We start from the raw sequence: 40,438 nt of genomic DNA on the forward strand, positions 1-40,438 counted from the left end.
ACCTGGTTTAAAGGTGAAGGCGACGTTATAGAAGAAGACGAAATGCTTTTGGAAGTGGCTACAGATAAAGTTGATTCTGAAGTGCCCTCCAATGTAACAGGAGTTATTAAAGAGCTTTTATATAAGCCTAATGATGTTGTCAAAATAGGGGAGACTATTGCAATTATTCAATCAGATGGTGATAATGTTAAAACTGAAATATCCACCAAGAAGCAAAAGTCAAAACATATTGAGGAAAAGACACCCAAAGATACGACTGAACCTAATAAGAAAAGAAGATTAGAGGTTTCTCCAAAATCAGTTGGCAATGAGTCATTCACATTGCCGAACACAAACACCTTTTTTTCGCCACTTGTTATTTCAATTGCAAAGGAACATCATATCAGCTACGAAGAATTAGCGCGTATACCGGCAACGGGGAAAGAGGGTAGATTAAGAAAAAGTGATGTGTTTAATTATATTGAGGATGGTAGACCTTATAGGTATGCACAACCAGCTGTTCAACAAGACCCAACGGCATACCGTATTCCTCAACTTAATTTTGATAAGGGTGATGGTAAGTTAATTGAAATGGACCGTATGCGCCGCATGATAGCAGACCATATGGTGTATTCCAAGCACACTTCACCTCACGTTACCGCCTACGTGGAAGCCGACCTAACAAATATGGTCCACTGGAGAAACAAACATAAGGCGGCCTTTCAAGAGACGTATGGAGAAAAGTTAACCTTTACTCCTTTATTTATAGAGGCTGTTGCAAAGGCTATAAAGGACTTTCCAAATATTAATGCCTCTGTAGATGGCAATACGATTATCGTCAAAGAAAATATAAATATTGGTATGGCAACCGCCTTACCTAGTGGTAATTTAATTGTGCCGGTAGTTAAAAATGCAGATACCAAAGATTTAAAATCACTAGCCGAAAACGTGAATGATTTGGTTGGAAAAGCCAGGGAGAATAAATTAAATGGTGACGATATTAAAGGCAGTACGTTTACGATTTCAAACGTTGGTACTTTTGGTAGTGTTATGGGAACACCTATCATCAATCAGCCAGAAGTCGCCATTTTAGCACTAGGCATAATTAAGAAACGACCTGAAGTTATTGAAACTGAAAAGGGTGATGAAATCGCTATACGAAGTATGATGTATTTATCATTGTCTTTTGACCATCGCGTTGTAGATGGTTATTTAGGAGGGAGTTTTCTGCGCCGTGTGGCGGATTACTTAGAACAATTTGATACCAACAGAAAAATATAATGATTTATTATCCTGAGAAATATTCAGGATCTCATAAACCTAATAATCATGAGTTATAACATTCAAATTACTAAAGTAGAGCAATCTAGAGTAGATACCTTAGATTTCGACAATATTCCATTAGGAACTTCCTTTACGGATCATATGTTCATTTGTGACTATGATAACGGTGAATGGGGTAACCCAAGAATCGAACCTTTAAAACCAATACCAACCCATCCAGCAGCTATGGCTTTGCATTATGGTCAGGCTATTTTTGAAGGAATGAAAGCATACAAAGACAGCGATAATATTCCAATGCTCTTTAGGCCTTATCAAAATGCTAAGCGATTAAATTTAAGTGCTAATCGTATGGGAATGCCAAACGTTCCTGAAGAACTTTTTGTTGAAGGACTAACGGAATTAGTCGCTTTGGAGCATCATTGGATTCCTCCACAATTGGGCAGTGCATTATATCTAAGACCTTTTATGTATGCTGACGAGGCCTTTATTGGTATGCGTGCTGCCACACGTTACAAGTTCATTATTATGGCCTCACCTGCAGGACCGTTTTTTAGTAAACGAATTAAGCTTTGGGCAGAAAAGCAATTTATAAGAGCTGCACAAGGTGGAACCGGAGAAGCTAAAGCTGCAGGAAATTATGCAGCAGCAATTAGACCTACTGAATTAGCAAAGGCAAAAGGTTATGATCAAGTGTTGTGGTTAGATGCCGCAGAACATAAGTATATTCAAGAGGTGGGAACCATGAATATTTTCTTTAAGATAAATGGTGAATTTATAACACCAAAACTTGATGGTTCTGTTTTGGATGGCATTACTAGAAAAAGTGTCATAGACCTGCTACAGGACAAAGGTTACAAAGTGACTGAACGCCTAATAGCAATAGATGAAATAAAAGAGGCATCAAAGAACGGAACTTTGGAAGAAGCTTTCGGTACAGGTACGGCCGTAGGGATTGCTTACATTCAAAGCATAGGGACAGACGAAGGGGAGATTTATATTTCAGATGAAAGTCCAGTAGGCATTGATGTGAATGATACTTTAAATGCCATAAAAACAGGAAAAATTGAAGATAAGTTTGGTTGGATGACCAAGATTGAACAAGAATTAGCTTAGAATGAACAAAGAGACATTAAAGAAAGGCTTTAAAAATTTATATACGGCCAAAGCGATGGCTGAACTTTATGAGGACAATTTTAAAGTTGTATCGAAATACGTTCATGCAACTTCTAGGGGACATGAAGCCATTCAAACGGCCTTAGGTATGCAACTGTTGCCGCAAGATTATGCTTTTCCTTATTATAGGGATGACGCCATGTTATTGGCTTTTGGAATGACTCCATATAATTTGATGCTACAAGTCTTGGCGAAAAAAGAGGATCCGTTTTCAGGAGGACGAACTTACTATTCGCACCCTAGTTTAAAAGATACTGATAAACCTAAAATTCCGCATCAATCTTCAGCAACTGGCATGCAAGCCATTCCTGCGACAGGTGTGGCAATGGGAATGCAGTATCTTGAAAAGCAAGGGCTTCAGAATCCTAATTTTATTCAAAATAACAATGAAGAATCCAAGCTTAAACCAATCACGGTTTGTAGTTTAGGTGATGCGTCCGTTACCGAGGGTGAAATCGCAGAAGCCTTCCAAATGGCAGCATTAAAGCAAATGCCTATTTTGTATTTAGTGCAAGATAATGGTTGGGATATTTCTGCTAATGAAGCTGAAACCAGAGCCCAAAATGCTGCAGAATATGCAAAAGGCTTTCACGGATTGGAAGCCATTTCCATTGATGGTGCTAATTTTATCGAAAGTTATGAGGCACTCAAAAAAGTTATAAAAACGATCCGAGATGAACGTCGTCCGTTTTTAGTGCATGCTAAAGTACCTTTGTTAAACCATCATACGTCAGGTGTACGTATGGAATGGTATCGAGATGACTTGGAAGAAGCAAAGTCTAGAGATCCATATCCAGTCTTAAAACAGCAATTATTAGATAACGGGTTTACGGAAAAAGAAATTCAAACCATTGAAAATGAGGTTAAAACTTTAGTACAAGATGATTTTCAAAGAGCTTTAAAAGCTCAAGACCCGACTCCTGAAGATTTATTCACCCACGATTTTGCGCCAACTCCAATTACAGAAGAAAAAGGCAATCGTTCACCAGAAGGTGCTGAAAAAGTAGTAATGGTAGATTGTGCATTATTTGCTGTAGAAGAATTAATGCGAGAATATAAAGAATGTTTATTGTATGGACAAGATGTTGGCGGTAGGCTAGGAGGTGTATTTAGAGAGGCAGCTACATTGGCTCAGAAGTTTGGCGACGATCGCGTGTTTAACACACCTATTCAAGAAGCCTTTATTGTAGGTTCAACAGTTGGGATGAGTGCCGTAGGCTTAAAACCTATTGTTGAGGTTCAATTTGCCGATTACATTTGGCCAGGACTAAACCAGTTGTTTACAGAGGTAAGTCGAAGCTGTTATTTAAGTAATGGTAAATGGCCTGTAAGCATGATTTTACGTGTGCCGATTGGTGCTTATGGTAGTGGAGGACCATACCACTCATCTTCTGTTGAAAGTGTGGTAACAAACATTAGAGGAATTAAGATTGCATATCCAAGTAATGGTGCTGATCTTAAAGGTTTAATGAAAGCAGCCTACCACGATCCAAATCCTGTGGTGATTTTTGAACATAAAGGTCTGTATTGGTCAAAAGTACCAGGAACGCAAGGCGCAACGTCTATTGAACCTGCTGAAGATTATGTCCTGCCATTTGGCAAGGCCTGGGTGTTACAAGAAATTTGGAAACAGGATGATGTAGAAACATGTACCATTGTTACCTACGGAATGGGTGTACATTGGGCATATAATGCATCGGGCGAATTAGACATGCGCAACCAAATTGAAATCATAGATTTACGAACACTGTTTCCATTGGATGAAGAAACTATTATGAAATCCGTGAGAAAAACAGGTAAATGTCTCGTGGTAACTGAAGAGCCATCTAATAATAGCTTTGCAAGAGCATTAGCAGGAAAAATTCAAGAAGAGTGCTTTAAATATTTAGATGCACCAGTAATGACGATTGGTAGTGAAAATATGCCTGCGATTCCACTAAATTCAACATTAGAACAAACGATGATTCCTTCTACTGAAAAGGTGAAAGTAAAAATTGAGGAATTATTGGATTATTAATTAAAAAGCGACTCAATCGAGTCGCTTTTTTTATAAGTCATATTCCGAGAGTGGTTTAGTAAATTCTTCAGGATTCGCTGCTAAATAATAACGAGGATCATTAATGTCCTCTAATATAACTTCTTTGAATTTTGGGCTTGCCTTGTACATCAAGGCTTTGCAATCTTCACTGAGGTGTTTAAGCTTTAAGGTTTTTCCGGCCGCTTCATACTTATTGACCAAGTTGAAAATAGCTTCCATGGCAGAGTGATCACTAACACGTGATTCTACAAAATCAATTTCAACATTTTCCGGGTCATTTTCCACATCGAATTTTGAGTTAAAGCTTTGAATAGACCCAAAGAACAAGGGTCCCCAAATCTCATAGGTTTTTGTGCCATCAGATTGCATGCGTTTTCGAGCTCTAATCATCGTCGCATTTTTCCATGCAAATACTAAGGCAGAGATAATTACACCAGCAATAACTGCTACAGCTAAATCTTTCCAAACGGTTATTGCTGATACTGCAATTAGTACAATAGCATCAGAAATAGGGATTTTACGGATAATTCTAAAACTAGACCAAGCAAAGGTTCCAATAACCACCATAAACATCACACCAACAAGTGCGGCAATTGGAATTTGTTCAATTAATGGTGCGGCGAACAAAATAAAAGCAAGTAGGGCTAGAGCAGCAAATGCTCCTGATAGACGACCCCGACCACCAGAATCTACATTGATGATGGATTGACCAATCATAGCGCAACCTCCCATACCACCGAATAAACCATTTAACATATTGGCGCTACCTTGTGCAATACATTCGCGATTGCCATTCCCTCTAGTACCTGTAATTTCATCTACGAGGTTTAAAGTCATTAAAGATTCAATTAAACCAACTGCCGCTAGAATAAAAGCGGTTGATATTATAGTGTCCCAATGGCCGGCAAGAGTATGAATCAATCCAAAAATCTGTTCTTGAAATGTTGGCAACCCACCTTTCAAGCCTTTACCACCACCTTCAGCGATAAAAGAACCCACAGTGCTTACTTCTATACCACCAAAAATGGTTATACAAGCAACAATTACTATAGCTACTAGGGCAGCTGGGATTTTCTTGGTGAGTTTTGGAAGGCCGTACATAATTCCCATCGTTAACCCTATAAAGCCCATCATTTTCCAAAAAGCTGCATTAGAGAATAAGGCCGTAAACCACTCTGAAGTATTATTAAGAAATGAGATGTCCTGAGGTACAGCATTAGGAAATAATTTTAATTGCGATAAGAATATAACTATTGCCAAACCATTTACAAAGCCCATCATGACTGGATGGGGGATGAGTCTCACAAATTTCCCAAGTTTAAAAATACCTGCCAGAATTTGGATACCACCTACAAATAGTAAGGTTATGAATAACCATTGTAGACCAAGGTTATCAATAGGCGTTTCTAGATTAATGCCAACTTCATTTCCCTTTTGAATTAAATGAACCATCACAACAGCCATTGCTCCGGTAGCTCCAGATATCATGCCTGGACGTCCTCCAAACAATGCCGTGATAATTCCCATCATAAACGCCCCATATAATCCTACCAAAGGATCAACACCTGCAACAAAAGCAAAGGCCACAGCCTCTGGCACTAAGGCAAGTGCAACCGTAAGACCTGATAGGATATCGTCTTTTGGGTTTTGCGTAAAATTCTTTCTTGTAGTTTGACCTAAAATCATAACGTTATCGTTTTCAAGTCGGCAAAGATAGAATATTTAAAACAATAGGCTTTTTAGATTATAAACAAAAAAAAAGCACTGAGTAGTCAGTGCTTTACATAGGCAGTTTAATGTTTTTAATTTGAAGGTGGAAACTGTTCCAAGGTTTTAGCCACAAATTGTTTTATACGGGCTTCTTTTTTTTCTACATTTCTGGTAACTAAATATCCAGTCCCGGAACCTTGCCAGAACAGCTCCTTTTTGTCCGTATCTATAAAATCAATGAATAGCATCCCTTCTGTTGTTGTTGAAACATTATTTCCGCCCCAACCAAAACCTGGTCCCCAGCCCCAACCCCAACGGTTGAAACCTCCCCAGCCCCAGGCTCCGGCTCCCCAGGCATTATTATAAACATCTACACGTTGAGTCGATTTTGTAAAAATACTAACTAACATATCTGGATTTTCGGACTTAGTCATACCCTTGGCCATAAGCTCAGCTTCAATAGCTCTAAGAATTCGTCTTTTATCAATGTCGCTAATTTCTGCTTTATCAATTCCCGGCTTAAAAAATGCAAAGGTTTTGTATTGGTCAAAATTAGTCTCCCTGTCATAATCGGCTGCAACTCGCACAGAACTACAAGACGATAGAAGGATGGTAAAAACCAAAATCGGAGTAAATTTAAGTAGTGTATTACTCACGAGACTTTTATTTGAAAAGTATTCGTAAAAATTTTGCAAATTTTTCATATCGCTTTTTTTTAAAGGTTTTCTAATAGATTTTCATCAACTTGATTTGGAAGCGTCACTTTTAAATTAGGTTCGGCTTCCATAGCTCTTTTAATGGCGAAAATTGCACCGTCGTTTCTTGCCCAACTTCTTCTTGAAATGCCGTTGTTAACGTCCCAAAACAACATTTGTTTAAGTCGTGTTGATGCTTCTTTAGTACCATCAAGAACCATACCAAAACCACCATTAATCACTTCGCCCCAACCGACTCCACCACCATTATGTATACTTACCCAAGTAGCGCCTCTGAAGCTATCTCCAATAACGTTATGAATTGCCATATCTGCAGTAAATCTAGAACCATCGTAAATATTGCTGGTTTCTCTGTAAGGTGAATCTGTTCCTGAAACATCATGGTGATCACGACCTAAAATAACATATCCAATTTCTCCATTTGCTATGGAGTTGTTAAAGGCTTCAGCAATTTTCATTCTACCTTCTGCGTCAGCATATAATATTCTGGCTTGAGAACCTACAACCAATTTGTTTTCTTGCGCTCCTTTAATCCATTGAATATTATCAGCCATTTGCTGTTGTATTTCAGTAGGTGAATTTTTCATGATTTCCTCTAAAACTTCACAGGCAATGGCATCTGTTTTTAATAAATCTTCTGGTTTACCTGAAGCGCAAACCCAGCGGAAAGGCCCAAAACCATAATCAAAACACATGGGTCCCATGATGTCCTGGACGTAGCTAGGATATTTAAATTCGCGGCCAATAGAAGGGTTTTTAGCCATCACATCCGCACCTGCTCGAGAGGCCTCTAATAAGAAGGCATTGCCATAATCAAAGAAATATGTACCCTTTTCAGTATGCCTATTGATGGCGGCGGCATGTCGCCGTAAACTTTCCTGAACTTTGGTTTTAAAAAGTTCAGGGTTGTTTGCCATCATATCGTTTGAGACTTCAAATGATTGTCCAACCGGATAGTAACCTCCAGCCCAAGGATTGTGCAGTGAGGTTTGGTCACTTCCTAAATCGATATGAATATTAGCTTCATCAAACTTTTCCCAAACGTCAACAATATTACCTAGATAGGCTATTGAGATCGTTTCTTTGTTGGATTGAGCATTTTTAACACGCTTTACAAGGTGGTCTAAATCAGTGATTTTTTCATCGATCCAGCCTTGGTCTAGTCTTATTTGGGTGATTTTTGGATTAACTTCAGCGCAAATAGTTATACAACCTGCAATATTTCCTGCCTTAGGTTGTGCCCCTGACATGCCACCTAATCCAGAAGTGACGAAAATGTGTCCTTTAGGAGGTTTATTAATTTTTCTAAAACCATTTAAAACCGTAATCGTTGTACCGTGAACAATACCTTGTGGACCGATATACATATAGCTTCCAGCCGTCATTTGTCCGTATTGCGTAACACCAAGCGCATTGAATTTTTCCCAATCATCTGGCTTAGAATAATTTGGAATCATCATACCGTTGGTAACCACAACTCTTGGTGCTTCTTTATGTGAAGGGAATAGACCCATAGGATGACCAGAGTACATTACAAGGGTTTGCTCGTCGTTCATTTCGGCGAGATATTTCATGGTAAGTCTGTATTGAGCCCAGTTTGAGAATACAGCACCATTACCACCATAAGTAATTAACTCATGTGGGTGTTGCGCTACAGCATAATCTAAATTGTTTTGAATCATCAACATAATAGCAGCAGCTTGTTTTGATTTTGCTGGATATTCATCAATTGGGCGTGCGTACATTTTATAATCAGGTCGTAAACGATACATGTAAATACGACCGTATTTTTCAAGTTCTTCCTTGAACTCTGGTAATAAGATAGAGTGATGTTTTTTATCAAAATAACGCAATGCATTTTTTAAAGCTAATTTTTCTTCTTCAGGAGACAAAATAGCCTTTCGTTTTGGTGCATGATTTATTTTTGAATCATAAGGTTTTGGTTGAGGTAAATTATCCGGTATGCCTTCTAATATGTGATCCTTAAATGATAACTCTGTTATATGCATTATTTCTTTTTTAATTTTTCTTTGTTAAAACCATATGGACAATGTCTGCAACCGCTTTCGCAACAATAGCCACGTTTTAGGTGGTATTGCTCAGTAAAACAGCGATAACCTTCTGGAGTTAGGTAGTAATCACCTTCTTCTATTGGGACATATTTTTTCATGTCTTACAAAGATAATGTAAATTGGATTGATTTTTGATTCGGAAAAATTGTGATATTGATTTCAAAATATTTAGTACCTAATGGATATATGGGTATGACTGTTTTTCCTTTCTTGCTTTTAAAAAGTAAAACATTGAAAGAAAATAGGGTATTGATTAATCATGAAAAGATTCATTTAAAACAACAATTAGAATTATTGATTATTCCATTCTTTGTAATTTATGTACTCGAATTTTACATTCGATTGTTACAATATAAGAATAGGAAAATGGCCTATCGTAATATTTCTTTTGAACGAGAGGCTTTTGAAAACGAAAAAGATCTCAATTATTTAAAAAAGAGGCCTTTTTGGAATTTTATTGGTTATTATAGTTTTTAATATGATACAGAATAAAAAGGTTATAAATGAGACTGTAGGATTGAAAAACTCCTTTATTAAACTGGTAATTAAAAGAGAAGATCTTATTCATCCCTTTATTTCTGGAAATAAATACAGAAAGCTTAAATACAATATTTTAAAAGCAAAAGAACTTAAAAAAGCTACCCTCTTGACTTTTGGAGGAGCCTATTCCAATCATATCGCAGCAACAGCTTATGCAGGTAGATCAAGTGGGTTTAAAACAATTGGTGTTATACGAGGTGATGAGCTAAATAGGAAGATAGAGTCTAACCCAACCTTAAAATTTGCAAAATCTTGTGGTATGGAATTCAAGTTTGTTTCTCGAGAAGAATACAGACTTAAGTCAAAAAATAATTTTATAGAGAATCTCACAATTGAGTTTGGTGAATTTTATTTAATTCCTGAAGGCGGTACCAATGATTTGGCAGTAAAAGGTTGCGAAGAGATTTTAAACGATGAGGATAGCGATTTTGATTTTATTTGTTGTTGTGTTGGCACGGGTGGCACGATTTCTGGATTAATAAATGCATCAAAGCCACATCAGAAAATATTGGGTTTTCCAGCCTTAAAAGGTGATTTTATCCAAGAGGATATTCGTAAATTTGCAAGAAAGAATAACTGGGATATAATAACGGATTATCATTTTGGGGGTTATGGAAAAATAAAGCCAGAATTAATCACGTTTATTAATGACTTTAACAGAAGATATCATATTCCACTAGATCCTGTCTATACAGGCAAAATGATGTACGGTATTTTTGATTTGATAGAAAAGCAGTTTTTTCCTGACGGTTCAAAAATACTAGCAATTCATACTGGCGGATTACAGGGTATAGAAGGAATGAATATAAGACTGAAACAAAAAGGATGGCCTCAAATAGAATAAAAATTAGTGTCAAACATATGGCCTTGATCATAGTTATGTTTGCTTTTTCGTGTGGACCAAAAAAAGGGATTGTAACAAAAAAGAAGCAGCATAAGGAGACGACAAAGACTGAGGAAGTCGTGAAAATTGATAAAAACGATAAGGTTGAATCTACCGAAAACGAGGTAGAGGTTAAGCCACCAACCTCTACGGCTGTTTACATAGCAACATATGCAGAAATCGCTAAAGAAGAAATGCGCAAATACAAGATACCAGCAAGCATTACTTTAGCACAGGGAATTCTTGAGTCGGCATCAGGTAAAGGGAGACTAGCTGTTAAGGCTAACAACCATTTCGGAATTAAATGCCATGGTTGGACAGGTGCAAAAATTTACCATGATGATGACCGCTCCCAGGAATGTTTCAGAAAATACAAGGAAGCCGTATCTTCTTATGAAGACCATTCTAGGTTCTTAACAGAACGAAGACGATACCAAGATCTTTTCAAACTAAAACCCGATGATTATAAGGGATGGGCTAAGGGCCTAAAAAAAGCTGGCTATGCTACAGACCGTAAATATCCTGATAAATTGATTAGTTTAATAGAACGTTACCAACTTTATGAGTATGATCAAGAGGTTTTAAGTTCAAGTGACAAATCAATCGATATTGTAAGAGTGAATAGTGGGACCACTATACACATCGTGGCTAAGGGTGATACACTGTATTCTCTGTCTAAGCGCTATAATACGACCGTAGACGCTATTATAAGTATGAATAACTTAAGTTCTAATACGCTTGCTATTGGTCAAGAATTAAAGATTCCAAATTAAATATGTTATATCAAAGGAGCAGTGCATTGTTTAAGGATGCACAAAAAGTAATACCAGGTGGAGTTAATTCACCAGTAAGAGCATTTAAAGCTGTTGGTGGTACGCCAATTTTTGCTAAATCGGCAAAGGGTGCTTATATCTATGACGAAGATGGTAACCGATTTATAGATTATATAAATTCTTGGGGACCAATGTTGTTGGGTCATGCCTTTCCTCCAGTCGTAGATGCTGTAGTAGAGAAAACTAAGGAAGGAACTTCGTTTGGAATGCCCACCGTTCTAGAAACTGAGATTGCAGAACTCGCTGTTTCTATGGTGCCAAACATAGATAAAATCCGTTTTGTCAATTCAGGTACTGAAGCGTGTATGAGCGCTATTCGCTTAGCACGAGGTTATACAAAAAGAGATAAAATCATAAAGTTTGCCGGCTGCTACCATGGACATAGCGATTCATTTTTAATTGCAGCAGGTAGTGGTGCCGTAACGTTTGGTACTCCTAATAGTCCTGGTGTAACGCAAGGGACGGCAAAGGACACTTTACTCGCTATCTATAATAATATTGAGAATGTTAAAACTTTAGTAGAGGCTAATAAGGGCGAAATTGCTGCTATTATTGTAGAGCCGGTGGCAGGTAATATGGGATGTATTCCTCCTGTTGAGGGCTTTTTAGAAGGTTTAAGGTATATATGTGATACCAGTGATATTCTTTTAATTTTTGATGAAGTTATGACTGGTTTTAGGTTGGCAAATGGTGGTGTTCAGGAACTGACAGGTATAAATGCAGATATTGTTTGTTTTGGTAAAGTTGTAGGAGGTGGTTTGCCAGTTGGAGCTTTTGCGGCGCGAAATGAAATAATGAATTATTTGGCACCTTTAGGTCCTGTTTACCAGGCAGGAACTTTAAGCGGTAATCCTTTAGCGATGGCTGCTGGATTAGCTATGCTCAAAGCCATAAAGGCAGATAGAGGTTTAATGAATCGGCTAGAAGAGAAGACTAAATATCTTCATAATGGTATGACCGAGGCTTTAAAAAAAAATAATGTGACCCATACCATTAACCGTATTGGCTCAATGATTTCGGTTCATTTTTCTGAAGAACCTGTGGTGGATTTTGATAGCGCAGCAAAGGGAAATAATACGACTTTTAAAAAATTCTTTCATGGTATGTTAGACCAAGGAATCTATATTGCACCAAGTGCTTTTGAAACGTGGTTTATAAGCGATGCATTAACCTATCAAGACTTAAATGAAACCATCGCAGCGGTTGAGGAAGTTGCAAAGGTTTTATAACAAAAAAAGCTCCGAATTTTTGGAGCTTTTATTTTTTATGTCAATTCTATAAAATTTATAAGTCTTTTAAGTTTTCCTCAAAATAAGCTTCATAACGTTGGTACTGGGTCTCATTTAAAATACCCTGCATTTTCGTATCCAATAGCATTTTTATTTTTTCAACAGCACCTTCTTTTACCACTGCAGCATTCTTTAAATCTAATGTAGCTTGTGTATATTCTTGAAGTGCTAAATATACTTGGTCTTTTTGGTCATTATCGCATTTAATAAGCTGTATGAGTTCCCCAGTTTTTTCAGAAGCTATTTTGTTTACCTCAATTTTGTTGGACTGAGCCGTTAGCGATCCCGTTCCTAAGAACATTGCGAAAACGAATAAACCTAATGTGATTATCTTTTTCATTATGGATTGTTTAGTTATAAATAAGTCACTAAAATAATAATTTTATTTAAACCAAATGGCATTAATTCTTTTTCGAACCGATTAATTCTTTGCTCTTAGCTTTTTTTGTTTGTTTTTTTGCTGAAGCTTATTTCTTTCTAAGTATTTTTCGTACTGTTCCGTAGTTAGTACCTCCTTGAGTTTGTTATTTAAAGCCTCGCTGCCTCCACGCTTTTGCTTTCCTAATTGTTGTTTGATTTTTTCTTTACTCCCTTTGTCTTTTGAATCCATCATTTTTTTGATCTTTTGTTTTCTATTAAACTCACCTTCAAAATGATTCAGGTAAACTTCATATACTTTTTCTTGTTGTTCGGAAGAAAGATCTAACTGTTTAGTTAGTTTTTTGGTCTCGCTTTTGGCTAGTGCTTTAGCCTCATTGCCTTGCGTAAACTTCTGTTGTTCACTCTTAGTGTTTTCTTTTTTAACTTCAATTTTTTCTTGTGCGTTAAGGTTAAACGCTATAAATGAGAGAAGGATTAGAATTAATTTTTTCATCTGATAATGGTGTATTGATTCAATTCTTTAAAAATAGTGATTTTTTATAATGTTATTTAAATAGAGATAGTTTTTGTATGATTAAAATGGCTATAACCATTAATTTGTATCTTGTAGAAAGTAATTTTCATTCTATGGCTTATTGGGTTTCAACAGCTTTATTAATCTTAGGTTTTTACATTGCTATTAGCGTTGCTTTGTATTATTTGCAAGATTACATGCTATTTAAGCCTGAAAAGTTGCCTAAAGATTTTCAGTTCGATTATGAAAATCAGGAAACCAAAGAATATAACTTAGAAACAAGAGACGGTGCTGTAATCAATGGGCTTCGGTTTTTTCCAAAAGGAGAAAGTAAAGGTGTGGTTTTATACCTTAAAGGAAATTCTAAAAGTATAAAGGGTTGGGGGAAATTTGCTGTAGACTTTACAACACATGGCTACAATGTTTTGATGGTAGATTACCGAGGTTTTGGTAAAAGTACTGGAAAACGATCTCAAAAGGCCATTAAACGTGATTTGCAATTAGTTTACAACAAAATAAAGGAACAAACCACAGAAGACCGAATCATACTTTACGGTCGCTCTTTAGGTTCTGGTTTTGCAACAAAATTGGCTTCATTGAATAGCCCTAAAATGCTCATTTTAGATGCGCCATATTATAGCCTTACAAAAGTTACAGCACGATATGCTCCATTTATGCCTTTGTCTTTATTACTCAAGTATCCTTTGCCAACGTATAAATGGTTAAAATACGTACAATGTCCTATACATATTATCCATGGTACACATGATAAGTTAATTCCTTATAAAACAAGCGTGAAGTTGGCACAAATACAACCTAAATTAACCAAGTTACATTCCGTTATAGGAGGCGGCCATAAAAATTTGAACAATTTTGAATCCTATCATAAGATGCTCGATGATATTCTGAATAGCGAACCCAAAACCATAGATCTCGAAACCACAAGTATTAATGTCATTCACTCTTCAAAAAAAACTAAGAAAAACGCTTAAAAAAGTACTCATAGTACTTATAGGTTTGTATGTTATGATCGCATCTGCACTTTATTTTTTACAGGAAAAAATGATGTTTCTGCCGACGACTTTAGAGCAGAATTACGAATACCGTTTTAATCAACCTTTTGAAGAAATATTTTTTAATACCGATAAAGGAGCGAACATAAATGCCCTTCATTTTAAAACAGAAAATCCTAAAGGAGTGATTCTTTATTTTCATGGTAATGCTGGCGATTTAAGCCGCTGGGGTATTATCACCGAATACTTCGTCGAGAAAAATTATGATGTTTTAATAATGGATTACAGAACCTATGGTAAAAGTAAGGGTAAGCTTAATGAAGGTGCCTTTTATAAGGATGGTCAATACTGTTATGATTATTTGTTAAAGCATTACAAGGAGAATGAAATCACGTTGTATGGAAGGTCTTTAGGTACTGGCATTGCGTCTTATTTGGCATCTGAGAATACACCAAAACAACTGATTTTAGAAACACCCTATTATAGTATTGAAGATGTTGCAAAGCAACGATTTCCAATGTTACCTGTAAATATGCTTTTAAAATATCGTTTTCCTACGTTTCGTTATCTAAAGAAAACAGATTGTCCAATCACCATTATTCATGGCACTGAGGATGATGTAGTACCCTATTCATCTGCAAAAAAGCTCTCTCAATTAGATATTGATCATTTAGACTTTATAACCATTAAAAATGGAAATCATAATAATCTCGTTGAATTTGCTGAGTATCACTCAGCAATAGCTGAAGTTTTAGAATAAAAAAGGCTTCAATGTCAATTGAAGCCTTTTAATTTCAAGTTTATTATCAATGAAACTTAATCTTCTTTAGCAATTACAACTTTAGGGTCTAATATATCATTGATACGTTCTATCGCATCTGCAATATGAATTCTACTCATAGCATCACCACCTCGCGCATTTCTTAATTGCGAACGTAAGGTCTTCAACTCGGCTCTTACTACAGCTCTAATATCAGATTGACTTGTGTTTACTGCAGTAGCTTTAATATATGGACTTGGAGATCTTCCACTTTGATTTTCAGCTGTCATTAAATAGGCCAATCTATCAATATGTGCTCGTTGAAGGTTACGACGATACGTGTCTATTTTCTTACCCGTGCGTAATTCGCTCCAAATGCCTTGGCGTAAGTCTTTCATCATTTCAGGTAAAGAATATGCTTTGTCGTCATAAGTATGTGCTTCTGTTAAACGTTGCATTTTTCCTAAGCTTAAAACCGTATTTAATGATCTTACCTGTAAACCTCTTATACGGTCTATAGAGCCAGAATATTCTATACGGTCAAAGATATCCTTGTCAATCATCCATTCTGGGGTTGAAAACAAATTTTCCTGTAAAAATGCCATCGCTCTTTTTTGGTGTTCTTTAGGTACAGGTGTGTAAACAACGCCATCTTGTCCAGCAGCTTTATAATGCTCATAAACACCACCAATATTATTGGCAACATGGCCCATGTATCTATTAAATTGAGATACTACATGACCATACATTTCCTCTAGATCATCATAATCTTCACCAGCTTCTGTTGTCCAGTCAATTAAGTTAGGCACAATACGTTTTAGGTTTTTGATACCATATTCACTTGCGAGCATAGCATCGTCACCCAAATCCTCAGTTTGTGAACTAGGATCGTGAATATCACCAACTTGTTGATGACCAAAACGATACATTGGGTCGCCATCATGCTCTAAAATCCACTCATTGAGGATTTCTTTTTCTTCCTCAGCTGTTTTGTCTAGGATAGGCTTGTAACCCCATGCAATAGCATATTTATCGTAAGGCCCAATATTTGGCATTAAGGCTACACCTTCATCACCAGGTTGCGCCACGTAATTAAAACGTGCATAATCCATTATGGATGGTGCCGTACCATATTTTTGGGTGAACTCAGCATCTCTTAATTTTTCTACAGGATAAGCAACACTACTTCCCATATTATGAGGAAGACCAAGGGTGTGTCCAACCTCATGAGCAGATACGAAACGGATTAAACGTCCCATAACTTCATCTTTAAATTCTGGACTTTGGGCCTCTGGATTAATGGCTGCAGTTTGTACAAAGAACCAACCGCGCAATAAGGACATTACGTTATGGTACCAATTAATGTCACTTTCCAAAATTTCACCAGTTCTTGGGTCACTAACGTGTGGGCCGTTGGCATTAGGTATAGGAGAAGCCAAATATCTTACGACGGAATAACGAACATCTTCTGGTGTCCATTCTGGATCTTCCTCAGGTGAAGGAGGATCTTTAGCTATAATGGCTTCTTTAAATCCTGCAGCTTCAAATGCCACTTGCCAATCTTCAATACCTTGTTTGATGTACTTTCTCCATTTTTCTGGTGTCGCCCTGTCTATGTAGTAAACAATTTGCTTCTTTGGTACTACAAGCTCACCACGTTTAAACTTCTCTAAATCCTCATCCTTAACTTCCAGTCTCCATCGGTCTAAATACGTCAATGTTTTACTTCTTTGATCTTCTAAACCATAATCCGTAGTACTACTTGTAAACCAGCCTACACGCTCATCAAAATAGCGGCGTTTCATTGGGTTTTCTGGTAATAAAATCATAGAGTTATTGATCTCAATAGAAATGCTACCTGTACTTGAGTTTGAAGGTGGACGACCTGCAGCATAAGTCTTTACATGTCTCGCTTCAATATTTCTTGGATAGCTTTTTATGCTTTCTATAAACGATTTGTCACTTTCTAAACGAGTGACTCTATACCCTGTTCTTCTGAATTGCGGTAAGCCAAGGGATTTTACATCTTTTTCAAATAATGGCGATGCATCAATAACAGTACTAGTAGAATCTTTGCTGTAAGCTGCTATAGGAAACGTAAATAAAACGGGCTCAAAGTTTGAATTCTTAACCGCTTCATTTACAGGTAGAGAGTCAGCAGCAGTAACATTGTAGGATACAACGCGTAATATTACTTTTTTGCCTTTCTTTTCCCAGCGTAATACCTGCTCATTTTGCTTACCACCACCAAAACCAAGGCCGCTAGCAGTTTTTGAGATACGAGTTACCATTAACATTTCTCTGTCAAAAAGAGAATCCGGTATTTCGTAATAAAACTTATCGTCTAAAGAATGAACCGTAAAGAGACCTTCATCACTTTTGGCATCTTTAGTAATTACTTTATCGTAAGGTTTTGGGTCGTTTTTTCCTGGTTTCTTTCCAGCTGGTTTTGCCATTGCTGTGGCATCAGTTTTTTTGGATTTGCTGGCTTTTTTAGCTGTAGAACATGAAAAAGCCAAAAAAGCAGAAGCTACAAAAAGTAGCTTAATGGATAGTCGTTTCACTTTAGTCGGTTTTAAAAAATTTGCATGAAAATAAGGATTCTACTAAGAACCCATCAGCTCTAAAACCTATTTTATAATTTTTTTAACGCGCAATTATAGTGTGTCAAGGTACGCTTGAAGTAAAGCGACACCTTCATCATGTACTATGGTTGTACCAATAAATGGCATACTAAAGCCTTCATTGTATTCTGAAATCCGTAGTGAAATACTAAATTTTCTTTGAACTATTTGAGAATTTTCCAGAGAAGATTCAAGTGCCAGTCGTAAGGTAGATTGTGTTTCACAATCACCGCCTTCAATGTGGCAATGTGCACAGTTAATATCAAAATACGACCTAGCCCTATCTTCTAGAGATTCTGAAGTATCTTGCCAGTTAACGATAGATGAAACTTCTGAATTGCTTGATAAACCACTTAAATGCTGTTGATCAATGAAGTCATTCAATTGATTTATACCACTAATTTCAAAATTCATATTTCTTAGTTTTGGGCCAATTGGTGTTGTATAATCATATGTATGATGACAGGTAAAGCAATCTGTGTTGGATGGAATTTTATAGCTTATGGAATTTGTTTCTCCATCAGAATCAATCCAAGTTACAGGGACGACACTACCATTTAAATCCAAAACTGCTTCTGTTTGGTCGGCGTTCCATTTGTAATCTCCAGTTTCCCATTCTCCATTGATTTTTATGAGGACGCGTGTTTCTATAATTGTCTTTCCTAAAGTTAGGTCACGCTCGTCATTGTTGTAGTAAAAGGTTTTCGCGATAACGGTATTGTCAGGGAAAATTGGTAAACCGTCTCCATTGTATTGCATGGATGTATTCTCTGGTAATGCAATTAATCTTTGCTTATGGGCATAATCTGTAAAGAGTTGTGAATTAAGCTCATATTTAAAAGCACGTGAAGATATGTTTAAATCACTTAGGTCTCCTGTAAACAGGTTTAATTCCGATAGATTTGGTCTAAATTCTGCAACTATTAATGGGTCTTGCACAGGTGTTATAACGTCATCATTTTCACAAGAAAAGGATGTTATCAGAACGATGAATAGAAGCGCGATTTTTTTCATTTTAAAGTAACCAACTGATTTATAGTAAATGTGAAAATAGTAAAAAAGGCGAAATCAGCAAGTTGTACTTTAAAATGTATATTGATTTTAAATAAAAAAGGAATTGCATATCGCAATTCCTTTTTTAGTTTACTTAATCTTAAACCATTTCTACAAACAACCCTTCATCGGTCTTTTCAACCTTCGTTAGGCCGTGTTTGCCAAGGCCCTTAATGCCTTTATCCCAACCTTTATTGCTGAGTCCGGATTGCGATTTAAGCTCATTTAAATCCATGCGTTGTTGCTTCTTAAGAATCTCAAAAATAATTTTTTCGTTATCGCTTAATTCTACTTTTTTCTTCTCAGGTCTCATTTGTGGGAAGAATAAAACCTCTTGAATACTTTGATTATTGGTTAAGAACATAACGAGGCGATCCATACCAATACCCATACCTGAGGTTGGAGGCATTCCGTATTCTAGAGCTCGTAAAAAGTCGTAATCTATAGTGCCTGTCGCTTCATCGTCCCCTTTTTTAGCCAATTCTAATTGATGCTCAAAACGCTCGCGCTGATCTATGGGATCATTAAGCTCAGAATAGGCATTGGCAATTTCCTTACCGCAAACCATGAGCTCAAAGCGTTCCGTTAATTCAGGATTTTCTCTATGCTCCTTACACAATGGACTCATCTCTTTTGGATAGTCCGTAATAAACGTTGGTTGTATGTAATTGCCCTCACACTTCTCACCAAATATTTCATCTATCAATTTGCCTTTACCCATGGTGTCGTCTACCTCAATACCCATATCTTTGGCTGCGGCTCTAATTTCAGTTTCAGTTTTACCATAAATATCGAAACCTGTAAATTCTAATATAGAATCGCGCATAGTAATACGCTTGTAAGGCGCTTTAAAGTTGATTTTATGTTCACCAAAAGTGGCTTCCGTTGTACCGTTAACTGCAATAGCACAATGCTCTAATAGTTTTTCGCAGAATTCCATCATCCAGTTGTAATCCTTGTACGCTACGTAGATTTCCATTGCCGTGAACTCGGGGTTATGAGTTCTGTCCATGCCTTCATTACGAAAGTTCTTAGAAAACTCGTATACACCCTCAAAACCACCTACAATTAGTCGTTTCAAATATAGCTCATTGGCAATTCGCATATACAATGGGATATCCAAGGTGTTGTGGTGCGTTACAAATGGTCTTGCAGCAGCACCTCCCGGAATGGGTTGTAGAATTGGTGTTTCAACTTCAAAATAACCAGCATCATTAAAAAACTTACGCATAGCGTTGAACAACTTTGTACGCTTTACAAATACATCCTTTACGTGTGGATTAACAGCTAAATCTGCATAACGTTGTCTGTAACGCTGTTCTGGATCTGTAAATGCATCGTAAGTTTTTCCATCTTTTTGCTTTGGGATTGGCAGTGGTTTTAAAGCTTTGCTTAATAATTTAAACTGCTTTACCATTACGGTTTTCTCACCAACCTTTGTGGTAAATAATTCACCTTCAATACCAACAAAATCTCCTAAGTCGATTAGTTTTTTAAAGACATCATTATACAATGTTTTGTCTTCACCAGGGCAGATTTCATCACGGTTAAAATACACCTGGATACGTCCTTCGCTATCCTGTAATTGAGCGAAAGAAGCTTTTCCTTGAACATTAATTGCCATAAGACGACCAGCAACCACCACTTTTTTACCTTCTTCATAGTCAGATTTTATCTGTTTGGAAGTGTGCGTCACAGGATATAAATCGGCTGGATAGGGATTAATCCCCAATGCGCGTAATTTTTCTAACTTTTGACGTCTTACTAATTCTTGTTCTGAAAGTTGCATTTTGTAAATCCTTTAGGACGGCAAAATTAAGGTATTTATTTAAAGTATAAAACAAAGAAAACTGCTAAAGAATAATAGTTTTTAGCAGTTTTGTTTGAGGTGAGCTTCCAATTATTTTGAAGCCACAATATTCCCTTTTATTTTTAGGATTTTGTTACCACCTTCAGCATTAGAAGTTACCGTAATGGTTTTTGTAAAGGCGCCAAGCCTTTTAGTGTCATACTTAATTTTTAATTCTCCAGATTTTCCAGGTAAAATGGGTTCTTTTGAATAGCTTGGTACAGTGCAACCGCAACTGGTCCTTACATTGGTGATTAACAAAGCTGCATCACCTTCGTTAGTAAAGGTAAATAATCGTGTGCCGTCAGAATACTGCTCAATGGTTCCGTAATCAATGACTTCACTTTCAAATGAAATGATCGCTACTTTACTTGCTTTACTTTCAATCTTGTTTGAAGTTGCATTGAATAATCCTACGGAAAGGATAAAAATTAGAATAGTGTTTACTGTTCGTTTCATAGTTTAAAAATTTTTGATTCATTTGAAAACAAACTTCAAACTTGGAAGTGAAAATATCTAAAATAAAGGGTTGGAAATCGGTACTAGTACTGAGGTTGAATTTTATAACTATTTGAAAAACAGAGATTTTACTTCGTCTCGGGATTGAACTTCTAATTTTCTGTAAATGTTATTGGTATGTGTTTTTATGGTGCTTACACTCAAAAATAAGGCCTCTGCGATATCTTTATTTGTTTTATCTTGGAGTAAATGCTCTAATACAACTTGTTCTTGTTTGGATAGTTTAGACTTTAAATTTTTAGGTCGAGATCTCTTGTTTTTCAAATTGTTGTAGAGAAGGAATAAATTAATCAAAACTGAAGTGGCAAGAATAAGGTAAAGGTATACATCAAAGGAGTTGCTGTTGTCTTCTTTGGATGAAGTGAGCATAAAGCGGTCAGCCGCTAATTCATTTTTGTACTGAACGGTGTAAGGCGCTTTAGGATAGGTGGCTTCAAGCCTTTCTTTGAGGTTGTCATAATACGAATTGTCTTTTAAATCTTGAACATAGTAACTGTGCAAATCACTGGTTCTATCCGATAGATAAGCATAAATGGCCAATTCTGCGATTGGTTCATTAAGGCTCTCTCCAAAACTCTGTAAGGTTTTAAACCATTTTTTGTTATTTAATTTTCGGTTAGCCTCTGTTCTAACTTCAGAATAGGCGAACCGCATTTCGTTTTTAAGTGAGTCTATCCTCAAAAACGCATTGGCTTTTGGATTGTTGGATTCTACTTGGCAGAACACCTGATTACCAAAGGAAAAAGGAAGTTTTAATGTGTCCGTATTTTTAGCTATAAAAAGCAATTTTTCACTATCGCTACAATGCCCATTAAAGTGATTAACATCGGCTCGGTTTTCGGGGCATTTGTCAACATGAATGCGATAGATTCTATTTTCAGCATCAAGCATATTACCTTTAAATTCAAAGAAACCAGTTTCGTCTGCTCTGGTTTTTGCAATAATCTGCTCGGAATAAACCCCAGACATTTTCCGATAATCCTCTACAATAGAAAGGTAAACTGTATTTTGCCATTCACTAGGTATAGTGTAGCCAGAGAACGAGTACTGCGCCTTTGCAACCCAGCTTATCATTAAGCATACTATAAAACATCTTAATTGCATAAAACGAATCTACGTAATTTTATAAAATTCTTACAGTTACAATGTAATAAGTGTAACAAATTTAACATGATAGCGTCCAATAAGAGCATCAAATCATCAAACGAAATTATGAGTATCTGGCGTGTTATTTTAGCTATTATTTTTCCACCCTTAGCAGTTGTAGATAAAGGTTGTGGGTCTTTTTTAATTACCTTCATATTGTGGATTTGCGGTTGGGTTCCTGGCGTTATTGCAGCTTTGGTTATTCTAAATAACCCTGAACGATAAATCCGTATCTTTGCACTTTAATACATTAAAAAAGTGCATATGAGAATTATATTTTCCTTATTACTATTTATTGTTTTTTTCTCGAGTTGTAATGTTACTGAATCGATTGTTTTTAATGATGAACAATCAGGTGAATACCTAATGACTTATGAAATGGGTGATGCAGTCAAAGCCTTTACAGATAAAATGGGTGGAGGTCAGACCGATCCAGATAAGAAAGAGAAAGGTGAAGTTATGGACACAACCATGGTTTTTGCTGATATAATGGAAACTTACAAAGATAGTATTGCGGCTTTACCTGAGGAAAAGCGTCAGGCAATGGAAGCTGTAAGGGATATGTTTATGACCATGAAAATGAATGAAGATGAGGGTGTAATGGATATTGGAATTGGATTAAATTTTGAGTCGTTAGAGGATTTAAGGGATATACAAGAAAAAATCAAAAAAGTGCAAAATCTTAATGGTCAAGGCGATCAGCTAGATGCCATGAAAAATGGATCGCCCATCGGGAAGTTTATGGGATCCGATGACGAAAGGGTAACTTATGAAATGACTGCTAATGGGTTTGAGAGACTAACAGCTGTAGACTTTACAGAAGAAGAACTGGAATCCATGTCTGATCTTTTTGATGACACCGATGAAAACGATAAGGAATTTATGCAGTATTTTGAAGAATCGTACTATAATATTAAGTTGACATTTCCTAAAGAGGTAAAGTCTGTATCATTTAAGGATGCCGAGATTTCTAGTGACCGAAAGACAGTAACTTACAAAGCAAATTGGATTGACTATTTAAAAAATCCTTTGTTATTAGATGTGAAAGTTGAGTTTGTTGATGAATAAAATTGTAAGATTTCAAGATTTAGGCTTAAAAGATTTTAAAGAAACCTGGGATTATCAGGAAACCCTTTTTAAAGCCATTTTAGATACTAAAATTAAGAATAGGAGAGAAGAGGCAGGCCTAGTCACGGATAACCATTTTCTATTTGTAGAGCATCCGCATGTGTATACTTTGGGTAAAAGCGGTGACTTGTCTAACTTGTTACTTTCAGAAGAACAATTAGCAGAAAAAGGCGCAACCTTCTATAAAATCAACAGAGGTGGTGATATCACCTATCATGGTCCAGGGCAAATTGTAGGTTACCCTATTCTAGATTTAGACAATTTTTTTACGGATATACACAAATACCTTAGGTTTTTAGAGGAAATCATTATTCTCACCTTGGCAGAGTATGGTTTAAAAACCGAACGAAGTCCGGGTGAAACTGGAGTTTGGTTGGATGTGGGAACTCCATTTGCGCGAAAGATTTGTGCTATGGGTGTACGTGCCAGTCGTTGGGTAACCATGCATGGTTTTGCGCTAAATGTTAACGCCGATTTAGGGTATTTTGATAATATTATTCCTTGTGGTATTCGTGGCAAAGCGGTGACCTCTTTAAATAACGAACTTGGTGTAGACAAAGTGGACGAAGAAGCCGTGAAAACTAAAATTTTAAAGCATTTTAAAACGCTTTTTGAAGCTGAATTTGTTTAAGTTTTTAGGCGCTTTACTGACTTTACGGTAAAAAATACAACTAAAGCTTGTGCAAGTGCATTTATAATGACAATTAACCAAAAAATGTTGGTTGAGTTCTTATAAATCCCATGTTTTGGAAAAAGTCGGTTCCATAAGCTGATTGGGAAGGAAATTATTTCATCAATGATATGGATCAAAATTCCAGGCTCTTTATGACCAAAATAAAAGGATAAAGAAAACCCCAAGATAATATCCACTAAAAAAACGAGAAGGAATAGCTTTAAAAACAGTTTCATTATCAAGTATTTAATGCTGCTTTTTCACTTTCATTAATTCTACTAACATCAACTAGCGTTTTTCCGTTCAGCCTTTGTGCCACATAGACAAACTTTTGCCCCCATTCTATTTCTTCGGGTTTGTAAGATGTTCTAGAGTACACCATTTGACCAGAGGACTCGTCAAAAGCCTTGAGCACTGCAATAAATTCAAAATCCTTTTTCTCATAATCACTATTGTGGAGTCCATAAAGCGGACTGTTGTTATCAATAGGATGAACCACGGTCCACATGGAAGGAAAAAATCTTACATTGTCTCTCTCTAAATCCAGGATGTGAAAATCCCTCAGCTCAGAGTTTTCGCGTTTCATGGATACACTAACATTAATTACTACGTCTAGTAATTCATTTTTTTGTGGATTAACAAGCCTAAACATAAAACCATTAATGTCATGGTAGGGTGCAATGACAGCTTTTTGACTAAACTTTATTTTAGATATTGGTTTAGAAAAACGTCCATAAAGTAAACCTGTAGCCAAGGCAAAAAACAAAAGACCAAGTAATGATTCTATCGCTGCTACTATATTGGTTAATAAACCTATAGGAGCGACTTGACCATAACCCAAAGTAGTTATGGTTTGAGCACTAAAAAAGAAAGCTTCCATAAACTGCTCAATGGGTGTTAAACCACGAATGCCGGTTAAATTTTCTATTCCAATAAGGCTGTAAATCGTAGCAAAAAAGGTATTGACAAGAAAATAGGTGAGCACCACAACTCCGAAAAAGTGAGACCATTTCATGGTTACCAAACTATGAAAGAAATTTAAGCGCTCAAGGAAAGTAATGTTGGTTTTTTCGATGTTGAAACTCCCATCTTTATTTAAGGCACGATAGCCTTTTGAAGACGATTTTTCACCTAAACCAAAATCTTCAAAACTTTCTTTTATGTGTTTTGCCATATGGCTCTAAATTAGGAAAAAAGGATGAAGTTTTTATTGGTTTTCTGTGTTAAAAAATACTTTATAATAGTGCATTTTTTTATCCTCATCGTAACCGCGTTCTAAATATTCGGCAGAGGCATCAGGTGCGTCGACATCGAGTTTTATTTTTATGTTGGTATCTAGCTTTATTTCGGTTTTAATCTTTTGTTTTTGCTTTTTTAGGACACGTTCAGAGACATCAAATTGGTTTCTGATCAGTACGTTATTTTCAGCTTCGTAGGTTTTTTTATAGTCCTCAAAGAGCTGTATTTGGTCTTCTTCATCAAACACTTCTTCTTTAAAGGTTTCAATATTTACAATTTCATTTTCTTTAAAAAAGTCTACCGTCTTTGCCAAAAAATTACTCTGCTCTTGGCCACCAAAACTTGGTTGTAATACCTCTTTAGAAAACTCTCTGCATAGCTCTATACAATTTTTGGTGTGTTGGTTGCTATCGTCTGGGTATTTAATATTTAGAAAGCTTTTAATCCAGTATTGCGTATCGTAGGTATTGTTGTCTACGCTAAACACTATTTTACCTTCCATGTCCGAGGTGTTTAAGATTAAACAGCCCTTATCTACCTTTTTTGCCTGTATACCTTTTTGCACCAAAATATCGTAATTTCCAGACTCTAAATAGGTCTGAAAAAATTCAGTCTTATTTTCAATTTTATATATACCTATGGCATCTACAAAAAAGTCTTCGTATTGAATGTTTTCAAAATGACAAACCAGTACATCTCCTGTTTTAATTTGAGCGGAATTACTTTGCTCGTACAGATGTGTTACAATGTGTTTTGAGGTCTCTACAAAATCAGCTTCCTCTTTAAAAAGTTGATCAGAATAGGTGTTAATCTCATTAAGCCCAACATTACTATGGTGATGGAAACGATAACTTTCGGCAATACTCACAAAGGGTTTTAGTAAGTAAGGTAACATAAGGTTGTAGGTGGCTTCATCAAAATGTACTGTAGCATCAGAAAAGGCGTTTTTGGTATCATTGAATTTATTGCCAACCTTATGAATAATACAGTGTTTTATGGAAGCTTTTTGTCTCTTGATCATTGATAAGTAAATAAGAAAATAAGTGTTTGCAATACTACAAAAGGTATGGCTTAAAACTAAAGAAAACGCCAAAATAAATTTGGCGTTTTCAAGACTCGGGGACTTCGAGATTTGGTTATCGTCATTCGCTCAACTAAAACAATCTTAATTAATCTTATTTAGTTGAGACGAAAATTTTCCTAATTATTCAACAAGAGTTAATATGTTGATTATTAGAACTCTAATATATCAAATACTATTGACACATAAAAATGAAACCTTAAAATGGTAAATAATTTAGTGCAGTTTGTAAACAATGATGGTTTTGTCGTCTGCTTGAGTTATTAATTCTAAGTCTTTGTCTTTATCAAGCTTTTGCAATTCTGCAGCCGAAGTTCCAAATACTGGAAAATTAGGAATTGGTTTTGCTTGACTGTCATATAGATAAACCTTTTTAGATTGGAGATCCGTTAAGGTAACATATATTTTGTCATTGAGATAGTAAATTCTAGGTGCGGTGTAAACACCATAATCTAAGTCCACGCGACGTGATTTAATAAAGAGCTTGTTCTCGTACATGGAGACCAGCGTTTTGCTCGTGGTTGCTATATTGTGTTTGTCTGTTAAATTAAGATCTTTTCGGTTTATTTTTCCTTTAGAATCCATTTGTACTAATTGCCCAAGGGTATTAGAGGCTGTGAATTTATTTTGATACAAATAGATCTTGTTATCCGAAAAACGAATCTTGTCTGTAACATTAATCCTAACATTACCTTGACGATTAAGAACCTTCAGCTGATCTTCTGTAGAAAATACTATATAATCCTTGGTTCCAATTCTAAAATGCATAGGTTGGGAGGTAATGACTTTATTGTTGCTTTTGTATGAAAAGCCCTTAACCATTTTTCCTTTTGCATCATACATTAGTAGGTTTTTGCCTTGGGTAACAAGTAGCCTGTAGTTCCTGTTTTTATCATAGTCAAAAACAGATAGCGGCTGGGTAACTTCGTCATTAAATTTAAAAGGAAAAGGCGACACTTCATTACCGTTTCTGTCTAAAACATAGAGTCGATTAGGAGTTACGAAGGCTAATTGTAATCTTCCATTTTTATACATGTCTATTTGCTCTATTTCTCCAAGTATTTTTCCTTGTAGTTGTTTTTTCCAAAGGATGTTGCCGGAATTAGAAATCAGATATAGCACATTGTCTATGTCTTGGACAGCAATATCATGTGTATTATTAACATGGTTTTTTACGGTTTGAGGTGGAGAAATTATCTGTTTGCCAATAGAAGTTGTAAAGCTTTCGGTCACCGAATTTGAAGCCGCTTTTTTTCTGAATTCTTCTATAATACCATTAACATGGGCGTAGTTATCTTCATAACTATACTGCACGACGTTGGCATGATAGTTTTTAATGTTTAGATTTAGGTGTTCGGAAAGTGCTTCGTTGTTTTTATAAATAAATATTGAAGATTCATCAGTTAAATTTTTACTTATATTTTTAAAGGCTTCAGAGTTTGCAATCGTATTATTGTTTAAAACATCTGAAAGGATGGATTCTATCAATTCTATCGAGTTCGAAAAAACAATAAAATCATCATATTTTGAAAAATAGTTGGCGGAATCATAATTAATGATGGGGTGTAGTTTCAATTTAAAAAAATCAGGTGTGCCGAATTCATATATTTCGATATCTCTAAATGTTTTGGCAATTGATTTCTCCTCAATGCTCTCAACAACTAGATTGGCATCTAAAGAATGGAGTATAAGACTGTTGTCCACTAACGCCATTTCATTAGTGAAATTTAAAAATGTTTTGGTGCTGTCTTTTACTTTTCCGTTTAAATGATTTAGGTTAGTATGGAAAACTGCGAAGTCGTCATAAGCAAAGGCCATCAATGATTTGGTAGAGGCGGGTGCGATATGTAATGTATTTATTTCTTGGGGAGTTGTATTTTTAAAACAATCGATTAATCGCGAAATGGAATCATTTGAAATAGCAACACCATTAAAATGTAAGTTTTTTTCAGATAGGCTTAAATCCAAAGAAATATAATTGTTAGCGGAATCTTTAAGCATTTCAGAAAACAAAAGATTTGAATAATCTTTTCGATTTGCTTTAAAAATTAATGAAACGATACTTTTTTTATCTGTTGTTTCAATTAGTTTAGAGAGTTCATCATCTTGGTTTGTTGGCTTTAGTTTTTTTAATTCTTCAAGATTATTGGATAAGGCAAAAACATTATCATAAGTTTTATGATAAACTATGGCAGAGTCAATTTGGGTCTTGGTAATGTCTATTTCGGAAATATTTTCGGAAATATAATTTGGTATGGAGTCTATTGCAAAAACATTGGGCGTGTTTTTTGTCAAAACGAGATAGTTGGCATTCTGATTACCGAAAAAGACAATATAAACCCTTTCTCTAGTATTAAAATTTTTAAGAATTGAAGCCGGAGCTTTTAGACTCCTATTATAGATGCCATTAAGTATGGTATGTTCAGAACTTTGGATAAAGTCGTTTAATTCGTTTACGGAAATAATAACTTCTGATTTGGAAGGAAAAAATTTATAAAAGTGATCCGGTGTGTTATAATCCCTTTGGCAAGACACCAGAATGAATGGTATAATCAATAAAAATCCAAATTTCCCCATGTACACTTATTAATGATACAAATATAAAAAGTTAAAAGTCTAAACAGTATTGCTCTGGCAATAATCTAAAGGATTTTCTGTGATATTTTGTCACACCATATTTTTGAATAGCAGCTCTATGTTCCTTTGTGGGATAACCTTTATTCTTTTTCCAGTTATACATGGGGAATTCATTATGTATATTTTCCATAAAAAGATCTCTATACGTTTTTGCCAAAATAGATGCAGCTGCAATATTTAGATATTTACTATCTCCTTTTATAATGGTCTCATGAGGTATGGTGTTGTAGGGTTTAAATTTGTTTCCGTCTACAATAATAAAATCAGGAACAGTGCTCAGTTTTGAAATAGAGCAGTGCATTGCTTTTATGGATGCGTTTAAAATATTAATAGTGTCGATCTCACTTTCAAAAATATGGTGTACCGCAAAAGTTACAGATTCCTTTTCGATTATTGGTTTCAGGCTCATTCTCTGCTTCTCTGAAAGTTTTTTAGAGTCATTTAAAATGTCATCATTAAAATCGGAAGGCAAAATTACTGCCGCAGCAGTAACTGGACCAGCTAAACAGCCTCTGCCAGCTTCATCTGTTCCGCATTCAAAATTGTATTTGGAAAACTGTGTTTTTAGAGCCAAAATGTTAAAAATTTAAACAAAGTTAAAATTTAAACGCAACCCTTTTCCAATTTTCACATCTACATAATGAGTTTAGCCTCAAAAAAGAGCAATTTAAAAGTAACTGTATTTTGTTGCTGAAATCGCAAAAGTGTTAACATTTTTTTGGCAGAAACGCTTGTTTATTTAATATTTAATTAAGATGTTTGCAACTAGACTAACTCAAATAATTGTTTTATGAAATTAAAGTTAACATGGTTATTAACGCTTTTTATGGCGTTCGTGATGCAATTTTCTTTTGCACAAGAAAAAACAGTCACAGGTACAGTTACTACAGAATCAGATGGTTTACCCCTACCTGGTGCTAGTGTAATTGTAAAGGGTACCTCTAGAGGTGCTCAAACAGATTTTGATGGAAAATATTCTATTGGAGTCAATACAGGAGATGTTCTTGTAATATCTTATGTCGGATACAATAATTCCGAAGTGACAATTGGTGCGGCTAACGTTTACGATGTAGTTCTTAAAGAAGGTAACACTCTTGATGAAGTAGTAGTCGTAGGATATAGTAAGACTACAAAAGAGTCCTTTACTGGTACAGCAGCAGTTGTTGATATGGATGGTGTTGAAGACAAAGTAGTATCTAACGTTACTCAGTCTCTTAGAGGTGAGATTGCTGGGGTAAATGTAATTACTCGTAGTGGTGCTCCTGGTTCTACTGCTGAAGTACGAATTAGAGGATTTGGTTCCGTTAACGGTAACACATTGCCACTATATATTATAGATGGTGCTCCAGTTGATGGTAATGCAACAGCAGTTCTACAATCGCTTAACCCTTCCGATGTTGAGAGTATGGTAGTTTTAAAAGATGCTGCAGCAACATCAATCTACGGTTCTCGTGGTGCAAATGGTGTAATCTTAATCACTACTAAACAAGGTAAAGCTGGTGTTTCTCGTATCTCTGTAGATGTAACGACTAGTGTTAACACACTATTCTTACCAGAGTATGATATTGTAAATTCACCAGAAGAGTACATTGAAATATCATGGCAAGCCTTAAGAACTAAAGGTGCTTTATTAGGTCAGGCAGATCCTGCTGCTTTTGCTAGTAATAACTTATATGGTAATGGTACAGGTGAAACAATTAATTCAGCATATAATATCTGGAATGCTCCAGGTAACCAATTAATTAACCCTGCAACAGGACGTTTTAACCCAGGTGTACAGCGTAAGTTTAATCCAACATCTTGGAGAGATGCTGCTTTTGGCACTGGTGTTAGAACAGAGGCAAATTTACAGTTCAACGGTGGTAATGAAAAAACAACCTATGCTGTATCTTTAGGATATGTGGATGATGAAGGTTATTCAATCAATTCTGGTTATACTAGATATTCCACGCGTTTGAAATTAGAGCACAAACCAAAAGATTGGTTAACAATCGGAGGTAACATTGCTTGGGCAGGTGCACGTAATACGAACTCAGGAACTCAAGGTTCTGCTGGTAGTTCTGCGAACCCATTTGCTTTAGTTTATACGACTCCAGCAATTTATGATGTATTCTTCAGAGATCCTGATGGAGTTTTAATTCCAGACCCAATTTTTGGAGGTTCTCAGTACGATTTCGGTGCTGAATATGGTAGACGTGCTTGGAATGCTACTAACGGTATTGCCTTAGCATTATACGATTTAACGCAATCAGATATCACAACTTTAACTGGTACATTTAATGTTGGTGTAGATATTACGGATTGGTTAAAGTTCGAGATGCGTTATAGTGGTCAGTATGACAATAGAATCAATACAAATAGAAACAACCAGTTTTACGGTGGTGCTGCCCAATCAGGTGGTAGCTTATTCCGTGATGACGATTTAAGAACAAACCAAAACTTCTTACAGTTATTGCGTTTTACAAAGTCATTTGGTGATCATGATTTAGAAGTGTTCGCAGCACACGAATCTACTGAAGATCGTTTCAGAACGATTACTGGTGCAGCTGAGCGCGCCATTATTCCAGGTTCAAATGATTTAAACCAGTACACAACTCCATTAGGTAGAGCAGGTTCATTTAGACTTGGTTGGACTTTAGATAGTTATTTCTCTGGTCTTAATTATGATTATGCTGACAAATATTTCTTAACAGCATCTATAAGACGTGATGGTTCTTCACGTTTCTTAAACAATAAATGGGGAACATTTGGTTCTGTAGGTTTAGGATGGATTATCACTAAAGAAGATTTTATGGCCAATGTTGGGGCATTAGACTTCTTGAAGTTAAAAGCTAGTTACGGTGTAATTGGTGATACAGGTACAGCCTTATTAAACGGATTCCAGGTATTTGGAATTAATCAAGATCCAAATGGTAACATTTCATATACTATTTCAAGTGAAGCAGCAAACCCTGATTTAACTTGGGAAACATCTAATGTTGCTCAGGTTGGTTTTGAGAGTACTTGGTTTGGTGGTCGTTTAGGTGTAGATGTTGATTTCTACGATAGAAGAACAGTAGACTTAATTCAAATCGCTAACCTTGCACCATCTTCTGGTCAGGAAACTATCCGTTATAACAGTGGTGAATTATTAAACCAAGGTTTAGAATTTAATATTAATGCTAAACTTGTTGAAAAAGATAACTTTAGATTATCACTTAATTTGAATGGTGAAACATTTAAGAACGAAGTATTAGAAATGCCAACCGATCCATTTTCTGGTGAGAAAGCAATTTTCGATGATTTCAACAATATCGCTGAAGGTGTATCACAGTACGATTGGTACATGAGAGAGTGGGCAGGTGTTAACCCAGCAAATGGTGAGGCACTTTGGTACATGTACTATGTAGATGAAAACAACAACGGTGTATTTGATAATGGTGAATTATCATCTTTTAACGGTGGGTCATTTGATGTAGATGTTGATAACGATGGTGTTAATGATAACGCTTCAGGTAACTTATTCGAATATCAGCAACTAGTGCCAGGTGCAAACGTAAGAAGAACAACTACGAATAACTATGCAGATGCTACACAGGTATTCACTGGTAAATCTGCAATTCCAGATGTGCGTGGTGGTTTCAGAATTAACGCTGGTTTCAAGAATCTTGATATTTCTGCTCAGTTTAGCTACAGTATAGGTGGTTATACTTACGATGCAGGTTATGCAGTACTTATGGATAACAACTTAATTGGTGCGGATAACTTCTCCACTGATATTAGACAAGCTTGGACAACTCCAGGTCAAGTAACTGACGTACCAAGAACTTCTGCAAACTTCGGAACCGATGGTCAGCAGAATAGTTTCTCATCACGTTTCTTAACTAAAGCAGACTTCTTCTCATTAAACAACGTAAATATTAACTATAGATTATCACAATCTATTGTTGAGTCTATGGGATTAGAAGGTGTAAGTTTCACGCTTGCAGGTGATAACTTAATGTTCTTAAGTAACCGTAAAGGTTTAAACCCAAGTACAGCTATTGGAACTACAAACTCTGGTATTTATATGCCATTGACTACCTTTAGTTTAGGAGCGAAAGTTCAATTTTAAAAAAAAAGCAATATGAAAAAAAATGTAATTTATTTATCAATAGTAGCAGTTTTAGCACTATGCTTTAGCTGTGAAGAGGATTTCTTAGATCCGGAAAGAAATACGAATGTCTTAACAGACGTTAGTATTACAGAAGCAGCAGGATTAAACCCTGATATTATTGAAGGTAACTTAACTGGTATCAGTGGATTTATGATAGAACCATTTGGTGTAACAGGTGGTCGTCATTATGATATAGGTCAAAAAGGTGTAGATATTTGGACTGACATCGTTTGTGGTGATGCATCATTATCTGCCAGTGCATTTGGTTGGTACAACGCATCTTCGAATTTATTGACAACTGTGGATTTTACTCGTGAGGAAAACGAGATCATATGGAACTACTACTTCAGAATTATCAGTGTTGCAAACTCTGTAATTCAAACAGCAGGTGGTAATAACCCCGGTGATCTAGACGCTAACACTTTACGTGTTAACGCTCAAGCTAAAGCTTATAGAGCTTATGCATATTTCTATCTTGCACAATTATTCCAAGAGGCATATGATCCAAATGAGCCGATTTTACCTTTCTATAATATTGATGATATCAATACAGCTAAGGTAGAAGCTTCTCAGATTTATGACTTAATTGTAAGTGACTTGACATTTGCAATCGATAATCTAGATGGTTATACAAGAACTGCTATTAGTGAAATCGATCAAACTGTTGCACGTGGCTTATTAGCATATACGTATGCTGCTATGGGCGACTATGCAAATGCAAAAACTCAAGCAGACGCTGTAATAGCATCAGGTTATCCACTAGCAACTGCAGGGCAATTAGCATTTCCAGGTGCAGGTTCTGGTTTTGATAGTGTTAATGCAGCCAACTGGATTTGGGGATTCGATATCACTGCAGATTTAGGACATCAGTTAATAAACTGGTGGGGTCAGATGGATTTCTTTACCTATAGTTATGCTTGGGCTGGTGATACTAAGTCTATGGACGACTTATTATACAGTCAAATCCCTGCTAACGATATCAGAGCTACGCAGTTCGGTACAGGTGCACAAGCGTTACAGCCTATCAATAAATTCTTCGATCAAGGTAGAACTCCAGGTGGTCAGTTTGCTATCACAACAGACTACATCTTTATGAGAGTTGAAGAGTTTTATTTATTAAGTGCTGAAGCAGCAGCTAAGACTGGTAACGAAGCAGCAGCTAAAGCAAGACTACAAGATTTATTAGCTATCAGATTAGGCGGTGCAGCTGCAGCGACATCTTATTTAGCTCCATTGTCTGGTTCGGCTTTAGTTGATGAAGTTTACTTCCAAACACGTGTTGAAATGTGGGGTGAAGGTAAAAGTTATTTAGCAATGAAGCGTAACCAGGCAACCGTAACTCGTGGTACAAACCATGTATTTAGAGCTGGTGAATCATTTACATATGACTCAGATGAAATGTCTTTCCAAATTCCAGAAACTGAGATTATTAATAATCCAAACATTTCATCTCAAAACAATTAAAATAATACCTTATGAAAAATTTTAAACATATAAAATCATTATTTTTTCTAGCGATGGCCGCTGTCTTGTTTACTGGTTGTGAGCAAGACTTGGAGTCGCCAGTTTCAAACTTTGTTGGTTTTGAGATTGGACCGAATGAAAGAGCTATAACGGTACCAAAGGATGTAACACAAACTTTCGATGTGAAAGTTTATGCATCAGAGACAACATCAGCAGATAGAACTTTCGATGTTGTTGTTGATATGGATGATACTTCATTAGCATCACCTTATTCTGTACCATCTACGGTTACTATTCCTGGAGGTTCAAATGAAGGTACATTAACATTCAGTATTACTGATAATGACGATTTAGGTTTTGAAAAACAAATTTTGAGATTTGCTCTTGATGGTTTTGCAAGAAACGAGATTACTTTCGGTGTTACAGAAGAGTGTTTAGATACCGTTGTAACATTCAACCTTGAGTTAGATACATGGCCAGATGAAACAACATGGGAGATTTATGACCTTACAGGTACTCCTACAGTAATCGCTTCGGGAGGACCTTATAATAACCCTGCTGATGATTTTGCAGTATTTGCATTTGATTTCTGTCTTGCACCTGGTAACTATGGTGTAGTCGTTTATGACTCATACGGTGATGGAGGTCCAGTTTACAGTGTTACTTCTGCTGCAGGTACATTAGTACCTTCAACTGGAGTTGCTGGTTCTCAATCTTCTGCAACGTTTACGGTGAATTAAATATTTATTATAATATTTTATTAAAAAGCCACCTTTATGGTGGCTTTTGTTTTTTTAATCTATGAAAAAACTTAAAATATAATTATATTGCAAAGAAAATTTCAAATCAAATGAAAATGAAAAATCTTTTACTTTCTTTAACTCTTATTTGTGGGTTGAGTACGTTTTCTCAAGATAATGGGACTATGTCACAAGCAAATAGAGATTTATTAGAAGAACTTACTGAACAGGAAAATCAAAGGGTCAGTAGAGTGAATACTTTTCTACAAGACAACCCAACTGTAAAGGCAACATTGGTTAATGATGGTTTTACAATAATGCATATCCATGATGTTAGAAACGGAAAACCTATTTATAGATCTACGGAAAATTTAGAGGCAGCTCGAGCAACTAAAACTGCAGAATTATGGACTGGTGGTAGTTTAGGTCTAGATTTAGACGGTTTAGGTATGACTGTAGGTGTATGGGATGGTGGACCAGCTGATGATGGCCATGTAGAATTTGAAAATGCTGCAGGTACGGAATCTAGAATGGAAATTGTTGATGCAGTTGTAGTGGATGGTGATACAGGTTTTAGTTCTCATGGAACGCATGTTGCTGGAACGATCTCTGCAAACGGAACTAACCCGAGTGCTAGAGGGATGGCGTCTAGAGTGAATGTGAAATCATTTAACTGGACTAATGATTCTGCAGAAATGACTACCGAGGCAGGTAATTTAGTAAGCCCTTTGTTGATATCAAATCATTCCTACGGGGTACCAATTAATCAAGGAAATGGTAATCAATTGGATGCGGATTTTATTGGAGCTTATACTTCAGGTGCAGTCACAGTTGATAATATTACAAGAAATAACCCTAAATATTTACCAGTAATGTCTGCTGGTAATTCTGGTAATGTGTCTTATCCGGGTGGTATGTTCCCTGGTTATGACAAACTAACAGGTGATAAGAATGCAAAAAATAGTTTAATCGTTGCTAATGCGAATCCTACTGCATCCGAACAACCACTTTTTAGTGGTAACTATGAATTGTCAAGTTTAGCAATAAATTCTGGGTCAAGTGAAGGTCCGACGGATGATCTTAGGATAAAGCCGGACATAGCAGCTGATGGTACAAATCTATTATCACCTACGCCTGGAAATTCATATTCCACATTTTCTGGTACTTCAATGTCATCTCCTAATACAGCAGGTACACTGGTATTATTACAACAATATTACAACCAACTTAATGGTGAATATATGAATTCAGCGACTTTAAAAGCGTTGGTTTGTCATACTGCCATAGATGAATTTGAGTTTAACCCTGTAAACCCAAATCATACCTTAGGTCCAGATCCTATATTCGGATGGGGTTTATTGAATGCAAGAGCGTCAGCAGAAACCATTACTGATGCAAATTTCTCTTTAGCTGTAATTGACGAATTGAATTTAGCTCAAGGAGAAACATATACATTCACCTTTTCAGCTCAAGCAGGCGAAAAATTATCTGCTACTATATGTTGGACTGATTTACCAGGGCCTCCTGCCACTGGACCAGCTAATGATCCAACACCAAGATTGGTAAATGATTTGGATTTGAGAATATCAGATGGTACCACTACCTATTTGCCATGGCGTCTAGATTTCGATCCAGTAAACGGATTTTCAACAGTTAAAGGTGATAATTCCGTTGATAATATAGAAAGAGTAGAAATAGAAGTTCCTGCTAATGGTACATATACATTAACTGTTTCACACAAAGGAACTATACAAGGTGGTGGTGCTGGGCCATTTGATCCAGGAAATCAGGATTTTTCACTTATTGTTACAGGAAATAATCTTGTGCTAAGTGTAGATGAAAATGACTTGGCTAGAAAATTAGCGGTATATCCAAATCCTTCAAATGGTGAATTTACAATTGCGTTCCCATCAAATCCTAACAGTCTTGATAACAATGTAAAAATAGACGTTTATGACATTCAAGGGAGATTGGTCTATGCTAATAACTTTGTAAATAACAATTCAATGTTTAAAGAAACTATTGCTTTAGACAATGCAAAAGCTGGTATATATATGGTAAATATTTCTGAAGGAAATAGAACTACCTCTCATAAGCTTATTATAGAATAAGTGTAATGCACATAAACAAAGCAAAGGCTAACAAAATCTGTTAGCCTTTTTTGTGTTAAGTAATTTGTAATTCTTTTCGTTTAAACAATAATTTATAGTTTACTTTGTTTTCAGTTTAGATTTTAATAAATGCGTGTTAGATTATTTGTAACCATTGCTATGTGCATGCTCATCGCTGGGCTAAACGCTCAGGTAAAGCTTAACAGCTTTAATGCAAGAAATTCTTCTGATAGAAATGATTCCTCTGATGTCAGAAAATCCAGAGGTTTCAAAAATCTTGCATCAATAGATATGTACTTACAGCTAAATTCTAATACTGACACGACTTTTGTTGATACCACATTAACAATAAAAAAAGATTACAAATTCAATTATTTGCAAGAGGATAATTTTGGTTTGATGCCTTTTGCTAATATCGGACAAACCTATAATACGCTTAGTTTTAATTCAATCAGTAGTGAAACAAATCCAATTTTTGGAGCAAGAGCAAGACATTTTAATTATCTAGAAAATGATGATATAGAGTTTTACGAGGTTCCAACACCATGGACGAGGCTAACCTATAAAACAGCTTTTGAACAAGGTCAGATGTTAGATGCATTTTTTACCGTAAACCTATCAAAACAATTCAATTTCTCAATTGCGTATAAGGGCTTAAGGTCACTCGGAAATTATCAAAACGCCTTAACAAGTACTGGAAACTTTAGATTTACGACAAATTACACAAACAAAAGTAAAAGGTATAAGGCAAGGGCTTTTGCTGTGATGCAAGATTTACTTAATCAAGAAAATGGTGGTATCAGAGATGAGGATCTAGAGAACTTTACTTCTGGTGAAGAGGAGTTTTTAGACAGATCAGTGTTTGATATGAACTTTGAGGATGCGGAAAGTGTGCTAGAAGGAAAACAGTTTTATTTAAATCATTCATATGATATCATCAAGAAAAAGGACTCTATTTCAAATAATAGACTAACAATAGTCAATGAATTATCTTTTCAAGACAAATATTTTCAATATTACCAAAATGGTTCATCTGTTAATTATTTTGGAAACGCTTTCACCAATAGAATCAATGATAAGGTTACACTTGAAAATTTTAAAACTAAAGTGTATGTAGAATATATGAATAGAACTTTAGGTGAATTGAGTTTTGGCCTAAATTATACAGATATCAATTATGGATACAATAGTTTAGTGTTTTTACCAAATCAAACCGTACCGAATAGAATTAAAGGAAATTATGCTGGAATAGACGCTTCATACAAGAAAACAATAAAATCAATAAGTTTAGTAAGTAGGGCTAGTTTAAATTTGTCAGACGAATTTGTTGGTAACTACATTGATACAGAATTGGGTTTAAGGCTTAACAAAGATATATCTATTTCAGGTGGTTTACATATTAGTTCTAAACTCCCGAACTTTAATTATTTATTATATCAAAGTGATTATACAAACTATAATTGGTATAATTTAGAGGAATTCAGAAATATTAATACTCAGCAAATTAGATTTAAGCTTGAATCTCAAAAGTTCTTCAATGCACAGTTAGATATTTCCAATATAGATAATTATACCTATTTCAATCTCCAAGAAATTAATGATGATGGTGTTAGAGTTATTAGACCACAACAATATAACGATCCTTTACAGTATTTGAGATTGAAAATCCATAGAGAATTTAAAGTGGGTCATTTCGCTTTAGATAACACAATTATGTATCAAAACGTTTTAAGTGATGAAGATGTGTTAAATGTGCCAGCTCTTATCGCTAGAAATACACTCTATTATTCAAATTATATTTTTAAGAGAGCCATGCAGCTTCAAACAGGAGTTACATTTAATTACTTTACAGAATATAATATGAATGGTTATGATCCTGTACTGGCCGAATTTTACACTCAAAATTCTACGAAGATCGGAGGTTTTCCTAGGTTGGATTTTTTTATTAATGCAAAAGTAAGGCAAACACGTATTTTCTTTAAGGCAGAGCATTTCAATTCTTCGTTCACAGGTTATGACTATTTCTCTGCGCCAAATCACCCATATAGAGATTTTACTATCCGTTTTGGATTGGTCTGGGATTTTTTCTTATAATTTCCAATAAAAGTCGCTTTATAAATAAGTTGTTTTTCAGAGGGTTATAGTACCGGTAAAAAATAGTATTGTAAAAACCTTTAAAAGTATTTGGTAGTAATTAAAAGGGTTTTATATTTGCAGCCCCTAAACGGGAGGCCTATGCCTCGAGAGGGGGAAGTTCATACCGTGATATTGGATCTGTAAAAAATAAAATTATTTTTTTTGAAAAGATGTTGCGGGAATAAAAAAAGGGTTTTATATTTGCACCCGCTTAACGAGGAAACGAGTTGGGAAGCGATAGAAAAAAGTTCATTAACATATTGAATTGACAGCGTAAATGACGACTGGAAACGGTCGTCAAAGAACAAGAGAATAGATCATTTAGAGTACTTGGAAATTCCTATTGGTTGTTAAAGAGATAAGTCGGAAGACTTAAAGATTTAACGATGAAGAGTTTGATCCTGGCTCAGGATGAACGCTAGCGGCAGGCCTAACACATGCAAGTCGAACGGTAACAGGGAAAAGCTTGCTTTTCCGCTGACGAGTGGCGCACGGGTGCGTAACGCGTATACAATCTGCCTCTTACTGGGGGATAGCCTTTGGAAACGAAGAATAATACCCCATGGTATCCAGGTTTCGCATGGAATCTGGATTAAAGTTTCGACGGTAAGAGATGAGTATGCGTTCTATTAGCTAGATGGTGTGGTAACGGCACACCATGGCAACGATAGATAGGGGCCCTGAGAGGGGGATCCCCCACACTGGTACTGAGACACGG

At 35.9% G+C, this 40,438-nt stretch carries 33 protein-coding genes and 1 rRNA gene (2 of these 34 running past the window's edge); 18 read left to right on the forward strand and 16 right to left on the reverse strand.

Annotation, left to right across the window (positions count from 1 at the left end; translation table 11 throughout):
* The 3 genes in view from ACFQ1K_RS14185 to ACFQ1K_RS14195 are tightly spaced (at most 48 nt apart) and all read left to right on the forward strand, a layout consistent with a single transcriptional unit that may run on beyond the window.
* Positions 1-1,260 carry the 3' portion of a dihydrolipoamide acetyltransferase family protein gene (locus tag ACFQ1K_RS14185; RefSeq protein WP_386134353.1) on the forward strand. Its footprint begins 63 nt before the window's first position, so the window shows 1,260 of its 1,323 coding nt (coding positions 64-1,323); its start codon lies off the left edge, out of view; its stop codon occupies positions 1,258-1,260.
* Between the two features lie 48 nt (positions 1,261-1,308).
* Positions 1,309-2,376: a branched-chain amino acid aminotransferase gene (locus ACFQ1K_RS14190; protein ID WP_320554093.1), complete on the forward strand. Its 1,068-nt coding sequence runs from the start codon at positions 1,309-1,311 to the stop codon at positions 2,374-2,376.
* Position 2,377: 1 nt separating this feature from the next.
* Positions 2,378-4,453: an alpha-ketoacid dehydrogenase subunit alpha/beta gene (locus ACFQ1K_RS14195; protein WP_320554092.1), complete on the forward strand. Its 2,076-nt coding sequence runs from the start codon at positions 2,378-2,380 to the stop codon at positions 4,451-4,453.
* Between the two features lie 30 nt (positions 4,454-4,483).
* On the opposite strand, the gene ACFQ1K_RS14200 is transcribed toward ACFQ1K_RS14195, so the two are convergent.
* The 4 genes from ACFQ1K_RS14200 to ACFQ1K_RS14215 all read right to left on the reverse strand — a co-directional run bounded on the left by ACFQ1K_RS14200 (position 4,484) and on the right by ACFQ1K_RS14215 (position 9,070).
* Positions 4,484-6,160 (reverse strand): SulP family inorganic anion transporter, encoded by a 1,677-nt coding sequence (locus tag ACFQ1K_RS14200; protein WP_320556796.1) that lies wholly within the window; start codon positions 6,158-6,160, stop codon positions 4,484-4,486.
* Positions 6,161-6,276: 116 nt separating this feature from the next.
* Positions 6,277-6,888 carry a DUF4136 domain-containing protein gene (locus ACFQ1K_RS14205; protein WP_320556795.1) on the reverse strand — a complete coding sequence of 204 codons (612 nt, stop codon included), beginning with the start codon at positions 6,886-6,888 and terminating at the stop codon, positions 6,277-6,279.
* Positions 6,889-6,899: 11 nt separating this feature from the next.
* Positions 6,900-8,909, reverse strand: coding sequence for a urocanate hydratase (locus ACFQ1K_RS14210; RefSeq protein ID WP_320556794.1), 2,010 nt, complete (start codon positions 8,907-8,909; stop codon positions 6,900-6,902).
* On the reverse strand, positions 8,909-9,070 hold the full coding sequence (locus ACFQ1K_RS14215; protein ID WP_171032453.1) for a DUF5522 domain-containing protein: 162 nt from the start codon (positions 9,068-9,070) through the stop codon (positions 8,909-8,911). Before ACFQ1K_RS14215 ends, ACFQ1K_RS14210 begins: the two co-directional genes overlap by 1 nt.
* A 46-nt stretch (positions 9,071-9,116) precedes the next feature.
* Here ACFQ1K_RS14215 and ACFQ1K_RS14220 point away from each other — a divergent pair, with 46 nt between their 5' ends.
* From ACFQ1K_RS14220 to hemL, 4 genes are read left to right on the forward strand one after another with little or no spacing between them, the layout of a single operon-like run.
* Positions 9,117-9,449, forward strand: coding sequence for a hypothetical protein (locus tag ACFQ1K_RS14220; protein WP_320556799.1), 333 nt, complete (start codon positions 9,117-9,119; stop codon positions 9,447-9,449).
* 1 nt (position 9,450) lies between these two features.
* Complete coding sequence (locus ACFQ1K_RS14225) at positions 9,451-10,356, forward strand: 1-aminocyclopropane-1-carboxylate deaminase/D-cysteine desulfhydrase (protein ID WP_320556793.1); 906 nt, start codon at positions 9,451-9,453, stop codon at positions 10,354-10,356.
* 17 nt (positions 10,357-10,373) lie between these two features.
* A complete protein-coding gene (locus ACFQ1K_RS14230; RefSeq protein WP_320556792.1) occupies positions 10,374-11,168 on the forward strand; it encodes a glucosaminidase domain-containing protein in 795 nt (264 codons plus the stop codon).
* Positions 11,169-11,170: 2 nt separating this feature from the next.
* Positions 11,171-12,457, forward strand: a complete 1,287-nt coding sequence (gene hemL, locus ACFQ1K_RS14235) for a glutamate-1-semialdehyde 2,1-aminomutase (RefSeq protein ID WP_320556791.1) — start codon at positions 11,171-11,173, stop codon at positions 12,455-12,457.
* 55 nt (positions 12,458-12,512) lie between these two features.
* Here hemL and ACFQ1K_RS14240 read toward each other — a convergent pair whose 3' ends face one another.
* Together ACFQ1K_RS14240 and ACFQ1K_RS14245 are read right to left on the reverse strand one after the other, a co-directional pair.
* Positions 12,513-12,857, reverse strand: coding sequence for a hypothetical protein (locus ACFQ1K_RS14240; protein ID WP_320556790.1), 345 nt, complete (start codon positions 12,855-12,857; stop codon positions 12,513-12,515).
* A gap of 81 nt (positions 12,858-12,938) precedes the next feature.
* Positions 12,939-13,391: a hypothetical protein gene (locus tag ACFQ1K_RS14245; protein ID WP_320556789.1), complete on the reverse strand. Its 453-nt coding sequence runs from the start codon at positions 13,389-13,391 to the stop codon at positions 12,939-12,941.
* Between the two features lie 134 nt (positions 13,392-13,525).
* On the opposite strand from ACFQ1K_RS14245, the gene ACFQ1K_RS14250 reads away from it, so the two are divergent.
* Together ACFQ1K_RS14250 and ACFQ1K_RS14255 are read left to right on the forward strand one after the other, a co-directional pair.
* Complete coding sequence (locus ACFQ1K_RS14250) at positions 13,526-14,404, forward strand: alpha/beta hydrolase (protein WP_320556798.1); 879 nt, start codon at positions 13,526-13,528, stop codon at positions 14,402-14,404.
* Positions 14,364-15,185 carry an alpha/beta hydrolase gene (locus ACFQ1K_RS14255; protein WP_320556788.1) on the forward strand — a complete coding sequence of 274 codons (822 nt, stop codon included), beginning with the start codon at positions 14,364-14,366 and terminating at the stop codon, positions 15,183-15,185. The genes ACFQ1K_RS14250 and ACFQ1K_RS14255 overlap by 41 nt, the downstream gene beginning before the upstream one ends.
* Positions 15,186-15,241: 56 nt before the next feature.
* On the opposite strand, the gene ACFQ1K_RS14260 is transcribed toward ACFQ1K_RS14255, so the two are convergent.
* From ACFQ1K_RS14260 to ACFQ1K_RS14280, 5 genes are all read right to left on the reverse strand, one after another.
* Complete coding sequence (locus tag ACFQ1K_RS14260; RefSeq protein ID WP_320556797.1) at positions 15,242-17,641, reverse strand: zinc-dependent metalloprotease; 2,400 nt, start codon at positions 17,639-17,641, stop codon at positions 15,242-15,244.
* Between the two features lie 201 nt (positions 17,642-17,842).
* Positions 17,843-18,823 (reverse strand): hypothetical protein, encoded by a 981-nt coding sequence (locus tag ACFQ1K_RS14265; protein ID WP_320556787.1) that lies wholly within the window; start codon positions 18,821-18,823, stop codon positions 17,843-17,845.
* A gap of 139 nt (positions 18,824-18,962) precedes the next feature.
* The gene (lysS, locus tag ACFQ1K_RS14270; RefSeq protein ID WP_320556786.1) at positions 18,963-20,651 is read right to left on the reverse strand and encodes a lysine--tRNA ligase; all 1,689 of its coding nucleotides are present in this window, start codon (positions 20,649-20,651) and stop codon (positions 18,963-18,965) included.
* A gap of 111 nt (positions 20,652-20,762) precedes the next feature.
* Entirely contained in the window at positions 20,763-21,170 is a 408-nt protein-coding gene (locus ACFQ1K_RS14275) for a DUF1573 domain-containing protein (protein WP_320556785.1), read from the reverse strand.
* Positions 21,171-21,278: 108 nt separating this feature from the next.
* Entirely contained in the window at positions 21,279-22,304 is a 1,026-nt protein-coding gene (locus ACFQ1K_RS14280; RefSeq protein ID WP_320556784.1) for a response regulator transcription factor, read from the reverse strand.
* Positions 22,305-22,442: 138 nt separating this feature from the next.
* Here ACFQ1K_RS14280 and ACFQ1K_RS14285 point away from each other — a divergent pair, with 138 nt between their 5' ends.
* The 3 genes from ACFQ1K_RS14285 to lipB are packed head-to-tail and all read left to right on the forward strand — an operon-like array spanning position 22,443 to position 24,135.
* Complete coding sequence (locus ACFQ1K_RS14285) at positions 22,443-22,601, forward strand: YqaE/Pmp3 family membrane protein (RefSeq protein WP_320556783.1); 159 nt, start codon at positions 22,443-22,445, stop codon at positions 22,599-22,601.
* Positions 22,602-22,640: 39 nt separating this feature from the next.
* Entirely contained in the window at positions 22,641-23,444 is an 804-nt protein-coding gene (locus tag ACFQ1K_RS14290) for a hypothetical protein (RefSeq protein WP_320556782.1), read from the forward strand.
* Positions 23,437-24,135, forward strand: coding sequence for a lipoyl(octanoyl) transferase LipB (gene lipB, locus ACFQ1K_RS14295; protein WP_320556781.1), 699 nt, complete (start codon positions 23,437-23,439; stop codon positions 24,133-24,135). Before ACFQ1K_RS14290 ends, lipB begins: the two co-directional genes overlap by 8 nt.
* Here lipB and ACFQ1K_RS14300 read toward each other — a convergent pair.
* The 5 genes from ACFQ1K_RS14300 to ACFQ1K_RS14320 form a co-directional block, all read right to left on the reverse strand.
* Positions 24,132-24,413, reverse strand: a complete 282-nt coding sequence (locus ACFQ1K_RS14300) for a hypothetical protein (RefSeq protein WP_320556780.1) — start codon at positions 24,411-24,413, stop codon at positions 24,132-24,134. The two genes, lipB and ACFQ1K_RS14300, sit on opposite strands and share 4 nt — an antisense overlap.
* Before the next feature lie 2 nt (positions 24,414-24,415).
* Positions 24,416-25,351 carry an ion channel gene (locus ACFQ1K_RS14305; RefSeq protein WP_320556779.1) on the reverse strand — a complete coding sequence of 312 codons (936 nt, stop codon included), beginning with the start codon at positions 25,349-25,351 and terminating at the stop codon, positions 24,416-24,418.
* A 33-nt stretch (positions 25,352-25,384) separates the two neighbouring features.
* The gene (locus tag ACFQ1K_RS14310; protein WP_320556778.1) at positions 25,385-26,437 is read right to left on the reverse strand and encodes a nucleoid-associated protein; all 1,053 of its coding nucleotides are present in this window, start codon (positions 26,435-26,437) and stop codon (positions 25,385-25,387) included.
* A 276-nt stretch (positions 26,438-26,713) separates the two neighbouring features.
* Complete coding sequence (locus ACFQ1K_RS14315; protein WP_320556777.1) at positions 26,714-29,074, reverse strand: ribonuclease HII; 2,361 nt, start codon at positions 29,072-29,074, stop codon at positions 26,714-26,716.
* A 31-nt stretch (positions 29,075-29,105) separates the two neighbouring features.
* Positions 29,106-29,708, reverse strand: a complete 603-nt coding sequence (locus ACFQ1K_RS14320; RefSeq protein WP_320556776.1) for a ribonuclease HII — start codon at positions 29,706-29,708, stop codon at positions 29,106-29,108.
* A 216-nt stretch (positions 29,709-29,924) separates the two neighbouring features.
* On the opposite strand from ACFQ1K_RS14320, the gene ACFQ1K_RS14325 reads away from it, so the two are divergent.
* The 6 genes from ACFQ1K_RS14325 to ACFQ1K_RS14350 form a co-directional block, all read left to right on the forward strand.
* Positions 29,925-33,227, forward strand: a complete 3,303-nt coding sequence (locus ACFQ1K_RS14325) for a SusC/RagA family TonB-linked outer membrane protein (RefSeq protein WP_320556775.1) — start codon at positions 29,925-29,927, stop codon at positions 33,225-33,227.
* A gap of 12 nt (positions 33,228-33,239) precedes the next feature.
* Positions 33,240-34,733 carry a RagB/SusD family nutrient uptake outer membrane protein gene (locus tag ACFQ1K_RS14330; RefSeq protein ID WP_320556774.1) on the forward strand — a complete coding sequence of 498 codons (1,494 nt, stop codon included), beginning with the start codon at positions 33,240-33,242 and terminating at the stop codon, positions 34,731-34,733.
* Between the two features lie 11 nt (positions 34,734-34,744).
* Positions 34,745-35,473, forward strand: a complete 729-nt coding sequence (locus ACFQ1K_RS14335) for a hypothetical protein (RefSeq protein ID WP_320556773.1) — start codon at positions 34,745-34,747, stop codon at positions 35,471-35,473.
* 116 nt (positions 35,474-35,589) lie between these two features.
* The gene (locus tag ACFQ1K_RS14340; RefSeq protein ID WP_320556772.1) at positions 35,590-37,584 is read left to right on the forward strand and encodes a S8 family serine peptidase; all 1,995 of its coding nucleotides are present in this window, start codon (positions 35,590-35,592) and stop codon (positions 37,582-37,584) included.
* Positions 37,585-37,713: 129 nt separating this feature from the next.
* Positions 37,714-39,678 (forward strand): putative porin, encoded by a 1,965-nt coding sequence (locus ACFQ1K_RS14345; protein WP_320556771.1) that lies wholly within the window; start codon positions 37,714-37,716, stop codon positions 39,676-39,678.
* Positions 39,679-40,103: 425 nt separating this feature from the next.
* Positions 40,104-40,438, forward strand: a 16S ribosomal RNA gene (locus tag ACFQ1K_RS14350) (it continues 1,328 nt past the right edge of the window).

The sequence above is a fragment of the Winogradskyella aquimaris genome (assembly GCF_042676105.1).
In the GTDB taxonomy this organism is placed as follows: Bacteria; Bacteroidota; Bacteroidia; order Flavobacteriales; family Flavobacteriaceae; genus Winogradskyella; species Winogradskyella aquimaris.

What these genes read in the sequence shown, in the direction of transcription:
- ACFQ1K_RS14190 (WP_320554093.1), top strand. Translation starts at nt 1,309, where the DNA reads ATGAGTTATAACATTCAAATTACTAAAGTAGAGCAATCTAGAGTAGAT.
- ACFQ1K_RS14195 (WP_320554092.1), top strand. Translation starts at nt 2,378, where the DNA reads ATGAACAAAGAGACATTAAAGAAAGGCTTTAAAAATTTATATACGGCC.
- ACFQ1K_RS14200 (WP_320556796.1), bottom strand. Translation starts at nt 6,160, where the DNA reads ATGATTTTAGGTCAAACTACAAGAAAGAATTTTACGCAAAACCCAAAA.
- ACFQ1K_RS14205 (WP_320556795.1), bottom strand. Translation starts at nt 6,888, where the DNA reads ATGAAAAATTTGCAAAATTTTTACGAATACTTTTCAAATAAAAGTCTC.
- ACFQ1K_RS14210 (WP_320556794.1), bottom strand. Translation starts at nt 8,909, where the DNA reads ATGCATATAACAGAGTTATCATTTAAGGATCACATATTAGAAGGCATA.
- ACFQ1K_RS14215 (WP_171032453.1), bottom strand. Translation starts at nt 9,070, where the DNA reads ATGAAAAAATATGTCCCAATAGAAGAAGGTGATTACTACCTAACTCCA.
- ACFQ1K_RS14225 (WP_320556793.1), top strand. Translation starts at nt 9,451, where the DNA reads ATGATACAGAATAAAAAGGTTATAAATGAGACTGTAGGATTGAAAAAC.
- ACFQ1K_RS14230 (WP_320556792.1), top strand. Translation starts at nt 10,374, where the DNA reads ATGGCCTTGATCATAGTTATGTTTGCTTTTTCGTGTGGACCAAAAAAA.
- hemL (WP_320556791.1), top strand. Translation starts at nt 11,171, where the DNA reads ATGTTATATCAAAGGAGCAGTGCATTGTTTAAGGATGCACAAAAAGTA.
- ACFQ1K_RS14240 (WP_320556790.1), bottom strand. Translation starts at nt 12,857, where the DNA reads ATGAAAAAGATAATCACATTAGGTTTATTCGTTTTCGCAATGTTCTTA.
- ACFQ1K_RS14245 (WP_320556789.1), bottom strand. Translation starts at nt 13,391, where the DNA reads ATGAAAAAATTAATTCTAATCCTTCTCTCATTTATAGCGTTTAACCTT.
- ACFQ1K_RS14250 (WP_320556798.1), top strand. Translation starts at nt 13,526, where the DNA reads ATGGCTTATTGGGTTTCAACAGCTTTATTAATCTTAGGTTTTTACATT.
- ACFQ1K_RS14255 (WP_320556788.1), top strand. Translation starts at nt 14,364, where the DNA reads ATGTCATTCACTCTTCAAAAAAAACTAAGAAAAACGCTTAAAAAAGTA.
- ACFQ1K_RS14260 (WP_320556797.1), bottom strand. Translation starts at nt 17,641, where the DNA reads ATGGCAAAACCAGCTGGAAAGAAACCAGGAAAAAACGACCCAAAACCT.
- ACFQ1K_RS14265 (WP_320556787.1), bottom strand. Translation starts at nt 18,823, where the DNA reads ATGAAAAAAATCGCGCTTCTATTCATCGTTCTGATAACATCCTTTTCT.
- lysS (WP_320556786.1), bottom strand. Translation starts at nt 20,651, where the DNA reads ATGCAACTTTCAGAACAAGAATTAGTAAGACGTCAAAAGTTAGAAAAA.
- ACFQ1K_RS14275 (WP_320556785.1), bottom strand. Translation starts at nt 21,170, where the DNA reads ATGAAACGAACAGTAAACACTATTCTAATTTTTATCCTTTCCGTAGGA.
- ACFQ1K_RS14280 (WP_320556784.1), bottom strand. Translation starts at nt 22,304, where the DNA reads ATGATAAGCTGGGTTGCAAAGGCGCAGTACTCGTTCTCTGGCTACACT.
- ACFQ1K_RS14285 (WP_320556783.1), top strand. Translation starts at nt 22,443, where the DNA reads ATGAGTATCTGGCGTGTTATTTTAGCTATTATTTTTCCACCCTTAGCA.
- ACFQ1K_RS14290 (WP_320556782.1), top strand. Translation starts at nt 22,641, where the DNA reads ATGAGAATTATATTTTCCTTATTACTATTTATTGTTTTTTTCTCGAGT.
- lipB (WP_320556781.1), top strand. Translation starts at nt 23,437, where the DNA reads ATGAATAAAATTGTAAGATTTCAAGATTTAGGCTTAAAAGATTTTAAA.
- ACFQ1K_RS14300 (WP_320556780.1), bottom strand. Translation starts at nt 24,413, where the DNA reads ATGAAACTGTTTTTAAAGCTATTCCTTCTCGTTTTTTTAGTGGATATT.
- ACFQ1K_RS14305 (WP_320556779.1), bottom strand. Translation starts at nt 25,351, where the DNA reads ATGGCAAAACACATAAAAGAAAGTTTTGAAGATTTTGGTTTAGGTGAA.
- ACFQ1K_RS14310 (WP_320556778.1), bottom strand. Translation starts at nt 26,437, where the DNA reads ATGATCAAGAGACAAAAAGCTTCCATAAAACACTGTATTATTCATAAG.
- ACFQ1K_RS14315 (WP_320556777.1), bottom strand. Translation starts at nt 29,074, where the DNA reads ATGGGGAAATTTGGATTTTTATTGATTATACCATTCATTCTGGTGTCT.
- ACFQ1K_RS14325 (WP_320556775.1), top strand. Translation starts at nt 29,925, where the DNA reads ATGAAATTAAAGTTAACATGGTTATTAACGCTTTTTATGGCGTTCGTG.
- ACFQ1K_RS14330 (WP_320556774.1), top strand. Translation starts at nt 33,240, where the DNA reads ATGAAAAAAAATGTAATTTATTTATCAATAGTAGCAGTTTTAGCACTA.
- ACFQ1K_RS14335 (WP_320556773.1), top strand. Translation starts at nt 34,745, where the DNA reads ATGAAAAATTTTAAACATATAAAATCATTATTTTTTCTAGCGATGGCC.
- ACFQ1K_RS14340 (WP_320556772.1), top strand. Translation starts at nt 35,590, where the DNA reads ATGAAAAATCTTTTACTTTCTTTAACTCTTATTTGTGGGTTGAGTACG.
- ACFQ1K_RS14345 (WP_320556771.1), top strand. Translation starts at nt 37,714, where the DNA reads ATGCGTGTTAGATTATTTGTAACCATTGCTATGTGCATGCTCATCGCT.